Origin of the sequence: Oceaniglobus trochenteri, from assembly GCF_020529025.1 — a bacterium.
Lineage (GTDB): Bacteria > Pseudomonadota > Alphaproteobacteria > Rhodobacterales > Rhodobacteraceae > Oceaniglobus > Oceaniglobus trochenteri.
This window is the reverse complement of record NZ_JACNMM010000019.1, coordinates 1-55,631: the sequence shown is the minus strand read 5'-3', so window position 1 is coordinate 55,631 and position 55,631 is coordinate 1. Positions and strand designations below refer to the sequence as shown.

The following is a 55,631-nucleotide window of genomic DNA, read 5'->3' as shown; positions in this document are numbered from 1 at the left end:
AGGCCGGTGTGACCAAGGGGGCGTTCTTCCACCATTTCCGCAACAAGGAGGACTGGGGCGTCGCCGCGGCGCAACATTGGTCCGGGATGACCGGCGCGCTGTTCGAGGGAGCCCCCTATCACCGCCATGACGACCCCTTCGACCGGCTGATCGGATATGTCGAGTTTCGCAAGGCGATCATCGAGGGCGATGTGGAGGAGTTCACCTGTCTTGTCGGCACCATGACGCAGGAGATCTACGGCTCGCACCCCGAGCTTCGCGAGGCCTGCGCCGCCAGCATCTTCGGCCATGCCGCAACGCTGGTCCCGGATATCGAGGCGGCGATGGCGGCGCGTGGACTTGAACCGGGTTGGACAGCGGCCAGTCTTGCCGCCCACACCCAGGCGGTGCTGCAGGGCGCGTTCATTCTCGCCAAGGCGACGGGCGACCGCGACACCGCGCGCGACAGTGTCGACCACCTCAGGCGCTATATCGAACTGCTCTTCGCGGCCGACAGCAAGGCGGAGCCGACAGGATGACCTCGCGATCCCTTCCCACCATCACCGTCTTTCAACGCTCGCCCGATGGCGGGAGGGGCCTGGCGCGCGACATGCGGGTGCGTTGGGCGCTTGAGGAAGTCGGTCAGCCCTACGACCTGCGCCCCGTCTCGTTTGCCGCGATGAAGGCCCCCGCGCACAGGGCGCGGCACCCCTTCGGACAGATCCCGACCTATGAGGAAGGCGACGTCACGCTTTTTGAAACCGGGGCGATCGTGCTTCATATCGCAAGCCGCCACGACGGCCTGTTTCCCGCAAACGCCGATGGGCGCGCCCGTGCGGTCAACTGGATGTTTGCCGCCCTCAGCAGCATCGAACCGGTGATCGTCGAGCGGGAAATGGCCCGCCATCTTGAACGGGACGAACCCTGGTTCGAACGGCGCCAGCACCTTGTCGAGGATCGCATCCGCGCGCGGCTGGGCGACCTTTCGCGCCGGCTGGGCGATGCCGACTGGCTGGATGGCGGGTTCAGCGCCGGCGATCTGATGACGGCCGACGTTCTGCGCCGGCTGGTCGGATCGGGGCTTCTGGAAGAGCATCCCAACCTCGCCGCTTTCGTCGCGCGGGCCGAAGCGCGCCCTGCCTTCCGGCGGGCATTCGACGCGCAACGCGCCTTCTTCGGGGCCGCCGATGTCGGAACCTGACTGCACCACGTCAACAGCAAGGAAGATCACGGAAATGGAACCGACACTCTATCTTTTCTTCAAGGGCAACTGTCTTGAGGCGATGAGCCACTACGCCGAGGTTCTGGGCGGCAGGATCAACGGCGTGTTCCGCAACGGCGATGCCCCCGACCCGGAAAGCCGCATGCCCGGAGGCGACGACCTGGTCCTGAACCTGGCGATGTCGCTGGGCAATGCCACGGTCATGGCCTCGGACAATACCGAAGGGATGTATGACAGGCCGCAGGGGTTTCGCATTTCCATCGCCCCGACATCGCGCGCCGAGTTCGACCGCATTCACGACGCGCTGGCACAGGATGCCGAGAGCGTCGAGATGGCGCCCGGCGAAACATTCTGGGCCGAACGCTTTGCCATGTTCACGGACAGGTACGGCACGCCATGGATGCTGAGCTACGAGGGCAACAGGGCCGCCGGATGAAGGCCCGCTTCCGGAAAGGAGACAAACCATGTTTCGCGCTATCCTTCTGACCGCAACGCTTGCGGCAATGGGTCCGGCCCTGGCGGACGACGGGCCGACCGGTGATCGTGTCGCGGTCAACGGCATGCAGATGTATTACGAGGTCTCGGGCGCCGGCGATCCGCTGATCGTCCTGCATGGGGCCTATATGAACATCCCCTCGATGGGCGAGATCATCCCGATGCTGGCGCAAACCCACCGCGTCTATGCGCTGGAGTTCCAGGGCCACGGCCGCACGACCGATATCGACCGGCCGATCACCTATCCCGGTCTGGCAGACGACGTGGCGGCCTTCATGGACGCCGTCGGGATCGAAAAGGCAGATGTGTTCGGCTATTCGATGGGGGCGGCCGCCGCGCTTCGGCTGGCCATCGATTATCCCGGGAAGGTCGATCAGCTCGTCGCGGCCTCGGTTGCCTATGATTCCGAGGGCTGGCAGCCTGCCTTCCGGGCGTTCATCCCGCAGATGACGGTCGAGATGTTCCTGGATATGCCCTTTGCCGCAGAATACCGCGAGCTTGCCGCCGACCCCGAGGGTTTCCCGGCCCTTGTCGAAAAGCTGATCGCGCTGGAACACGAACCGATGGCCTGGGGCGAGGCGGTGGAGGCCCTGGAAACCCCGGTGCTTCTCATCACCGGCGACGCCGATGTCGCGACGCTTGAACACACGGTCTCGATGTTCCGCCTTCTGGGGGGCGGCGGCATGGGCGACATGGGCCAGCCCCTGCCAGCCTCCCGCCTGGCCGTGATGCCCGCGACATCCCACACCGCCGTCATCAGCCAGCCCGCCCTTCTGCATGGCTTCATCGAACCCTTCCTTCAGGGCGAAACGCCAAGCGGCTTCTTCGAATAGCGCCGGACCCTTCCACAAAGAGAGGAGAACCATGATGACCGATCTCGTCACCTGCCTGTGGTACGACCACGGCGAAGCCCGCAAGGCCGCCGAATTCTATGCCGCCACCTTTCCCGACAGCCATGTCGACCGCGTCAACACCGCCGCTTCCGATTTCCCGGGCGGCAAGGCAGGCGATGAACTCACCGTCGAGTTCACCGTGCTTGGCCGCCGGTTCGTCGGGCTGAACGGCGGCCCGACCTTCACGCCGAACGAGGCGGTCAGCTTCATGGTCGTCACGGATGACCAGGACGAAACCGACCGCTACTGGACGGCCATCGTCGGCAATGGCGGAGAGGAAAGCGCCTGTGGCTGGTGCAAGGACCGCTGGGGCCACTCCTGGCAGATCACGCCAAGGCTGTTGCTTGACCTCACAACCGGTTCCGACCGCGACAGGGCCACGCGCGCCTTCGAGGCGATGATGACCATGCGGAAGATCGACATCGCCGCACTGGAAGCGGCGACAAAAGGAGACTGACCCCATGCAACGGCACTACAGGGGCGGATGTCAGTGCGGGGCCGTGTCCTTCGATGTCGACCTGGACCTGGATCAGTCGGTCACCTGCAACTGCGCGCGCTGCCAGCCGCTTGGCGCCGTGCTGGCCTTTGCGCCACGCGGCAGGTTCGTCCTGCATTCGGGCGCCGAGAACCTGACCGAATACCGGTTCAACCAGCGCGAGATCGCGCATCTTTTCTGCAAGACCTGCGGCATCCAGAGCTTTTCCTACGGCCAGATGCCGGACGGAAGCGAAATGGCCGCGATCAATGTCAACACGCTGAAAGGTGTCGATCCCCGTGCCCTGTCCCCGACCCATGTCGACGGGGCGTCGATGTAGACGCCCCACCCCCCCTCGGGCGCGGGTGCGTGCCCGGGGGCCTTTCAGCGGTGATGGTCCCGCCCTTGCGACGGGTTTCTGCCCCTGCCCCGCCCGTCAGCCCACCAGGTTGTTCAGGTTCACGATCGGCAGCAGGATCGCCAGCACCAGCAGCATCACGATGCCCCCCATCACCAGAAGGACCAGGGGTTCCACCAGCGCGACGATGGCGGCGACCAGGCTGTCGATCTCGCGCCGCTGGTCGGTGGCGGCGCGCGCCAGGCTGGGGCCCAGCCGCCCGCTGGCCTCGCCGCTGGCCACCATGGCGATCATCATCGGCGGAAACACGGCAGCATCCTGAAGCGCGCGCGACAGGGCCTGGCCTTCGCGCACCCGTGTCGTGGCACCGGCGATGCGGGCGCGGATATGCAGGTTGCCCACCGTATCGCCCGCCGCCGCCAGGGCATCGGTCAGGGGCACGCCGCTGATGGTGAGGGTGGCCAGGGTGCCGGCGAACTGCGCCGCGTTCATCTTCAGGATCAGGCCGCGCAGCCCCGGCACCCGGGTCAGCCGCCGGTGCCAGGCCAGCCGCGCACCGGGCCGCGCCAGTGCCAGGCGCAGGGCGACGCCAAGTGCCACCACCCCGCCAAGGGCCACCAGCCCCCAGGACTGCACCGCACCGCTGACCGCGATCAGCGCCCGGGTCAGCCCCGGAAGATCGGCACCCCGCCCGGTGAAGACCCGCACGATATCGGGGACGACGAAGGTCAGAAGCGCCACGATCACCCCCAGCGACACCAGCGCCAGAAGCGCCGGGTAAAGCAGGGCAAGCTGCACCGTGTTGCGGTTCTTGGCGCGGTTTTCCACGTGATCGGCCAGGTGTTCCATCACCTCGCCCAGCCGCCCCGAGGTTTCGCCCGCCTGCACCGTGGCGCGGTAGTAATCGCCGAAGGTGCCGGGATAATCCTCCAGCGTCTGGCCCAGGGACCGGCCCTCGACCACCCCGGCGCGCAGGTTCAGCAAAAGCGCCTCGACCTTGGGTGTCGCCCCCTGTCGCGCCACGGTCTGAAGCGCGTCCTCGATCCGCACGCCGCCCCCCAGAAGCGTGGCCAGCTGCCGGGTGAGAAGCGCCAGCGCCCGCCCCGAGATCCCGCCGCGCAGCGGTTTGGCGGCGACGCCGGGGGTGGCTTTGGCCCGGGTCGGTTCGACCGAGATCGGCAGAAGCCCCTGGGCGCGCAGCGACTGGCGGGCGGCGGCGGCGCTGGGGGCGTCGATCACCCCCTTGCGGCTGCGCCCCTGCGCATCGGCGGCCCGCCAGGCAAAACCGGCCATGGATCAGGCCCCGCCCGTGGGGGGCGGTGGGGGCGCCTCTGCACCGTCATGGGCCAGGGTCGCGTCCTCGCGCACCACCCGGGCCACCTCTTCCACCGTGGTGATCCCGGCGACGATCTTGGCCACGCCATCGGCCAGGATGCCGGGGCTGGTGGTGCGGGCGATGCGGGTCAGCTCGGCCTCGCTGGCGCCGTCATGCACGGCGCGTTCCAGCGCCGAGGTGCCCTCGATCACCTCGTAGATCGCCTGCCGCCCCTGATAGCCGCTGCCATGGCAGGCGTCGCAGCCGACGGCGCGGAAGATCCCGGCGCCCTCGGCCAGCACCCCGTTCAGCAGCACCGACTGCGCCGCGCTGGCGCGGGCGGGCGCGCGGCAATCGGGGCAAAGCCGACGCACCAGCCGCTGCGCCACCAGCCCGCGCAGCATGGGCGCCAGCAGGAAGGGTTCGACCCCCATGTCGATCAGCCGTGAAATGGCGCCCACGGCGCTGTTGGTGTGCAGGGTCGACAGCACCAGATGCCCGGTCATTGCCGATTCCACCGCGATCTGGGCGGTTTCACGGTCGCGGATCTCGCCCACCATGATCACGTCGGGGTCTTGCCGCAGGATGGCGCGCAGGCCGCGCGCAAAGGTCAGTTCGGTCTTGGCCGAGACCTGCATCTGGCCGATGCCGTCCATGGAATATTCGATCGGGTCTTCCACCGTCATGATGTTGGTGGAGCGATCGTTCAGCCGGTCGAGCGCGGCATAAAGCGATGTCGTCTTGCCCGACCCGGTGGGCCCGGTGACCAGCATCAACCCGTCGGGCCGCGCCAGGATGCGTTCAAAGGCCGCGCGGTCGGTCTGCGACATGCCCAGGTGTTCGATCCCCAGCCGCGTCTGGCCCCGGTCCAGAAGGCGCAGCACCACCCGTTCGCCATACTGGCTGGGAATGGTGGACACCCGCACGTCAAGGTCATAGCCGCCGATGCGCAGTGACACGCGCCCGTCCTGGGGCAGGCGCTTTTCGGCGATGTCCAGCTTGCCCATCACCTTGATCCGGCTGATCAGAAGCGATGCCAGCGCGCGTTTCGGCTCGATCACCTCGCGCAATACCCCGTCACAGCGGAACCGCACCACAAGGCGGTTCTCCTCGGTCTCGATATGCACGTCGCTGGCCTTCTCGCGCACCGCCTCAAGCAGCAGGGCGTTGATCAGGCGCACCACGGGGGCATCGTCGCGCTGATCCAGAAGATCGTCGACCGAGGCGGCGTCATTGGCCAGGGCGGTCAGGTCGCTGCCGGCCTCGGCGGCCTCCTGCGCAGCGGCGCTGGCGCTGTCGCGGTAGATGCGGTTCAACTCGGATTCAAAGGCTGCGGGATCGACCGGTTCGAAGCGGGCCAGGGCACCGGCCAGGCGCTGTGCCTCGATCAGGGCGGCAAGCGGCGCATCGGCGCGGTGCCGGCAGAGCGGCGCGCCATCCTCTCCGTCCACCAGCAGCACGCCCTGTTCGCGGGCAAAGCCATAGGTCAGGCGGGCCGTCGCGGGGGCCGCGCGATGTTCCTGCCCGGCCGCGTCATCGGGGTGGGTCATCACAGTTCCTCCAGCGCGATGCGCGCCGACACCACGCCCGGGGCGGCGCGCCGGTCGATCTCGATGCCGCTCACGCCCAGGTTCTCGGCCTCTTCCAGGGTGGTCAGCCAGCCGATCAGCGCCTCGAAGGGCACCTCGCCCAGGGTCACGTTCAGCAGGTCGCCCTCGGGTTCGATCCGGCTGAGCCGCAGCCCCGCCGCCTGGGCGGTGCGGGTGATGCGGGTGGCGGGCGGATCGCGCGGCACGGGGGCGGTGGTGGTGGCAGCGGCGGGCAGGTCGGCGGCGCGGGCCGCGGCCTGCACCTGCATGTAGGCGGCGATTTCGGCGCGGGTTTCGGCCAGGTCGGCGCGCAGGGGTCTCCATGCGAACTGATAGGCCAGCGCGGCGATCAGAACCGCGCCACCGCCGATCACCATGACCCGTTCGCGCGGGGTGAGAGAGGCCAGAACCCTCATCCCCGCCCCCCGCCGCTGATGCGGAACTCGGCCTGGGCGGCGCCCTCGGTTGCGGTGGCGGCGCCGCTCTGCACGTCGAACCCGGCCCCGCTCAGCGCCTGTTCCAGGGCCTGGAGCGCGGCCAGGTCCGCCGCCTCGATCAGCAGCGAAAGCTGCGCGGTGGTGCCATCGAACCCCATCCGCCTGAGCGCGGTCTGCCCGCCCTGTTCCAGCATCACCTCGCTGACCTGCGCCAGCAGGGGCAGGAAGGCGCTGCGCCGCTGTACCGGGGCGGCAGGGGCCAGCCGCGCCAGCAGCGGCGCGGGGTCGGGGGTGACGGTGATGCCCGGCAGCAGCGGGGCGATGGCGGCCTGGGCGGCGGCGCGTTCGCTGGCGGCGATGCGCCCCAGGGCGATGCGGTCGGCCGTCATCAGCCCCAGGTGCGCCAGCGCGGCCAGGCCCGCCGCCCAGCCCAGGGTGACGGCGGCCCGCGTCCAGCCGCCCCCGCCCCGCGCAAAGGCCCCCTGCGCCAGGTCGAAGCCCAGGTCGGCGGGGGCCACGCCGGGCGGATCGCCCGACAGGTCGGTGCAGGGCAGATCGCCAGGCAGGGGCGCCGCCAGCCGGGTCAGGGCCGGGCGCCCGGCCCGCGCCCAGATCAGGGGCAGCATGGCGGCCGACACCGCAAAGCCGGTGCCATCCGACACCCGCACCACGCAGCGTTCGCCCATGCCCCAGACGGCCCAGGCCGCGGCACCGGTTCCGGCGTCCAGGGGCGGGGCCGGCACGCCCAGGGTTTCGGCCAGAACAGGCCCCTGCCCGGCCTCGGGCGCCATGGCCCCGGCCATGACATCGCGCGCCAGCACCGCCGCCAGCACCCGCCGGGGCGCATCCGGCACCACCGCCGAGGGGCCCAGGGCCACGTGCACACGTTCAAGCGGGGCGGCGATCCGGTCTTCCAGGGCAAAGGGCAGCGCGGCCAGCCGCTGGCGGGTGCCGCGCACCGGCAGATCGGCGGTGAGCAGCGCGACATGCTCGGCGCGAATCACCTGGGGCGGGGGGATGCGGCGGGCCGAACAGGCCTGTTCCAGGCGCCGGATCAGGGCGGTTTCGGCACTGTTTTCGGCAGGCTCGGGCAAGGCGTCCGGCACCGCCGGGGCGGGGTGCGGATCGCGCCGCTTGGGCACGTTCAAACCTTGCAATGTGGTGCGTTTCACCGGAAATTCGCCTGTCCTGTCTCCCGTGCAGCCTATATGCTGAAGAAGATACGGGATAGACAGGTAAAAGGTTTCATGACCGACAGACCGACTGAGCACTCCGTCCTTGCAGGCCCGCGCCGCGCGGCGCGCCCGGCCCGCGCCCGGCGCCACCCCGAAGCGGGCGTGACCCTGATCGAGATGATGGTGGTTCTGGTGATCATCGCGGTGGTGGCGGCGCTGATCGTGCCCAACGTCATCGGCCGCCCGGACGAGGCGCGCGTCACCGTGGCGCGCACCGATATCCGCACCATCGCCAGCGCGCTTGAACTCTACCGGCTGGACAACCGCGCCTATCCCACCACCACCCAGGGGCTCGAGGCGCTGGCCCGCAAGCCGGTCAGCCCGCCGGTGCCGGAAAACTGGGTTGCCGGGGGGTATCTGCAACAGGTGCCGGTCGATCCCTGGGGCAACCCCTATGGCTATCGCGCACCGGGGACGGATGCGCCTTTCGACCTGCTGTCGCTGGGCGCCGACGGACAGCCCGGCGGCGAGGGTGCCGCGGCCGACATCCTGCACGGGGCGCAGGTTGCCGCGCAATAGCCCCCCCTGCCCGGCGCGGGGCCGGTCCGCGCCATGCCCGCGCCGCGACCGCGAGGCGGGTGTCACGCTGGTCGAGATCCTGGTGGTGCTGGCGATCATCGGCGTGATGGCCGGCGCGCTGAGCCTGTCGGTCGGCCGCCTCGCCGGGGGTGGAGATCCGCGCGAACAGGCCGAACGCCTGGTCGCCCGGCTGGAGCGCGCGGGCGAACTGGCCCAGCTTACCGGCACCCCGGCGGCGCTGATCTGGGATGACGGGGGATACCGGTTCCTGTCCTACGCCGAGGCCGGATGGCAGCCCCACGCCACCCCCCAACTGGGGCAGCGCAGCACCCTGCCCAGGGGCATGCACCTAGCCGAGGCCGACCCCGAGCGGCGCGAGGGGCGCCAGCACATCCTGCGCCCCGACGCCACCCTCGCCCCGGGCGAAGACCCCCTGGCCCTGGTGCTCTGGACGGGTGACGAGGCCACCCAGTGGGTGATCGAACAGAACGGCGCCCGGGCCACCAGCCGGGCGATGCAACAGGTGGCCCGGTGAACCCGCGCCCGCACCCCGCCCCCCGGGCCGGCGAGGCCGGATTCACCCTGATCGAGGCGCTGGTGGCCATGGCGATCCTGGCGGCCTCGGCCGTGGCGCTGCTGGGGGCGGTGGAAACCCATGTCGGGCGCATCGGCGACCTGGAACGCCGCACCGCCGCCCGCTGGGCCGGGGAATGGTACATGGCCGCCCTGCGCGCCGGGCTGCCCACCCCCGAAACGCGGATCGACATGCTGGGCCAGGCCTGGACCATCGACGCGATCCGCCGCCCCACGAACGACCCCGACCTGACCGAGATCGCCCTGGCCATCGCCCCCGCCGAAACCCCCACCGCCCCCCTGGTGCGCATGGGCGGTTTCCTTGACACCGGGGCGCGGCAATGAACCGTTGGGCGAAACTGCTGCGTCTTGCGGGTGTCCTGCTGGCCGCGGGGTCGGTGGCGCTGGCCGCCGCGCCGGTGGCCTGGCACTGGAGCGGCGGAAACGACATCCTGCCCCCGCCCGCAGCCCCCGCCCGCGCGCCGGCCCCCCCTGCCCCCGCGCCGGTCGATACCCTCGCGATCCTGGCGCTGGCCCCCTTCGGCAGCCCCCCGCCCCCCGAGGCCCCCGCCGCCCCGGTGCAGCAGACCACCCTGCAACTGGAACTGCGCGGCGTGGTGCAGGCCCGTGACCCGGCGAAATCGCTGGCGGTCATCGCCAGCCCCGATGTCACCCGGGGCTATCTGCCCGGCGATGACGTGGACGGGCAGGCGCTGCTGGTCAGCGTCGCGGCCAACCACGTGATCCTCGACATCGACGGGCGGCAGGAGATCCTGGCCTTCCCCGACGCCGAGATCGACCTGGCCACCCCCGAAGAGACCGCCCCCGCGCCCGACGATCCGCTGGACCGTCTGGCCGGGCGCATCGTCACCAGCCCGCGCGCCCGCGAGGAACCGCCCGAAACCACCGAGGAATACATCGATTTCTGGCGAAAGAGGATTCAGCGCAACCCTGCCGGGGTTCTGAAATCCATAGGGCTGATTCCCACCGACGACGGGTATATCATTGCCAACGAGCATGACAGCGGCGTAAGGCTGGCTGGGTTGCGCCCCGGCGACCTGGTGGCGCGGGTGAATGGTGAACAGGTGGGCGACGTGAACAGCGACAAGGCCCTATACGACCGGATTGCCGCATCGGGGCTTGCCCGTCTCGAAGTGGTGCGCGACGGCAAGACCCTTACCCTGTCCTTTCCCCTGCGATGAGGCGCCCCTTGCCCCGACTTCTGTTTCGCCTTGCCCTGTGCCTTCTTCTGGCCCTGCCCGCCCCCGCCATGGCCCAGGACGCGGAAGACGACGGCAGCTTCGTCATCAACCTGCGCGACACCGACATCACCGTCTTTGCCGAACAGGTGTCGCGGATCACCGGGCGCACCCTGATCCTCGATCCGGGGCTGAGCGGCAATGTCACCGTGGTTTCGAGCCAGGAACTGGATTGGCGGGGGGTCTGGTCGCTGTTCCAGTCCACGCTTCGGGTGCGCGGCTATACCGCCGTGATGGCCGGCGACATCTGGCAGGTGGTGCCCCAGGCCGAGGCTCTGGCCTCGGGCACCACCCAGCCCGGCGAGGGGCCCGGCAGCCAGGACATCGTCACCCGCACGCTGGAGCTTCAGCGCCTCTCGCCCGGCGAGGCGGTGCGCGTGCTGCGCCCGCTGGTGGCCACGACCGGCTATATCGAGGCGCTGACCAACCCCAACGCCATCGTCGTCACCGACACCCGCGAAAACACCATGCGCATCCTCGATATCGCCCGCACCTTCGACAGCCGCGAGGAAGACCGCGCCCAGGTGATCTCGTTCCGCTTTGCCGATGCCGCCACCGTGGGCCAGGCCATCGTGCAGGTGCTGGGCGAGGGCGCGCGCGCGCGCCTCTCGGTCGATCCGGGGTCGAACCTGCTGCTGGTGCGCGGCGGCACCGAGGATATCGCCGAGATCCGCCGCCTGGCCGGCGCCATGGACATCGCCCCCCGCCCCACTGCCGACCTGGTCATCGCCACCCGTGTGCTGCGCCTGAAATACGCCGATGCCGAGGTGGTGGCCGAACTGGCCCGCAACACCCTTCTGGGGCGCACCGAATTGACCAACCCGGTGGCCGAGGCGGTGGGCGCCGAAACCACCGAGGACGGCACCTTCCGCCCGATCCGCGCCAACGACAGCCCGATCCCCGAGGTGTCGATCCAGGCCAGCACCGAACAGAACGCCGTGGTGGTGCGCGGCACGGCCCGCCAGATCGACGAGGTGGCGGGCCTTGTGCAATCGCTGGACCAGCGCCGCGCCCAGGTTCTGATCGAGGCGGCCATCGTCGAGGTGTCGGGCGATGTGGCCGACCGGCTGGGGGTGCAGTTCGGATTTGGCGATGCGGCCCCGCCGGGGGGCATCGCCGCCACGTCGTTTGGCAATGCGGGCGTGTCGCTGCAATCGGTGCTGCTGGCCCTGGGGCAGACCAGCGCGCGGGCGCTGACCGGCGGGCTGACCATCGGGGTGTCGGATCAGGGCAACTTCGGCCTGCTGATCCAGGCGCTTTCGCAGTCCAGCAACGCCAACCTGCTGTCCACGCCGTCGATCACCACCATGGACAACCAGGCGGCCAAGATCGTCGTGGGCCAGAACGTGCCCTTCCGCACCGGCAGTTTCGCCACCGACGGCAACACCGCCCAGCCCTTCACCACGATCCAGCGTCAGGATGTGGGCATCACCATGAACGTGCTGCCCCGCGTCACCTCGGGCGGGGTGGTGCGGCTTGAGATCCAGCAGGAGATTTCGGCGCTGATCGATGCCGCCGTGCCCGGTGCGGCCGACCTGATCACCAACCGCCGGGTGATCGAAACCACCGTGCTGGCCGACAATGGCGGCACCATCGTGCTGGGCGGGCTGATCACCGACAACGAAACCCTGAGCGAAAGCAAGGTGCCGCTTCTGGGTGACATTCCGGTGGTGGGCAACCTGTTCAAGTCGCGCCGCGCCGGGGGCGAGCGGCGCACGCTTTTCGTCTTCATGCGCCCCACCATCCTGCGCAGCCCCGAAGACGTGAAGGCGGCGGCGGCACAGAAATACCGCCGGTTGCAGGGCGCCCAGGGCGAGGCCGTGCCGGGCGGCAGCCTGCTGTTGAACCGCAACGTCAAGCGGCTCCCGCTTGAGATCAACGGCCTGTACTGACCGCCGGATCGGGGCGAAGGCCCCCTGCCCCGGGGCGGTTATGTCCTGGTAATGGCGACGAAAAGGGCGCGCCGGGGGATCACTTCGGGAATTCGTGGTTGTCCATCAGGATGCGCAGCATGTCGGCATAGGTGCGCCGGTCGTCCTTGCAGATGCGCTTGAAGCGTTCGATCACCTCGAGGGGCGCCTTGATGCTGATCTGGCCGTCGCGCTGGGGTTCGCGGCTGGGCCAGCGTTCGGCAGGCGCGCGCACCGGCTCGGGGTCGGGCGCGGTCGCGGGCGGGGTGGCATCCCTGCGCGCCGGGGTTTCGAACTGTTTCAGGCGGTCGATGTCAAGCGGTTTGGGCATGGCGGCTTTCCTCGAGGATATCGATGATTTCCGAAACATAGGACTGGGCGTTGACCAAGGCCTTGTCGATCCCGTTCACATCGGCCGGGTCAAGCTGGCGCAGCCCGCCACCGGCGTTGTGCAGCGACGAAAAGGCGGTGCGGCGGTGCAGCTCGGTCTGCATGACGCGCCCTGCCCGGCTCAGCTCGCGGTGGATGTGTTTCTCGAGCTTGCTTTTCACCGCCGCCGAGGTGCGCGCAAACAGGATCGCGGTGGGGATCGGGCGGCGGCGCGCCCTGCCCTCCATCTCGATTTCGGCCAGGGTCTCGATCGCGGCGTCGGCGTCCTGCTGTTCTTCGCCCGAGGGGATGATCACCAGGTCGGATTCCGCGATGGCAAAGGATGTCAGCCGGCTGGCCGAGCCTTCTAGGTCGATGATCACGAAGGTGGCCTGGCGCTGTGCGCGGGCGATCTCGTCCTGGATCGAACGTTCGCCGCCGCTGGTGATCACGCCCAGCCTTTCGGGCAGCGGCGACAGGGTGGACCAGCGCGAAAGCCGGTGGGCCGGGTCGGCGTCGATCATGATGACATCGGTGCCCTGGGCCAGTTCCGTGCCCAGGACGATGGCCGAGGTGGTCTTGCCCGCCCCGCCCTTGGATGTCGCGAATGAAATGACAGGCATGTCTACCTCTGGAATGGGAAGGATAGCGTAGCTTACGCAATAGTATCCATGGCATGGCATGTCAAAGGTATAACAGGCATGGCATTCCTACGGTAGGCATGGGTAGGTTACGGTATGTCCAGATATCTATGCATACCACAAGGTACCTTACGATACCACAAGGCGCCCGGCGGCCTTTCAGCCTTGAAAACCCGTTGCAGAAGCGCAGGTTAGGTCAGGACACCGGCGTATCGCCATCCACCGATGCCCCCGTCCTGGCCCTTGCATAGCGCGCCAGGAACAGGTCCACGGCGCTTTCAGCCGTGGCGCGGATCTGCTCGGGCGCGGGTGGGGCAGGGGTCTTGCCGAAAAGACGGCGGCGCCAGAGCCCGGCGGTTGCCAGTTCGGTCAGCTGATAGGCCGCCAGCCCCGGATCGGGAATCGACAGGGTGCCTGCCGCGATCTCGCGCTCGAGGGTTTCCAGAAGCACGGCCTGCCCCCGTTGCGCCCCGCCCTCGTAGAAGCTTGCCCCAAGGTCGGGCCGGCGTTCCGCCATGGCGATGACGGTGCGCTGCGCCTTGATCACCGCGTCCGAACAGACGATCTGCGCCAGGGTCGTGGCAAAGGCGGTCAGCCGGTCGGCCAGCGGCCCGGGGCCACGCAGGCTTTGCTGCAATCCCGCGAAAAGCCGCTCGCGCTCTCCCTCCACCAGGTGTGCGAAAAGATCCTCCTTGTCCGAGAAATAGACATAGAGCGTGCTCTTGGACACGCCCGCCGCGCGGCAGATCTCGTTCACGCTTGCGGCATCAAAGCCCGTCGTCATGAAAACCTCGGCCGCCCCCTTCAGGATCGCGGCGCGCTTGTCGGGGTCGGCCCCGGCGGCATGGCGGGGGGTACGGGTGCGGGGTTTCACGGGCTGTGTCATGGCCCGGATATAATCGAACCGTTCGGTTCGATAAAGTCTTGTAATTTTGCACCAAGGGGAATACCTGCCTGATCGAACCGAGCGGTTCGAACAGTTCCGCCCCCGGCCGCACCCGCCAGAACAAGGACGCCCGATGTCTCGTCACGACCGCGCAATCACCGGAAAGGCCGAAACCATGGTCGATGCCCCGACACCCGAACCGGTGGCCAAGCCGCCCAGATCGCGCCGCAAGCGGGCCGTCCTGGGGGCGCTGGCGCTGTGCGTCCTGGTGGCGGGGGGCGTCTTTGCGCGCGATTACTGGACGGTCGGGCGTTTCATGGTGGAAACCGACGATGCCTATGTGGCGGCCAATGTCGCCCTGGTCTCCAGCCGCGTGCAGGGCTACGTGGCCGAGGTTCCGGTCTCCGAGAATGCCGGGGTTTCGGCGGGGGATGTCCTGGTGCGCCTTGACGATGGCGATTACCGCATCGCGTTGCAGATGGCGCAGGGCAGGGTGGCCACCGCAGGCGAGACGCTGGCGCGCATCGACGCCCAGATCGTCGCGGCCCAGGCCGGCGTGGCCCAGGCCGAGGCCATGGAGCAGATGGCCCGCGCCCACCTGCACGCCGCCCAGACCAACGCCGACCGCGTGCGCCGGCTGGCCAGCAGTAATGTCGCGGCCCAGGCCCAGGTCGATACCGCCGTCGAGACCCTGCAATCGGCCGAGGCCAGCGTTGCCAGCGCCGCAGCCGCCACCGCCAACGCCGAGGCCCAGGTCGGCGTTCTGCGCGCCCAGCGGGCCGAGGCCGAAGGCACGCGGCACGAACTGGAGCTGGCCGCGGCCCAGGCGCAGCGCAACCTCGATCTGACGGTGCTGCGCGCCCCCGCCGACGGCACGGTGACCAACCTGACGCTCGAGGTGGGCGACCTGGTGAACCCCGGAACGCGGCTGGCGGCCCTCGTGCCCGCCGGGGGCTCCTACGTCGAGGCCAATTTCAAGGAAACCCAGATGGGCGATGTCGCCGTGGGCGCCGATGTCCACATGACCTTCGACGCCGCCCCCGACCACAGCTATCACGGCACGGTCCTGTCGGTATCGCCGGCTACGGGATCAGTGTTTTCCCTGCTGCCCGCCGACAATGCCACCGGCAACTTCACCAAGATCGTCCAGCGGGTGCCGGTGCGCATCTCGATCCCGCAAGAGGCGCTGGAGGCGGGTTTCCTGCGCGCCGGCCTGTCGGTGGTGGTCGAGGTCGACAGCCGGACCGGCGGCGGCACCCCCGCGCCCGCTCCCGCGCCGCAGGAACCGGCAGACTCTGTCGTGTCGCTGGGCCACTAGGGCCATGTCCGCCACCCTTGCAGCCCCCGGCAGGGGTGAACCGGCCCGATCCGCCCCCCCGGCAGCCCCCGCCGACGACCTGGCCCTGACACCGCGCCGCGTGGCCGGGTTCATGGTCATGGTCTTCGGCATGTTCATGGCGATCCTCGACATCCAGATCGTGTCGGCCTCCCTGCCCGACATCCAGGCGGGGCTGGGGGCCAGCACCGAGGAAATCAGCTGGGTGCAGACCTCCTACCTGATCGCCGAGGTCATCATGATCCCGCTCTCGGGGTTTCTGGCCCGGGTCATGTCGACGCGCATCCTGTTCACCGTCGCGGCGGCCGGGTTCACCGCCGCCAGCTTCATGTGCGCCATGTCGGGCAGCATCGGCGAGATGATCCTCTGGCGCGGGTTGCAGGGGTTCCTGGGGGGCGGGATGATCCCCTCGGTCTTTGCCGCGGCCTTCACCATCTTCCCCCCCGCCAAGCGCAGCACGGTATCCCCGATCATCGGGCTGATCGCCACGCTGGCCCCCACGGTCGGGCCCACCATCGGCGGTTATCTTTCGGCCACCCTGTCGTGGCACTGGCTGTTCCTGGTCAATGTCATCCCGGGCATCGGCGTGGCCTTCGGCGCCTGGATGCTGATCGACTTCGACCGCCCCGACTGGAAGCTGTTCGACAAGTTCGACTGGTGGGGCCTTGCCGCCCTGGCGGCCTTCCTGGGCGGGATGGAATACGTGCTTGAGGAAGGCCCGGCCAATGACTGGCTGGACGACCGGACCGTCGCCATCCTGGCGGGCTTCATGGTGGTGGGGGGCATCGTCACCTTCTGGCGCGCCTTCACCCGTGCCGAACCCATCGTCGATTTCTCGGCCCTGCGCGACACCAACTTCGCGGTCGGCTCCCTGTTCAGCTTCACCATGGGGATCGGGCTTTACGGTCTGACATATCTCTATCCGATCTACCTCGGGTCGGTGCGCGGCTATGACAGCCTGATGATCGGGCAGACGGTCTTCGTGTCGGGGCTTGCGATGTTCTTCAGCGCGCCGCTGGCGGGCATCCTGTCGTCGCGTATCGATCTGCGGGTGATGCTGCTGATCGGTTTTCTGGGCTTTGCCGCCTCGACATGGTGGCTGACGGGCATGACCACCGAATGGGACTTCGACGAGCTGTTCTGGCCGCAGATCCTGCGCGGACTGTCGCTGATGCTGTGCATGGTGCCGATCAACAACCTGGCCCTGGGCACGCTGCCGCGCGACAAGATGAAGGGCGCCTCGGGGCTTTACAACCTGATGCGCAACCTTGGCGGGGCGGTGGGCCTTGCGGTGATCAACACCGTCCTGAGCGACCGGCGCGCCCTGCATTACGAACGCCTGAGCGAAAGCCTGAACTGGGCCAACGACACCGCAGTCGCCCAGCTGAACGCCATGGCCGCCAACCTGACGGCCCACGGGCTGGACGGTGAGACCGGCGCCCTGGTGCAGATGGCCGGGCGGTTGCAGGGGCAGGCGGCGGTGATGTCCTTCATCGATGTCTTCGTGCTGCTGACCGCGCTTTTCGCGGGCCTGGCGCTTTGCGCGCTGCTGATGAAGGCGCCCCCGCCGGGCAAGGCCGCCGGCGGGCACTGAGCGGGGCAGGGGGGGAATCGCTACGTCACCGCGAAGGGAACCGCGGCCCGGGCCATGACAACGGTTGACCGCTCCCGGCGGTCCAGTATGTAAAGACGGGTCAGGATCCGTCCGTTCGGCAACGAACACGCGCGGCACAGCAGAACTGGCAAGGGGCCGACAGGAGGGTCAGGCGGAATGATGCGACTGATTGGATCGCTGACGGCGGCCATTTGCCGGGTGAACTGGATCGTGGGCCAGGTCTTTGCCTGGCTATCCCTGGGGATCGTCGTGGTCTGCTTTACCGTCGTGGTACAGCGTTACGTCTTTTCCACCAGCTATGTCTGGATGCAGGATCTCTATATCTGGCTGAACGGCGCGATGTTCACCGCCGTGGCCGGCTTTGCCCTGCTGCGCGACGATCACGTGCGCGTCGACATCTTCTATCGCCCGGCGCGGATGCGCACCCGGGCGCTGATCGACCTGATGGGCGTCGTGCTGTTCCTGCTGCCCTTCACCGTCATCGTCTATATCTACTCGATGCCCTTCGTGAAGCGCGCCTGGTCCTACGGCGAAGGCTCGGCCAACGTGGGCGGGATGCCGGGGCTCTATATCCTCAAGACATTCATCATCGCCTTCGTCGCCCTGCTGGCGCTTCAGGGGCTGGCGATGATCGGGCGCTCGGTGCTGGTGCTGGGCGGGCGGGCCGACCTGGTGCCGCCGATCATGCGCTATGCCGTCAAGCCCTCTGACATTGCCGCCGAAGGAACACACTGATGGAACCGGTCCTGATCGGCGAGCTTTTGTCCGGCCTGATGTTCTTCGGGATCATCGGCTTCTTGCTGCTGGGCTTCCCGGTGGCCTTCTCGCTGGCGGGGGTGTCGCTGATGTTCGGCGCCGTGGGCTGGGCGCTGGGGGTCTTCGATCCGTCCAACTTCGGCAGCCTGCCCAACCGCTATATCGGCTTCATGACCAACGAGGTTCTGGTGGCGGTGCCGCTGTTCATCTTCATGGGGGTGATGCTGGAACGCAGCAACATCGCCGAACAGCTCTTGCTGACCATGGGCAAGCTGTTCGGCAACCTGCGCGGCGGGCTTGGCATCTCGGTGATCCTGGTGGGCACGATGCTGGCCGCATCCACCGGGGTGGTGGGGGCCACGGTGGTGACCATGGGGCTGATCTCGCTGCCCGCCATGCTGCGGGCGGGCTATGACCCCAAGCTGGCCACGGGGGTGATCTGTGCCTCGGGCACCCTGGGGCAGATCATTCCGCCCTCGACCGTGCTGATCTTCATGGGCGACATGCTGAGCGGCATCAACAGCCAGGTGCAGATGGCCAAGGGCAACTTCGCGCCGGTGCCGGTATCGGTGGGCGATCTGTTCGCGGGCGCGCTGCTGCCGGGGCTTCTGCTGGTGGGGCTTTACCTGGCCTATACCATCTTCAAGGCGGTAACCGATCCGGCCTCGTGTCCGGCCACCCCGGTGCCCGAGCACGAGAAGAAGGATCTCGCGCGCGAAATCATGGTGGCACTGGTGCCGCCGCTCCTGTTGATCCTGGCGGTTCTCGGCTCGATCCTGGGGGGCATCGCCACCCCGACCGAGGCGGCCTCGGTGGGGGCCGTGGGCGCGATGATCCTGGCGGCGCTGCGCTGGCGGCTGTCCATCGGCATCCTGCGCGAAACGGTGATCGCCTCGGCGACCATCACCTCGATGGTCTTCGTGATCCTGCTGGGGGCCTCGGTCTTTTCCGTGGTGTTCCGCCTGATGGGTGGCGACAACCTGGTGCACGAATTCCTCTCCAGCCTGCCCGGCGGCACCCTGACCGCGGTGGCCATGGTCATGGCGATCATGTTCCTGCTGGGCTTCATCCTCGATACGTTCGAGATCATCTTCATCGTGATCCCGATCACCGCGCCGGTGCTTCTGGCGCTGGATGTCGATCCGGTCTGGCTGGGCGTGATCGTGGGGGTGAACCTGCAGACCTCGTTCCTGACGCCGCCCTTCGGCTTTGCGCTGTTCTACCTGCGCGGCGTGGCCCCGGCCGATCTGCCCACCAGCGCCATCTACAAGGGCATCATTCCCTTCGTCGGGTTGCAGGTCATTGCCATCGCCATCCTGTTCGCCTTTCCCGGCATCGTCACCTGGCTGCCCCGCCTGATCGCAGGCTAGGGGCAGGCGGCGCAGGGCGTCAGTCGAGGACGGGGTTCTTCACGCGGTCGTTTTCCACCATGACCATCCCCCACATCCGCGACACGTCGTCGTCGATGGTCGATTCGATATCCAGCTGGCCTTTGAGACCCTGGTTGTCGTCGTGGATGTAGCCGTCAATCGCGACATCCAGTTCCTGTTCGTGATCGCCCCAGTCCAGCGTGCCATGGCCCGTCATGCCAACCCGGGCCACCCGGAACTTGCCCGCCTCGCCGCTTGGCCCGCCGGGCAGGTTGGGGCGCTGGGTGCCCGTCAACTGGACGCTGCCCCCCGCCTGCCGGCCCGTGGCATCGTGAAAATCCCACATCGACCCGGTCACGTCGCCCGAACCGAAATAGACGGTCATCGCCATGCTTGAAAGGATCTCGGGGGCGTCCGGGTCCGCCCCCAGCGCCGCAACCCCGTTGTAGGTTGCCGTACCGGTGCCCGGCAGATCCTCGGCGGTCGCCGGGTTCAGGCTGCCATAGCGGTTCCGCAGCCCCTGGAAATCGTTGTTCAGCTCGATGCGACGCTGCATGTCGATCGGCCGCGTGTTCTTGCCGACCTCGATTTCGGGGCCGGATCCGGCACCCTCGGTTGCCGGCAATCCGCCTGCACAACCGGCAACGGCAAGCGCCAGTGCCGATAGGGTGGCGATCCTCAATGCGTTGAAACCGGTCATTTCCTCTTGCTCCTGTCCTCTGCCGTCGTTGCGGCATGCCTGGGCGCGTCAATGACAGGCGATCTGGGCCGCATTTGGACCGATCCGCGGCGCCAAGGGGAAAATTAACCGTCTTTACGGTGCAACCATCACCGCCCCGGAACGGCAAAAGGGCCCGGCGTTTCCACCGGGCCCCCTGGATTCGCCTGACGGCGGATCAGTACTTCAGGTACTTTTCACGCGCGCGGACATAGGGGCTGTCGATACGCTCGGTGCGGGTCCGCACCAGGTTCAGCGCCTCGATGAAGCTTTCCGTGGTCTTCTTGACCAGCGGATCGTCGCTGTTGCGCAGTTCCTCGACCACCTCGATCGAGGCCTTGGCGCCGGCTTCCATGATGTCTTCGGGGAAGTCGCGCACCATCACGCCGTGATCCTCGACCAGCGTCTTCAGGGCGCGGGGATCGTTGGCGATGAAATCGGCCGAAACCTGGTCGTACTCGGCCTGGGACACATCGCGGATGATGGCCTGCAGGTCGTCGGGCAGTTCCTGGTACTTCTTCTTGTCCACGACAAGCTCGGTCGCGAGGCCCGATTCCACGAAGGAGGGAACGTAGTAGTTCTTCGCCACCTGGTGGAAGCCAAGCGCCAGGTCGTTGTAGGGGCCGACGAATTCGGCGGCATCCAGCGTGCCCGACTGCAGCGCCTGGAAGATTTCGCCAGCGGCCATGTTGGTGACCGTCGCGCCCAGCTTTTCCCAGACGCGCCCGCCCAGGCCCGGAGTGCGGAAGCGCACGCCCTTCACGTCCTCGACGCTTTTCAGTTCGTTGCGGAACCAGCCGCCGGTCTGGGTGCCGGTGTTGCCCGACAAGAAGCCCTGCACGCCGAACTGGTCATAGATCTCGTCCCAGATCTCCTGGCCGCCCATGAAGCGCACCCAGGCCGTCAGCTCGGGGGTGGTCATGCCGTAGGGCACGCCGGTGAAGAACGACAGGGCAGGGGACTTGTTCTGCCAGTAATAGGCGGCGCCGTGGCTCATCTCGGCGGTGCCGTCGATGACCGCATCCAGCGACTGAAGCGGCGGCACCAGTTCGCCGGCGGAATAGACCTGAACCGTCAGGCGGCCGCCGCTGGCGGCGGTGATCCGGTCGGCCAGACGCTGGGCGCCGACACCGAGGCCCGGAAAGTTCTTGGGCCATGTGGTGACCATGCGCCAGGTGATGTTGCCCTGGGCAATGGCGGGCGCGGCCAGCGCGGCACCACTGACGCCCAGTGCGCCCGTGCGGATGAATGAACGACGATCCATTGTAAAACCTCCCTGTTTTCGGAACGATCGAGTTGTCGTCAACCTCTAGAGCAGCCCGTGCAGCCTGCCAAGATATCCCACCCGGATGCCGGGATATTTGTCGCGGGGGCGCGGCGCGCTCACAGGGGCCGCTTGAACCAGCGGGCCAGCACCCCGATCAGCCCCTCGCGGAACAACAGCACGCCCAGCACGAAGATCACCCCCTGGATCACCGTCACCCAGGCGCCGAAGGTGGCCAGGTAGTTCTGCATCGTCACCACGATCGCCGCCCCCGCCAGGGGCCCGAAGATCGTGCCCATGCCCCCCAGCAGGGTCATCAGCACCACCTCGCCCGACATCGACCAATGCACGTCGGTCAGCGAGGCCAGCTGGAACACCTGGCTTTTCGTGGCCCCCGCCAGCCCGGCGAAGGTGGCCGACAGGACGAAGACCATCAGCTTGTAGCGGTTCACGTCATAGCCCAGCGAAATCGCCCGCGGCTCGTTCTCGCGGATCGCCTTCAGAACCTGGCCGAAGGGCGAATGCACGATGCGATAGATGAACAGGATGCCCCCGAAGGTCACCGCCAGCACGAAGAAATAAAGCGGGATGTTGGTCTCCATCGAGAAGACCCCGAACAGCGGATTGCGCGGCACCGACTGGATGCCGTCCTCGCCCCCGGTAAAGGGCAGTTGCAGCGCCAGGAAATACACCATCTGGGCAAAGGCCAGGGTGACCATGGCGAAATAGATCCCCTGCCGGCGCACCGCCAGGCTGCCGATCACCAGCCCCAGGAAGGCCGCCGCCGCCGTGCCGCACAGCACCGCCAGTTCCGGCGTCAGCCCCCAGACCTTGGCGGCATGGGCCGCGACATAGCTGGCCCCGCCGAAATAGGCCGCATGGCCAAAGGACAGAAGCCCCCCGAAGCCCAGAAGCAGGTTCAGCGCGGCGGCAAACAGCGCAAAGCACATCACCTTCATGGCGAAGATCGGGTAGACGAAGAAGGGCAGCGCCACGAGAAACACGAACAGGATGGCGAAGATCGCCATGTGCAGTTTCGGCATGCCGGTGGTTTCAGGCACCATCACGCGGCCCTCCCGAACAGCCCTTCGGGCTTGATGAGCAGAACAATGGCCATGATCACGAAGATCACCACGGCGGATCCTTCGGGATAGAACACCCGCGTCAGCCCTTCGACCAGGCCCAGCATGTAGCCCGTCAGGATCGCCCCCATGATCGACCCCATGCCGCCGATCACCACCACGGCAAAGACCACGATGATCAGGTCGGCCCCCATGTTGGGGTTCACCGAATAGATCGGGGCGGCCAGCACCCCGGCAAAGCCCGCCAGCGCCACGCCGAAACCATAGGTCAGCATGATCAGCAGCGGCACGTTGATGCCGAAGGCCCCCACCAGCACCGGGTTTTCCGTGGCCGCGCGCAGATAGGCGCCAAGGCGGGTCTTCTCGATCATGAACCAGGTTCCGAAGCAGATCGCGGCCGAGGCGACGACGACCCAGGCGCGGTAGTTGGGCAGGAACATGAACCCCAGGTTGTTGCCCCCCGACAGAAGGTCGGGAATCCGGTAGGGCAGGCCGGAAATGCCGTAATAGTTGCGGAACAGCCCCTGGATGATCAGCGCCAGGCCGAAGGTCAGCAGCAACCCGTAAAGATGGTCAAGATGATAGAGCCGCGACAGCATCGTGCGCTCGAGCAGGATGCCGAAGGCCCCCGTGATCAGCGGCGCCAGGATCAGCGCCCACCAATAGCCGATGCCGAGATAGTTCAGCAGCATCCAGGCCACGAAGGCGCCCATCATGTAAAGCGCGCCATGGGCGAAGTTGATGATGTTCAGCAGGCCGAAGATCACCGCCAGCCCCAGCGACAGCACCGCATAGAACGATCCGTTGATCAGCCCCAGCAGCAGCTGGCCCAGCAGAACCTGCGGCGGTATTCCCAGAAGCTCGAACATTCAAAAGCGCCCCGTCTCAGTGCCCGTCGTCGTTTTCATGCCGCCCCCCGGAAAGGCTCCGGAGGGCGGGGTGCCGCTTGCGGCTTACATCTTGGTGAAGTCGCATTCGTCCAGCATCGGCAGGAAGGCTTCCTCGCCGCTGATCTTGGAAATCTCGTTGTAGAGATCCCATTCGCCTTCCGACTGGTCGGGCGACTTGACCTCGAAGAGGTACATGTCGTGCAGCGCCCGGCCATCGCCGCGCACCTTGACCTTGCCGAACAGCGCGTCCTCGAACTCCATTTCCTTCATCTTGGCGGCAACCGCCTTGCCATCCTCGGCGCTGCCGACGGCCTCGACCGCGGCAAGATAGGCCATGGTGCCCGAATAGACCCCGGCCTGAACCATGGTCGGCTGGGCGCCGTGGGTGTCGAAGAAACGCTTGGACCATTCGCGGGTGCCATCGTTCTGATCCCAGTAGAAGGCCTCGGTCAGGGACAGACCCTGTGCCGTCTGCGCGCCAAGGGCATGCACGTCGGTGACGAAGAACAGCAGCGCCGCCAGCTTCTGGCCGGCCTGGGTGATGCCGAATTCGCTGGCCTGCTTGATGGCGTTGACGGTGTCGCCGCCGGCATTGGCCAGGCCGATCACATCGGCGCCCGACCCCTGGGCCTGCAGCAGGAACGACGAGAAATCCTGCGCCGGGAAGGGCACGTTGACCTGGCCCACCACCTCGCCGCCGTTTTCCTTGACCACGGCGGCGGTGTTTTCCTCAAGCGAATGGCCGAAGGCATAGTCGGCGGTCAGGAAGAACCACTTCTTGCCGCCTGCATTGGTCATCGCGGCGCCGGTGCCGGTGGCCAGGGCGGCGGTGTCATAGGTCCAGTGAATCGTGGTCGGGCGGCACTGTTCGCGGGTCAGCGCGGTGGACCCGGCGCCGGAATCGATCAGCACGCCGTTCTTTTCGGCCGTGATGTCGGCCACGGCCAGCGCGACCGAGGATGTCGGCACGTCGAGGATGGCATTCACGCCGTCCTGATCATACCACTGGCGGGCGATGTTCGACCCGATGTCGGGCTTGTTCTGGTGGTCGGCCGAGATGATCTCGACGTTCAGGCCCTTGTCGGCGGCCTTGAAATCCTCGACGGCCATGCGCGCGGCCACGACCGAACCTTCGCCCGACAGGTCGGCATAGACGCCCGAGCGGTCGTTCAGAACACCCAGTTTCACGTCGATGCCCTGGGCCAGGGCGGTGGTGGCGCCAAGCGCCCCCAGAACGGTGCCGAATGCGATTTTCCTGAGCATGTCTCTCTCCCTTTAAGTGACGCCCGGAGGCGTCGGTAAACCCGGTGTCAGACGCCCAGATAGGCGTGCAGCTTGTCGATGTTGGCGTCCAGGTCGCTGTTGGGGATCATGTCGATCACCCGGCCCTGGTCCACCACGTAATGGCGATCCGCCACCGAGGCGGCGAAGCGGAAGTTCTGCTCCACCAGCACGATGGTGAATCCCTCGTCCTTCAGCGCCCCGATGGTATGGCCGATCTGCTGCACGATGACGGGGGCCAGCCCCTCGGTCGGTTCGTCCAGCAGCAGGAACCGCGATCCGGTGCGCAGGATGCGGGCAATGGCCAGCATCTGCTGTTCGCCCCCCGACAGCTTGGTGCCCTGGCTGCGGCGCCGTTCGGCGAGGTTGGGAAACAGGTCATAGATCCGCTCGACGCTCAGCCCGCCCTCGCGGATCCTGGGCGGCAGCATCAGGTTTTCCTCGACCGAGAGCGACGAGAAGATGCCGCGTTCCTCGGGGCAGATGGCAATGCCCAGCCGGGCGATGTGGCGCGGCTGCATATCCACGGTTTCGGTGCCGTCGAAGACCACCGATCCGGCGCGCCGGGGCAGGATGCCCATGATCCCCAGCAGGGTCGATGTCTTGCCCGCGCCGTTGCGCCCCAGGAGGGTGACGACCTCGCCTTCGTTCACATCGAAGGTGACGCCGTGCAGGACGTGGCTTTCGCCGTACCAGCCGTTCAGATCCTCGACCTTCAGCATCGGGCGGGAGGATGCGGGATCACGCATGGCCCGCTCCGATATAGGCGTCGATCACGGCGGGGGATTTGGACACCGTCTCGTAATCCCCCTCGGCCAGGATCTCGCCCCGGGCCAGAACGGTGATGCGGTCCGACAGGTCGGCCACCACCGACAGGTTGTGTTCCACCATCAGGATCGTGCGCCCCTTGGCCACCCGGCGGATCAGCGCGGAAATGCGTTCGACATCCGCCTGGGCCATGCCCGCCATGGGTTCGTCCAGAAGCAGCATGTCGGGTTCCAGCGCCAGGGTCGCCGCGATTTCCAGCGCCCGCTTGCGCCCATAGGACAGTTCGGCGGCGCGGTGATCGATGAATTCGCTCAGCCCCACTTCCTCGATGTGGTGGCGCGCCGCCTCGTCATAGCGGCTGAGGGATTTTTCCGAGCGCCAGAAGTCATAGCTTTCGCCGCGCTTCCTTTGCAGGGCCACGCGGACGTTCTGCAACACGCTGAGTTCGGGGAACACCGCCGAGATCTGGAACGACCGCACCAGGCCCAGCCGGGCGATCTCGGCCGGGGCCATCCGGGTGACGTCGCGTCCGTCATAGACGATCCGCCCCGAGGTGGGCTGAAGGAACTTCGTCAGCAGGTTGAAACAGGTCGTCTTGCCAGCGCCGTTGGGTCCGATCAGCGCATGGATCGACCCTTTCTCGACCTGAAGATCGACATTGTTGACCGCAACGAACCCCTTGAATTCCTTGGTCAATCCATGCGCTTCAAGCACTGTTCCCATATAGCTCAAGCCGCTCCCGTAACGTGATGCACTTTCTTGGGCCCAAACCCCGGACAGGCCGGAACAGGCATACCCGGTACGCTAGTGAGCATTTGGCATCCTGTCCAGCGACCTACGCAGGGCCCTGTCGCGCAGGCCCGGGGGGCGCGCCGGAAAGCGGCGCTTCAGCCTGCCCGCAAGGGGCCGGGGTCAGCGGGCCATGAAAGCCCGGGCCTCGGCCATGTCGCGCAGGCCCGCGGTGCCGCCCTTGGCCAGGGCCACGATGGCGCCGCAGGCATTGCCAAGGGCCAGCCGGTCATCGAAGGGCTCATCCGCCAGGCGCGCGCGGATATAGCCGGCGTTGAAGGCATCGCCCGCGCCGGTGGTATCGACCGGCACGATGGGAAAGCCCGCGTGGCGACAAAGGGTGCCATCCACGCTCAGGACCGACCCCTCGGCGCCCAGCTTGACCGCGATTTCCCGCGCCCCCATCCCATGCATCCGCGCAAGGGCCGTCTCGATGCTGTCACAGCCCGTGGCCGCCAGAAGCTCGACCCGGTTGGGCAGGACGACATCGGTATGGGGCAGCACTCGTTCAAGCGCCCCCCGGTCCCAGGTTTCGGCCGGATCCCACCCCAGGTCGAGCGAGGTGGTACAGCCCCGCGCCCGGGCCTCGGAAAACAGGTCGGGCAGGTCGGGTTGCAGGCCGGTCTGGATGAAGAAGGAACCGCAATGGACATGGCGCGTCGCGCGCAGAAGCGCCGGGTCGATATCGCCCGCGCCGAATTCGGTCATGGTGCCATAGCGGGTCAGCAGCAGCCGGTCGCTGTCATAGGACAGCGACACGGTGATGCCCGTCGCCCGCCCCGCCCGCACCCGCACGCCGCCGTGATCCACCCCTTCACGCTCCAGCGCATCGCGGCAGAAGCGCCCGTGATCGTCATCGCCCACGAGGGCGCACATCGCCGTGGCCAGGCCAAGGCGCTGCATCAGGACACAGGCGATGGCGGTGGAACTGCCCAGGGTCAGCGTCTGGCTGTCGAAGGCCTGTTCCGTTCCCAGGACAGGCCCCCGCGCGGCGATCCCCGACAGGATCAGGTCGGGGTTCAGCTCTCCCACCGCCAGGATGTCGAAACGCGGTGCCACGGTCAGAAGGTCACGACCTTGGCCAGGTTGACCGGCGCATCCGGGTCCTTGCCCCGACGAATGGCGGTGGCAAAGGCGAAAAGCTGGGCCGGCAGGATCGACAGCACGGCGCCGGCACCCTCGGTCAGGGCCTGGGGGATGGCGGCGGTGGCATCGGCAACCCCTTCATAGCCCGCGGCATCCGGGCCGATCACCAGCACCGTGGCGCCAAGCGCCTTGATGTCGCGCGCAAGGGCGCGGCCATGATCGCGGTCGGCCAGGCTGAACAGCACAACGGCGGTGTCGGCATCGGCGCAGGCCTTGGGCCCGTGGCGGTAATCCAGGCTGTGATAGGCCTCGCTCGTGGCGATCGACATTTCCTGGATCTTCAGCGCACCCTCGGCACAGAGGGGATAATCGGCCCCCGACCCCAGGAACACGAAACGGTTGAAGCCGCGCCGGTTGGCCAGGTCGCGCAGGACGTCCGAGCGCTCGGCCAGCAGGGTGCGGCCCGCCTCGGGAAGGGTGCGAAGCTGCGCGCGGTCCTCCGCGCTGCCCGACAGCCACTGAAGCGCCAGGATCATGCTGGTGAAGGACTGAAGCATGATCAGGCCGTTCTCGAAGCCCTCGTGCACCAGAAGCGGGTGTTGTGCCTGCCCCAGAAGCGACGACCCCTCGGCGCAGCTGACCCCGATGGTGGTGAAGCCGGCCTTCTGCAGAATCTCGTCGGCCAGCAGAAGCTCGGTCGATTCCCCCGAGCGGGAAAACCCGATGGCCAGGCGGCGGGCGTCGCTCTTGCGGGTCTCCCAGGGGTCGAGCATGATCTCGCAGGAGGGCACGCCGCGCGCGTCGAACCCTCGCCGGCGCAGCCAGTCGGCGACGACAAGCGCAAGATAATAGGACGTCCCCGACCCCAGCAGCACGATGGAGTCGAAATCCCCGAGATCGACCGGCAGCGCAAGGTCGCCGCCTTCGAGCCTCCGGATCAGCTTTGCCCAGGCTTCGGGCTGCGCGTTCAGTTCGCGCCAGGTCACGTCACCACTCATCTTCAAACTCCAACTTTCATATCCGGTCTGTTCATCAGGTTCGGCGGGGTCTGCCCCTCAAGCACGGCCAGCGCATTGCGCACGGCCGTGACCGCGGCATCGGATTTGGCGCGGTTGGTCAGCCCGGCCATGTGCGGGGTGACGATGACGTTTTCCAGCTCGAACAGGGGGCTGCGTGTCAGCGGCTCGACCTCGAAGACATCCAGGGCGGCCCCAGCGATCCGGTCCTGCTGCAGCGCACGGGTGAGGGCGGCCTCGTCCACCAGTTCGCCCCGGGCGATGTTGACGAGATAGGCATGGGGCTGCATCAGCGCGATTTCGCGTTCACCGATCATGCCCCGGGTCGAGGGGTTGAGCGAGGCATAGATGCTGACCACGTCCGCGCGGGCCATGACGGTATCGAGATCGCAATAGGTGATGCCCAGTTCCTCGCCGAAGGCGGGGTCGGGGGTGCGGGTGTGGCACAGGATCTCCATGCCGAAGGCCCTGGCGCGGCGTGCGGCCGCCCGCCCGATCTGCCCCAGCCCGACCATTCCGAAGGTCGCCCCCCAGACATCCATACTTCCCGAGGTCTGCGAGGCCCAGAGCCCCTTGCGGATCGCGATGTCGCCGCGCCGGATCTGGCGGGTGATCGCCAGCATCAGCCCGATCGAGAATTCGGCGCATTGCTCGGCGTTGACCCCCTTCACGTTGGTGACGGCGATGCCCCGGGCGGCGGCGGCCTCCAGGTCGATGTTGTCGGTCCCCGAGGTATGCAGCGCGATGACCCGCGCCGCGGGCGCCAGGGCCAGGGCATCGGCATCGGTGCCCATCACGCGGCCCATGACGACGGCATCGGCCTGGCGCAGCGCCGCGCGATCGGCGCCGCCCAGTTCCGGAAAGGGAACGAGGCCCTCGACGAAGGTCAGCTCATGCCCCGATTCCCTCAGCGCGGCGACGGCTGCGGGAAGCTCATGGAGCGAATCCGATATGACGATGATTTTTGACATGGTTCGGGCCTTGAAAATGGGGGACGGATCAGTGCGCGCGCCGGCCTTCGGCATCGAAGAAATGCGCCTGTGCCGGGTCCGGGACCAGGAACACCGCATCCCCGGCACGGGCGGCCAGCCGGTCCTTGACGACCACGGTGACCGAGCGGCCATCGCGTTCGGCGAAAAGCATCGTCTCGCTGCCCGTCGCCTCAAGCGAGGTGACCCTGGCGCGGAACGATCCGGGCACCTCCTGCGTCGCCACCGAAACGGCATCGGGGCGCAGGCCCAGGGTCATCCGGCTGTCGGCGCGCACCTCGCCGGGCAGGGGCATGGCGTAATCGTCGAAGACGCGAAGGCTGCCGTCGGACACGGCGCCTTCGAAAAGGTTCATCGAGGGCGAGCCCATGAAGGTTGCCACGAAGGTGCTGTTGGGCCGGTCGTAGAGTTCCAGCGGCGGGCCCACCTGTTCCACCACCCCGCCGCGCAAAAGGACGATCTTGTCGGCCATGGTCATCGCCTCGATCTGGTCGTGGGTGACATAGATCGAGGTCACCCCCAGGCGGTTCTGAAGCTCGCGGATCTCCGAACGCATCTGCACGCGCAGCGCGGCATCGAGGTTGGACAGCGGTTCGTCGAAAAGGAACACCTTGGGGTTGCGCACGATGGCGCGCCCCGTGGCGACGCGCTGACGCTGACCGCCCGAAAGCTCTTTCGGATAGCGGTGCAGGTAATCGGTCAGCCCCAGCGAGGCGGCCGCGGCAGCGACCTGGGTCTTGCGATCGGCCTTCGAAACCCCCGCCAGCTTCAGCGAGAAGCCCATGTTGTCCTCGACCGTCATATGCGGATAGAGCGCGTAGTTCTGGAACACCATCGCGATGTCGCGGTCCTTGGGGGGAACGTGGTTGATGCGCTTGTTGTCGATGGCAACATCGCCCGATGTGACATCCTCAAGCCCGGCGATCATCCGCAGCAGCGTGGACTTGCCACAGCCCGAGGGGCCCACCAGGATGACGAATTCGCCATCCTCGATATCGACCGAGACGCCCTTGATGACATCGACCGCACCAAATTTCTTGCGGACGTCGTGCAATGTTACCGTTGCCATTCAGAAATCCTCTTTGTCTCGATGCGGCTCTGACGCCAGGAAATAGGGTTCAAGCGCCATCTCGACGCTGGCGCGGGCGATGTCCTTCAGGGTCGGGGCGACGGCCCCGCCGCGCAGGGCCCCGGCCAGGTGCGGCAGGTACTGGTGCGCCAGCGGATAGGGGATGTCATCACCGTCGATATTGGCCTCCAGCCGCTTCAGCGCGGCATCGACGCCCGGCACCGTCCAGTAGTAGCGCAGCCTGTCGGACAGGCTGAAATGGCGCAGCCAGGCCTGGCGCGCCGGATCGCCCAGGTAGTGGCCGTTCCAGTGTTCGGGATGGTCCAGCATCGCGGTTTCCAGCGCGTCGCGCAGCCCCGACCGCCTGTCGGGCGCCACCAGTTCGCGCTCCAGCAGCTCCAGCGCATAAAGCGCCTCGCGCAGGGCGAAGGTGGCGGCCGGCCCGACCTTGAGAATGGCGAAATGCCCGGCGACCAGGTCGCGATAGGCCTTGTCGAACTGGTAGTCGGTGGAATGGGCCTCGAAGACGAGGCCGTCCAGCGCCCCGATGGCCCGCGACAGGGGGGCCGCCGCCGCCACGTCGAAATCGGCCACCGTCTCGTTGCCGAAATCCAGCCCCGGCTGCACCACCACCGCCGCCACCCGCGCGAAGGCCGCGCCCAGCCCCGCCGCGGCGAAGGCGGCGCGATGGGCCTCGACCGTGTGCTGCACGCTGGCGGGCAGGGTGGGGACGATCTCGTGACCCTCGCCCATGCCGCCGGGCGGGGGCACCTCGGTGCCGATCACGTAGAAGGGCGGCGTTTCGCCCGCCGCCGCCTCGGCCGCGCGGGCCAGCCGGGCGGCGCGCCCGGCGATCACCGCCTCGTCCAGCGGCTCCGGGTCGTCGGCACAGGACATCGAGCAATCCAGGTGGATCTTCTGGAACCCGGCGCGGACATAGTCGGCCACCATGACCTCGGCCCGCGCCATCGCCTCGGCGGCGCCCAGCCTGCGCCAGGGTTGCGGGCCAAGATGATCGCCGCCAAGGAGAAGCGCCTCCCGCGACAGCCCCAGACCGGCGGCGATGTCGCGCACCAGCCGCGCGAAATCGGCGGGCGTCATCCCGGTATAGCCGCCCTCCTGGTTGACCTGGTTGCAGGTGGCCTCGATCAGCGCGACCTGGCCATGGCGCGCCGCCCCGCGCAGCGCGGCCGCGATGACATGGGGATGGGCACTGCACACGCTGGTCAGGCCAAGCTGCCGGCCCCGGCGGTTTTCGGCAAGGGCATGCAGCGCCATCTGCGGGGCGGAGTTCGGGCGGGATATGGGGTCAGCGGTGCTCATGCGGGCCATGTTATCGGCGTTCGATCAAAAGTAAACAGATAAATGTCCGTTTATGCTTGAGTTGCGCGCGCAAAGCGGGAAGGATGCCCAGAGAGGCCACCCCCGGCCAGCAGGCACCCCCAACCCGGGCGCCCGGCACAGGGCAATGCCCCGCCCCGCGCCTGACCGGCGCAAACCGCCTGGATCAGCAAGGACCAAGGTATTGAAATGATTGTACTTATCAATCTTGGCGTCAAATACCGTCAAAAAACTCTTCGGTTTTGCGCGATTCCTGCTAGTCTGCCGCCAGGTTGACGGCGCGGGCCGGACGACGAATCACAGGGAGGAAATACCGAATGGCACTTCGCAACAAAAAGGTCTCGACGGTGGCGCTCGGCGTCCTGGGCGCCGGACTTCTGGCCACCCCGGCACTGGCGCAGGACAGCAAGACCATCACCATCGCCACCCATTACAACCAGGACCAGATGGCGCCGCTGCTGGAATGCTTCGACGCCTATGAAGCGCAGAATCCCGGCATCAAGATCGAATTCCAGCAGGCCTCCTACGGGGATTTCCTGCCGACGATCCTGACGGCACGGATCGGCGGCACCTCGCCCGACATCTACAACATCTATTCGATCTGGGCGCCGCAGCTCGTGGCTTCGGGCGCCCTGGCCACGCCCCCCGCCGAGGTGCAGGAGTTCATCAGCGCCAACTACAGCGAAGGCGCCGTCGATGCGGCCAGGCTTGACGGCACGATCTGGGGCATCCCGACCGAACTGTCGGTCTACCAGCTGCTTTACAACAAGAAGCTGCTGGCCGACGCCGGATATGACGCCCCGCCGAAAACCTGGGCCGAACTGGCCGAGATCGCGGCCGCCGTGACCGAGAAGAACGCCCAGGGCAACATCACGACCGGCGGCTATGTCTACGGCCCCTCGGTGGCCAACGCGGTGCACCCCTTCTACAGCCAGATGTACGCCGAGGGCACCGCGCCCTTCAACGAAGACCTGACGGCCACCAACTTCACCAGCCCGGCGGCGATCAAGATCCTGGAACGCCAGGGCAGGCTTTTCGCCGACGGCAGCACCGCCCTGTCCTCCACGGTCGAGGATTTCCCCGCCGGGCGCGCGGGCATGGCGATCATGGCCAACTGGAACAAGCAGGGCCTGAAGGAAGCCTTCGGCGACAACTTCGAGGACACGGTCGGCGTCGCGCCCATCCCCCATGACGAGGGCGATGGCGGCACCATGCTCTATTCCTTCTACTGGGCGGTGGATTCCACCTCGGATGTCACCGACGAAAGCTGGGCGCTTCTGAACTGGCTGAACACGGCCCAGGACGGCGCCGATCTGTCCTGCACCGGCCACATGCTGGACGAACTGGGCGCGCTGAGCGGCAACACCGCCGATCTGTCGGCCATGGACACCTCGGACGCCTTCACCACGCCCTTCGTCGAGGCCATCGTCTCGGGCACCGCCAAGAGCCAGCCCAACATCTGGCAGGCCAGCGAGAACGACCGCATCCTTCGCGGCTATATCGAGCAGGTCTGGGCCGGCCAGATGAGTGCCGAGGATGCCCTGGCGGCGGCGGATGCCGAGATCACCGCGATCCTCGCCGAGCAGTAACCCCGCAGGACGGCATGGCGCTGTCGCACCAGGAGACATCAGGATGACAGATCGAACCGACCCCAGCGCCATGCCCGCCACCCCGGCCCCCCGGGTCTTCGACGAAGACCCCGTCCGCCCGACCCTCGGGCAGCGGATCTCATCGAAGAAGGTCGCGCCATGGCTTTTCATGGCGCCGGTCATCGCCTTCGGGCTGATCTTCTTCATCCTGCCGATCTTCTATGCCGCCTTCATCAGCCTGACCCGCTGGAACAGCCTGACCCCCCCGAAGTTCGTGGGCCTGGCCAACTACAAGTACCTGCTGACCATCGACCCGCGCTTCTGGGATACCTTCTGGAACACCGCCTATTTCGCGGCAGGATCGCTTGCCATCGGGATACCGATCGCCATGATCCTGGCCTATGCCTTCACCCGGGCCTGGGGCCAGGCCTTCTGGCGGTCGATCTACTGGCTGCCGATGATCACCAACGTGGTGGCGGTGGCCTATATCTGGAAATTCCTGCTGGACGACAGCTTCGGCCTGATCAACCAGGCGCTTGGCTTTCTGGGGCTGCCCGGGCCCGGATGGCTGACCAATCCCGACATCGCGATGCTTTCGACGATCCTGGTCTTCGTCTGGATGCAGCTTGGCCACAACATGCTGCTGTTCTCGGCCGGGCTGGCCAGCATCGACGACAGCTATTACGAGGCCGCGCGCCTTGACGGGGCGAACGAGACGCAGGTCTTCCTGCGCATCACCGTGCCGCTTCTGAAGCCCACGATCCTGTTCGTGCTGATCACGAATTTCATCACCGGGCTCAGCTATTTCACCCTGATGCTGGTGCTGACCCAGGGCGGCCCGCTGGGCAAGACGACCGTGACCGCACTTTACATGTACGACATGGCCTTCGCCGACCTGCGCATGGGCCGTGCCTCGGCGGCGGCCTACATCCTGTTCTTCTTCATCCTGATCGTGACGATCATCCAGCTCCGCATCTTCCGGCGGGGCGGTGTCGACGCGCACTGAGAGGGAATCCACCATGGCCATCGTGACATCGCGAAGCAAGACGGCGCTGCTCTGGACCGTCGTGAAATACGGCCTGCTGGTGATCGGTGCGATCATCATGGTCGCCCCCTTCATCGACATGTTCCTGGGGGCCCTGCGCACCCCGGCCGAACGCCTGGCACGCCCGCCGATCTACTGGCCGCGCGATCCGCAGTGGATCAACTTCAAGCGCGTCTTCACCGAGATGCCGACGCTGGTCTGGCTGCGCAACTCGGTGATCGTCACCCTGGCGGTGACCGCCCTGCAGATCCTCACCAGCTCGATGGCGGGATATGCCCTGGCCAAGTACCGCTTTGCCGGGGCGAACATGATGTTCCGCACGGTGCTGGGGGCGCAGATGTTCCCCTTCTTCCTGTTCATCATCCCGATCTTCTTCATCCTGCGCTATTTCCCCCTGATCGGCGGCAACGATCTGCTGGGGCAGGGCGGCATGGGCTTTCTGAACAGCTATTCGGCGATCATCCTGCCCTTCGCGGTCAGTTGGTACGGCATCTTCCTGATGCGCCAGTTTTTCATGGGCGTGCCCGACGAACTGCTGGATGCCGCGCGGCTGGACGGGGCGGGGGAGTTCCGCATCTTCTTCGTCATCGTCCTGCCGCTGGTGCTTCCCGGCCTGGCGACGCTGGCGATCTTCGTCTTCGTCTACCAGTGGAACGAGGTGATCTGGACGATGACCATCACCCGCACCGCGCCCGACCTGCAGACCCTGCCCGTGGGCATCTTCCTGCTGCGCGGGGCCTTCACCGAGGAAGCCACCCAATCGCTGCAACAGGCCGCGGTCGCCGTATCGGTGCTGCCGGTGATGCTGACCTTCCTGTTGCTGCAACGCTACTACGTGCGGGGCCTGACCGCAGGATCAGTCAAGGGATAGAAATGACCGACATAGACGACGCCTTTCTCGACGCTTTCGAACATGACATGGCCGAACTGTCGCGCCGCCCCTATCCCGAGATCGGCGTGGCGACATACCTCGTGGCCGAGGATCTGACCGGCGAACGCCCGGCCCTGCCCCCCGACCCCGAGGGCGAGGCCCTGGCGCGCGATTTCGCCGCCATCATCGAGGCGCTGGAACGGCGCAACGGCACCCAGACCAGCGCCGACATCGCCCGCGCGATCGAGGTTCTGGCCGACCGCACCTTCCTTGACGTGCACTTTTCGTCCTTCTCGGCCCGGCCCACCACATGATCATCCTGCCCCGCAGCCCGAAACAGACCGCGGCCGAACTGGCCCAGGGTTTTCGCGCAGGCGGTGCGCTGCGCCTGCTGAACTTCCACGCCACCCCCAGCACCCGGGCCAAGGAATACCGCCGCCAGATCGCTGCCTGCGCCGAACGCTATCGCGGCATGGGCGAGGGCGGGATCGACGCCGTGATGCGCGGCGGCACCGACGATCCGCGCCCGGTGCTGATCCCGATCCTTTTCGAGGGGTTCCGTGACAATTACGATGTGCTTCTGCCGATCCTGGAAGAATTCGGGTTTCGCGGCTGGTTCTTCGTGCCCTCGCATTTCCTGAACGTGCCCGTCACCCGCCAGCGGATCTTCGCGGCGCGCCACAACCTGCACTACGGGCCCGACGAATACCCCGGCGAAAGGATCGTCCTGTCCTGGGCCGAGCTGCGCGATGCCCGGGCGCGGGGCCATTTCGTGGCCTGCCATTCGCGCAACCACACCGCCCTTTTCGCCGATACCCCCGACGATATCCTGCACGAGGAAATCGTGACCTCGAAGGAAGAGCTTGAACAGGGGCTGGGCGCCAGCGTCGATACCTTCTGCTATCTTCACGGGGCCGAATTCGGGCTGAACCCGCGCGCCGACAGGATGCTGATCGCGGCGGGCTATCGTTACCTGCTGTCGAATTTCCGGATACAGAAGCTGCAATGACCATTCCCCCCCTCACGCCCCTGCTGCGTGTCGTCAATTATCACAACACGCCCGCCAGCCGGGCCGATGCCTATGACGCGGAGTTCGCCGCCCTCAGCGCCCGCTACGCCCCGGTGAACGAAGCCGTCCTGGCCGAATACCTGCGCACCGGTACCTGGCCGCTGGACCGCCCCGGCGTGATCCCGTCCTTCTACAACGGCTATCGCAACAACCACGATGTCGCCCGCCCGCTTCTGGAAAAGCACGGGCTGACGGGTTGGTTCTTCGCGGTCACGGCCTATTCCTCCTGTCCGCCCGAACAGCAGGTGGATTTCGGGGCCAGCCGCACCCTGGCCATCGTGCCCGGCGAATACGAAGACGGGCGCCACGCCCTGTCCTGGGACGAGCTGCGCGCGCTGGACCAGAACCACGTGGTGGCCAGCCACACCCGCAACCACACCCGCGTCGCGCTGGACGATCCGGCCCGCATCGAGGACGAGATCGTCGGCGCGCAAGAGGATTTCACCCGCGAGCTGGGCCATCCCGTGCGCAGCTTCGCCTGGCTGTTCGGCGGGCGCTATGGCGAGAACCCCGTCGCCGACGCGGCGGTGGACAGGGCGGGCTATCACTTCCTGTTTTCCAACTTCGCGGTTCAGCGCCTGCCCAAAGCCGCCGGGTGAGCGCGCCCCTGGTTCCCGAACTCACGGTCAGCGACTGGCGCGTCAGCCGCGATTTCTATTGCGGCCTGCTGCAGTTCACCATCGCCTGGGAACGCCCGGACGAGGGGTTCGTCCTTCTGCGGCGCGAGGGGGCCGAGCTGATGCTGGACCAGGCCGGCCTGGGGCGCACCTTTCACACCGGTGCGCTGGAACGCCCCTTCGGGCGCGGCGTAAACCTGCAGATCCGCGTCAGCGCCCTGGCCCCCATGCTGGCCGCGCTTGAGCGTCACCACCAGCCGCTGTTCCTGCCGCTGGAAGAACGCTGGTATCGCACCGGGGACCGCGAAGAGGGCAACCGCCAGATCGTCGTCGCCGATCCCGACGGCTATCTTCTGCGGTTCCACGAAGACATGGGATCGCGCCCCATTGGGGGCAGGGGGCGTCACGCGGCGGGGGTGCCGCGTGACGCCCAGCGTCCTCAGGCGGTGACGATCAGCACCTTTGTGGCACCCCGTGCCACCAGGTCGGCCCGGCTGTCGGAATGCAGCATCAGCGTCGCCGTCGCCTCCAGCGTCCTGTCGCCCTGCGCAAGGGCGCCCGAGATCACATGCACCAGCGTTTCACGGGCCCCGCCCGCCGCGATCGTTTCGCCGTCGCCAAGATCGCGGATCGCAAAGCTCAGCGCCTCGGCCAGGTCGTCGCTCTGGGCTGCGCTGACGGCCTGCACCGCCACCCGGCCACAGGCCGCCGCGCGGGCATAGGCCACATGGGTTTCGCCCTGCGGTGTCAGCCTGTAGGCGTGATCGGGCGCCATGAAGACGGCGCGCGCCCCCGCCCCGGGGCCGACGCTGGCCTGAAGGCTGTCCTTGCCGGTGATCGAGATGTCGATGGTCCCGTCCAGCGGAATGACAAAAACCTCGTCCGTCTCGCTGTCGCCGTCGATGGTGACGCCGGGGGCAAAGCGGTAGATGCGCAGCGACTTCAGCCGCGCAAAACCGGTGACGCTTTCGTCGATGTCGGTCGGGCGCGGGCAGGGGCCGACGCCGGGCAGGTCGATCATGCGGCCTTGATCCGCGGGAATGATGCTCATGCTGTCCTCAGGCGACATTGGGAAGATGTTCGCGGTGCGCCGCGATCAGGTCGTCGGTCAGGGCGCGGGCCTGGTCCGAGGTTCCGACCGATCCGTCGGCCAGCATCGCCTCGATCATCAACGCGCGCGAACCCGAGGTGGCGGCGTCCACGGTGATCTCGATCGCCTCGATCTTGGCGCAGAGCTTGGCCACCAGGGCCGGGGGCAGCGGATCGGCCTGCAACGCGGCGAAACCGCCCCCCACGGCCGAGGCGTTGACCTCGAGCACGGCATCCTTCGGCAGATAGGGCACGGCGCCCCCGTTGGGCAGGTTGACCGAGAAGACATCGCGCTTGTCGTAAAGCAGCGAATGCATGATCTCGAGCAGCTGCTCGCTCTCGCCGGGGACGTTCTCGTAATAGGACTTGGGCAGGGGATCGGGCGAATTGGCGATCTTCAGCATCTCGTCATACCAGGTGTCGCCCAGGCCGATGCGTTCGTCGATGGGGAAGGCCTCGACGCCCAGCTTGTGACCGCAATAGGCCCCGCCGGGGAACCGCTCGGGGAAGAATTCGACGGCGTGCCGGTCCATGGCGCAGGGAAAGATCGAATACTTGCGGAACATGCCCCAGCTGAAGGGGTCATCCGACCAGCGCGGCGCCCGCCCGGTGACGATGTTGTCCCAGACCCTCTTGTCGGCCAGCTCCTGTTCCAGCGTGGCTTCCTGTTCGTCCAGCTTGGCATGGAACATCGGGATCGCATCCGCACCCTTGTAGCGCAGGCGCGTCAGGTAGGTCAGGTGGTTCAGGCCCAGGCCGAAAGAGGTCAGATCGCCCTCGTCCACGCCCAGGAACCGCGCCAGCACGCCTTCCACATGGTGCACGCCATGGCACAGCCCCACCACCGGCACCCCGGTTTCGCGCCGGATGGCCCGGCAGATCGCGGTCATCGGGTTGGAGTAGTTGAAGAAATGCGCATCGGGGCACAGGTCGGCCACGTCGTTGGCAATGGCGATCATCTGCGGGATCATCCGCATCGCGCGGCTGATGCCGCCGGGCATCGCGGTGTCGCCCACCGGCTGGTAGATGCCGTGCTTGCGCGGAATCTCGATATCCGTCTGCCAGCCCTTGCGCCCGCCCACGGCGATGGTGGTGACGACGAAATCGGCGCCCTTCAGAACCTCGCGCCGGTCGGTGGTGGCGGTGACAGGGATGTCGGCGTTCTTGGCCACCAGCATCTTGCCCACCAGCTTGTTCACCGCATCCAGGGTCACCGGGTCGATATCCACCAGGGCAAGTTCCCAGAGGTGCTCTTCGCCTGCAAGGATGATGTCCGCCACCAGCCTCTGGGTGAAAACCGTGCTGCCGGCGCCAATGAGGACAAGCTTGTGTCGGGCCATGGGAGGTTCCTTTTAAGGGTCAGATTCGAGACGGGTCTACTCCAAAAACGCTCAATAGTCTACGTCAGGATGATCAAAAATGACGCATGTTCTTCCCTGCCATTGTTGATACTGTGCCCGGCGAATGATCATGCGGGTCTGCAATGCCAGGGAGTGGTTGAAGATGTTGAAGGCCGAACGACACGAGCGGATCCTTGCCGAACTGGCCCATCATGGCAGCGTGAGCGCCCAGGATCTCTCGGCGCTGCTCAACGCCTCGCTGGCCACGATCCGGCGCGACATCACCGAACTGGATTCGGTCAAGTCGCTGATCCGCACCCATGGCGGCGCGACCCTGCCCAAGCATCGCGAAGAATTGCCCTACGACGCCAAGATGATGAAATTCCTCCAGGAAAAGCGCCGCATCGGGGCCGCCGCCGCCGAGCGGCTGGAGGACAATTCCCTGATCGGCTGCGGCGGCGGCACGACGGTGCTGCAGACGCTGCCGATCCTGCGGCGCAAGACGCTCAAGCTGGTGACGACGGCGGTCAACATCGCGCTGGAGCTGCGCGACACCACCACGGTCGAGGTGACGCTGACCGGCGGGGTGCTGCGCCGCCGGACCGCCGAGACGGTCGGCCACATCGCCGAACGCACCCTGCGCGACATGAACATCGACGTGATGCTGATGGGGGTCGACGGGCTGGACCCGAGATCCGGCGCCACGACCTTCGATTCCTCCGAAGCCTACGTGAACCGCGTCATGGCCGAGCAATCGCGCGAGGTCTGGATCCTGGCCGATCACTCCAAGCTGGGCGAAAGCCTGCCGGCGGTGATCTGCGACATGGCCTCGGTGACGCGGGTCTTCACCGACAGCGGCGCCCCCGACGACATCCTGCGTGACATCGCGGCCTGCGGCGTCGATGTCGTGACGGTCTGACCTAGCGCCCGCCACTTACCGGCAGGATCGCCCCCGTCACATAACTGGCCGCGCCCGACAACAGCCAGCAGACCGCCTCGGCCACCTCCTGCGCGGTTCCGGGGCGGCCCATGGGCACCCCCTCGGCCAGGCGCCTGGCGCGGTCCGGATCGCCCGAGGCGCCCTGCATGTCGGTTTCGATCAGCCCCGGGCGCACGGCATTCACGCGGATGCCCTGCCTTGCCACCTCGCGCGAAAGCCCGATGGTCATCGATTCCACGGCGCCCTTGGTGGCGGCGTAATCGACGAATTCATGCGCCCCGCCCAACGGGGCGGCCATGGACGACAGGTTGACGATGGCACCGCCCCGGCCTGCCGCGCCCATCCGGCGCACCGCCTCGCGCGCGGCCAGGAAGCTGCCGGTGGCGTTGATGTCGAAGATCCGCTGCCAGCGCCCGGTCTCGATCTCGGCGAAGGACGTGGCGCGGTCCAGGATGCCGGCATTGTTGACCAGACCCGTCACCGGCCCCAGGGCCCGTTCCGCCGCATCGAACAGCGCGATCACCTCGCCCTCCTGCGCGACGTTGCCCCTTGCGGCCACCGCGCGCCCGCCGCCGGCGGTGATGTCCCGCACCACGGCCTCGGCCGCCGCGCTGTCGGCGCTGTAATTGACCAGGACCGCCCAGCCATCCCGCGCCGCCCGCAGCGCCGTGGCCGCCCCGATGCCGCGCGATCCGCCGGTCACGATCAGAACGCCGCCCGTTTCCTTGCCCTGCATTCCTGCTCCCCCGGCCAATCCATTTGCATTGGCCGCAGGGTATCAATCACATTCGCGCAATTCAATGACGTATTTTGTTGCGTCGCGCGGGCGGGCAGTGCTCACTCCAGCAGGTATTCAAGCTCGCTCGCGGCGCTGGCGGGCAGGCCGGGCACCAGCCGCGCGCCCGCCGGTTCGATGCGCAGGCCAAGGCGCACCACATCCCCCTCGGGCACGGCGCGCAGACCGCCCAGGGGCGTGTCCCCGGTGCTGACCGCGGCGCGCGCCGCCACACCCTCGGAGGACAGCGCCACCCGCAGTGGCGGCACCGCGACATCCTGCGCCACCCGGTTCGAACAGCGCCCCGCGGGCAGGTTCACCTCGCCCCGCGCGCCCAGCCCGTCCGCGTGCCGCCACAGCGCCACGCCCTCAAGCGCGGCGATCATCGAACAGCGCAGCCCGTCGGCCTCGACCAGGGTCAGGGCCTCGGGGCCGATCCGCCCCGACAGATCCTCGGCCCCGAAACCGCGCAGCCCGCCATAGACCCGCCCTGTCGCCAGACTCTGCGGCCCGCGCAGATCCACCGCCAGCGCCAGCCGCCCCGCCACAAGCGCGCCGGGCAGCACCCGCCACTCAAGGCTCAGCCCGCCCGCCAGAACGGCCCGTCCCCGCCAGAGCCGCCCCTCAAGCCCAACCACCTGTGGCGGCAGCGTGACAACCCGTGTTACGCTGTCCGCAGGCGCGGTGGCCACCAGCGCCGCAAGGAACAGGATCAGCGAAACACATGTCACGCCTGCCCACCACAGCCCCCGTTTCACCCCCGACCGCCACCCCCCGGCAGAACGCCGGGCGGCGCGGGTTCCTGGCACAGATGATGTCGGCATCGGGTGTCGTCCTTCTGGCGGGGTGCAATGGCGGGGGCCTTGCCGGATTGCGCGGCGGTGACGGCGGGCTGGACGCCACGCGCACCGATGGCCGCGCGACGCTGCTTCTGCCCACCTCGGGGCGCTCGGCGCAGCTTGGACAGATCATGGCCGATGCCGCAAGGCTTGCCGCGCCGGAACTGGGGCGCGACCCCGAAATCGCCCTCAGCGACAGCGGATCGGACGTCGAACCGGCGGTCCTGGCCGCCCGCGCGGCCGTGGCGGCAGGGGCGAAGATGCTGATCGGGCCGCTGTTCGGCGCCCAGGCCGTGGCCGTGGCGGCGGCGGTGGGCCGCCAGGTGCCGGTGGTGACCTATTCCAACGATACCTCGCTGAAGGGGCCGGGGCTGTTTGTCTACGGGGTGACGCCCTTCCAATCGGCCCGCTCGGTGCTGGCCTTTGCCGCGACCCGGGGCAAGCGGCGCGTCGTCGTCGTCGCCCCGCCCGGCGCGCTGGGGGATCAGTCGGTGGCGGCGGCGCGCAGCCTGGCCGGGCAGGTGGGCATCGTGCCGGGCGAGGCGGTGCGCACCGGCGATCCTGCGGGGCTGGCCGCGCGGGTGGCGGCGGCGGCCGGGGGCAGCGCGCCCGATGCCGTCTACCTGCCCGCGGCGGGGCCGGAACTGGCCGGGCTGGCGGGCGCCTTCCAGGGCAGCGGGGTGCAGGTGCTGGGCTCGGCCCAATGGGCGGCGATCAAGGCCGAAGAGGTGCCCGCCCTGCGCGGCGCCTGGTATGCCGCCCCCGATCCGCTGCGCTTCAACCCCTTTTCCGAAGCCTACCGCGAGGCCTTCGGCAGCGTGCCGGGCATTCTGGCCGGTCTGGCCTTCGATTCCGTCGAGATGGCCCGCTTCCTGGGCCGGGTCGGCCAGCAGGACAAGCGCGGCCTGACCCGCGACGAGGGCTTCAACGGCGTGCTTGGCCCCTATCGTTTCGGCAGCGACGGGGTGGTCGACCGGGCGCTGTCGGTGCTGCAGGTCGAACGCGGCGCGCTGTCGCTGATCGGGGGCGGCACCGTATGAGAGCGCCATGACCGGCGCCCGTCGCCCCGCTGGCCGGGCGCCCGAGGCGGGCGTGACCCTGGTGGAAATGCTGGTGGCGCTGGCGCTTTTCGCGATGATCGGGCTGGTGGGCTTCGGCATGCTGAGCACGATCCTGCGCGCCCAGGAACGCACCGAGGGCCGGATGGAGCGGCTGGGGCAGATCGACGGCGCGCTGCGGCTGCTGTCGGGCGACATGGAAACCGGCGCGCCCGGGACGCTGACCTTCCAGGACGACAGGCTGGCGATCGTGGTGGCGGGGCGCCGGCACGCCTGGCGGATCGACGACACCACCCTGACCCGCGCCCTGGCCCGTCCCGGCGAAAGCGACGCGCAGGACCAGGCGCTGTTGCCGGATGTTTCGGGCTGGGGCTGGCGGTTCCTGCCCGAGGGCGGGCAATGGGGCCCCGCCTGGCCCCCCGCCGATGCGCCGGACGGCCCGGCCCCCGCGCTGCGGGCCGCCGAGGTGGAACTGCGCCTGCGGCTGGGGGAAGGCGACGCGGCGCCGGTCACGCTGCGCCGGCTTTTCGTGCCCCTTGCCGTGGTCACGCCCGGGGGCGATGCGTCGTGAAACCCGCCCATCCCGCCCCATCGCGCGACCCCGAGAGCGGCATCGTCCTGGTCAATGTCCTGGTGATCCTGACCCTTGCCGCTTCGGTGGTCTTCCTGATGCTTTCGGCCCAGGACACCGCCCTTGAGGGGGTGCGCCTGCGCGCCGCCGCCAGCCAGGCCGACCTTCTGGCCCAGGGCGGTGAAGCCTCGGTCGTGACGGCGCTGCGGCGCGACATGCAGGACGCCCCCGAGTCCGACCATTTCGCCGAAAGCTGGGCGGCGGTGATCCAGGACGAGGTAAGCCTGCAGGGCGGGCGGTTTTCCGTCGCCGTCGAGGATCTGCAGGGCCGCTTCGATCTGAACCGGCTGGGGGGCGGGGGACTGGTGGACGGGCCGGTCTTCGCGGCCCTTCTGGCGGCGCTGGAACTCCCGGGCGAGATTGCCCCGCGCATCGCCGCCCTGGTGGCCCGCGAGGGGCCGCTCGGGGATGTCGGGGCCGTGCTCGAGGCGGGGGTGGCCCCGGGCGATCTGGACCGTCTGCGCCCCCATGTGACGGTGCTGCCCGAACCGCAGACGGTGAACCTCAACACCGTGGGGCCGGTCCTGCTGGGGGCGATGCTGGGCCGCCCCGAGATCGCGGCGCGGCTGCTGCAACTGCGGGCGCGGCAGGGCTTCCTGACGGCGCAGGACCTGCAATCCACCGGGGCGCTGATGCCGGTGAACGGCGGCTGGACCTCGCAGAACTTCACCGCCGAGGTGCGGGCCGAGATCGACGGCGTCACCCGCATCCTGCACAGCCGCATCCTGCGCCGCCCGCGCGGCCCGGGGGCCGGGGTGCATGTGGTGGCGCGCCGCATGGGCCCGCCCTCCGCCGCCCTGCCCGCCCCGGCGCCCGCGCTGATCGACCGGCTGCTGCGCCCCTGAGCCGGGGGGGTGCGATGCGGCGCACAGGCCCCTTTTCGAACAGTCTCGAAAGAGGGTTTCCGGGATCGCTCCGAAGGTCAGGTGTGCGGACGAAGCTGACTTTCGGGAAAGTTAACTATTCTCGGCGTGCCTTCCAGAATTGGACGACTTCGTAGCCAAGACAGTAGGCAATGAAAGTACCAAATACGATAAATCCAGTGAAGCTGAAGAAGCGCTCTGGAGCGCCAACAATCCAAGAAATTACTAGACCAGCGAGAATGCTCAAACGGATGATAGCTATTTTCATAACGCCTTCTAACACGTGGACAAACTTTAGGCGATGGAGCCATCCAATCTACGCAACACCTTCAACTGAAGAGCAAGAAATTTGTGCTCGAACCGGACGTTCCGCGCAGTCTCGGCAGAGCGCCGGGCATGAGAACGCCGCCCGGATCGCTCCGGGCGGCGCTGGTTTTTCAGAGCCTGAAACGCCCCAGAGCGTTTCAGGCTTTTGCGGAACCGAAATGCACTGCCTCTCCCTTACGGTCGAACGCGCATTTCGGTGTCCCGTTTCTATCCGAGCCTGAGACGCCCTAGACGTCGATCGGATCGGCGGTCGGGTCGACTGTCAGATCGTCGGCCCGGGGATCGACCAGGATGTCGGCATTTGGATCGGCGAAGAAGGCCGCCGCGAAGCGGGCTCCGAACTGGTTGACCACACCGGCGATGCCGGTGCCGCCATTGCCGCCGTCACAGGCGGCAAGGCCGGTCATTGCGCCCAGAAGGGCCAGGGTTGCGAAACGCAGTTTCATCTGTTCCCCCCTCAGCTTCCGGCGCCGGGCAGCGGCGTGTTCAGATAGGGGAAGGCCGCCGGCAGTTCGCTGGCCAGGATCGGCGCGCCGTCCGTGAAGGCGGCGTTGCCCACCGGTGCGTCGGCCGGATCGCAAAGCCCCAGGTTCACGAAATCGCTTTCGGTATCCTCGACCGCGTTGGGGAACTGAAGTTCGGCCCCCAGAGGCACGGGATGGCACAGCGCCCCCATGACCACGCGCAGGGCGATATCGACGGTGTCATCCCCCGGACGGCGCCCGTTCGGGAAACCGGCCAGATCCTCGGCCACGACGCCGAAGGGGTTCTGCTGATCACGCGGCGTGGCGGGAACGGCAGTGTTCAGGCGCATCATTTCCGAAGCCTGGAAATCCTCGCCCGAGGGTTTGTTGAACCCGGGGAAACCGGTCAGGAAGGCCGTGACCAGATCGTTGCGCGGAAAGTTGTTGGGCGCCAGTTCCTGGGGCAGCCCGGCAACGCCGCCGAACAGGGTTTCCACCAGTTCGGGCAGGGTGGGGTGGGTGACATAATCGATCAGCGCACCGTCGATGGTGGGTTCGGCGGCGTTGAACAGATCCTTGTCCTTCAGGCCGATCACCACCTCGTTGACCAGCGGCGCCGAGAGGCGCGACTGCTGAACGTAGGCGCCGCCGACAACCGAGGTGCCTTCATAGGTGGGCGAGGGGTCTTCGATCTCGGCCTGGGGCAGGCTGGCCGTGGTCCAGGCGCCGATCACCGGATCGCTGCCCGCAACGCAGGAGATGGGCACCTCGATGGCGATCGAGGTGACATTGGCCTTGCCCACCAGATCGTCGTTGGCCCGGTCCTGGGTGATGCCGCCGGCAAAGGGGGTGGCGGCGTTGTACTGGGGCCACATGGCGCTGGGGGCGCCCTGGATCGGCACCAGGTTCACCAGGTCGAAGACCTCGCCCAGGTTCACGGCAAAGGCCTCGGCGCGCTGACCCACGAAGACACGGCCCGGCTCGGCGCAATCGGGAATGTCGATGGTGTGGATGAAGCCGTCGGCATAGGCCGCGTAATCGGGCAGGGTCTTGGTGCCGATGTTGTCGATGGGCTTGGCAAAGGTCTTTTCGGTCGATCCGGTCTTGGTGATGTCGCGGATCGTGCCGCTGCGCCGGTCGCCGGTGATGTACTTGACGGTATAGCTTTCCAGCTCGTTCTGCTTGCTGGTGTCGCCGGCGGTGATCATGCCGAACTGGCGCAGCGGAATCGCCACGTCCTTCTTGGCCCCCTCGGCCCCGATGCTCAGCGCGGCACCGTCACCCTCGGCGATCAACTCGTTCTTGAACTGGAACTGGAAGGTGATGTCTTCCTGGGCGTTGCCGTCGGTGTCGATGTGGATTTCATAGACCGCGTCGCTGTCCATGGTGAAATAGTTCGGCCCGCCATAGGGCGACTGGAGCGGCTGGTAGTTGGCGATGAAATTGACATAGCCATCCCGGCCCGGCTCGTAGCTGCGGAACATGTAGAAGTCGGTTGCGTCGATCTTGGGCGATTCCGTGATTCCGGGGGCTTCACGGTGGGACGAGGCCCAGCCGGCCAGCGCGGTCGCGGCAAGCGCCGTTGCGACCGTCCCGCTGAAAACAAAGCTCTTCTTACGATACATCGAGATATTCCTTCACTAAGGGAACCCTGCGCGATGGCCTCCCCTCTCGGGGCGGGTTAAATTACCACAAGGGCAGATACGCATGGTTTTGGAAAATAGTTTCGGGAAATGAGGATTTTTTATCATTTTTATTCCGCCGGCCCGCCGTGCCCCTCGTGACGGGGGGGGCGACCATGGCCGATCTGCTGGCCACGCTGCCGCTGATCCTGGTGCTGGGGCGGCTGTCCTGGATCGACGCGCGCGAACATCGCATACCCGACCGCCTGTCGTTGCCGCTTCTGGCTGCGGGCCTGGCCCTGGCGGCCTGGCGGATGGGCGGGGTTCCCCCCGGGGCATTGGCCGGGGCGGTGACCGGATGGGCGGTGTTCGCCGGTCTGGGCGCCCTGTTCCACCGCCGTTACGGCGCCGAGGGGCTGGGCCGGGGCGATGCAAAGCTTCTGGGTGCGGCGGGGGCCTGGCTGGGACTCGGGGCGCTGCCGCTTCTGGTTCTTTTCGCGGCGCTTGCGGCCCTTTGCCGGGTTTTTCTGCGCCCGGCCCCCAAGGATGCGCCCATCGCCTTCGGCCCCTGGCTTTCCCTTGCCTTTCTTGTTCTCTGGGCAGGCTTCCTTTCCGGTCGGGTCGGTGGAGCAATCTGGTAATGCCCCGATTACCGGAAACTCTTCACGGTCTTTCCGGCGCTTTCCAGTGGCTGGAACCAGCCTGTCCCCCGATGCCGGGTGTTAAATATGTGTTAGACTCTGTGTTACGCGGAAAAAACGCCACGCAACCCCATGACAACATATAGTTTTTCAGACCCCCCCGTGTGTAGAGTCACGAAAGAATGTGGGTAAAGTCACGAAAGAGCGTGTGTAAAGTCACGAAAGTCGGCCTAGCGTGGGTGAAATCACGAAATGCTTGACGAGCGTGGGTAAAATCACGAAAGTCGGCCCATGGTGTGTGATATCACGAAAGACAGCAGGTCCCCCCTCCTTCCCGATCGTCAGGATCAGAAGGACTTTTTCGTCTGCGACATCTTCGATGCCGCGCCGAAGGGCGACATGGCCTCGATGGCGCATCCGATCTTCTCGCTTTCGACGAAGCCGGATCACCAATCGCGCCGCTACGAGGACGAAAGCGGCAAGAACTATGTCGAGGTGCGCCCCTCTTCCGACGGGCTTGCCACGATCCATGACCGCGATGTCCTGATCTATTGCATCAGCCAGGTCATCGCCGCGCTGAACGAGGGGCGCCAGGTGCAGCGGGTGGTGCGGCTGAAGGCCTATGACCTGCTCAAGGCCACGAACCGGGTGACCGACGGGCGCGGCTACAAGGCGCTGCGTGCGGCACTCGTCCGCCTTCAGGGCACCCAGATCGAAACGAACATCAGCACCGGGGGCACCGAACAGCTGGATATCTTCAGCATCATCGACCGGGCGCGGATCGTGCGCGAAACCCGCGACGGGCGGATGCAGGAGATCGAGGTGGAACTCTCGGACTGGGTTTTCAACGCGATCCGGGCGCAGGAGGTGCTGACCCTGCACCGCAACTATTTCCGGCTTCGCAAGCCGCTGGAACGCCGCCTCTACGAACTGGCCCGCAAGCATTGCGGCCGCCAGACGCAATGGCGCGTCGGCCTTCCGGCGCTGCAACGCAAATGCGGTTCCACCTCGACCACCCGCGAGTTCCGCCGCCTTGTCGGCGCCATCGTCGAGCAGGACGAGGCCCACCACCACATGCCCGACTACGCGATCCGGCTGGAGGGCGAGATGGTCGTCTTCGAGAACCGGGGCACGATGGACGTGCTGGGCGGCGATGTCGTCACCAGCACGATCCGGCTTGGCCACGACACCCACGACCGCGCCCGCGCCGCCGCCCCGGGCTGGGATGTCCACTACCTGGAACAGGCCTGGCGCAGCTGGATGGCCGATGGCGGGCTCGACGCCCCGCGCGACCCCGACAAGGCCTTCATCGGGTTCTGCACCAAGTGGTTCGAAAAACGCGGCCGCCCCTAGACCGCCACGATGCAGGCCACCCCGTCGCGTTGCGCGAAGCACTATCCGTTGCGGGTGCCGTACATGTCGAAGACCGGTTCCAGCGGCACGGAGACCGGCGAGTTGTCGGGGTTGGTCTCCATGATGTCGGCCATGTGGGCCCACCAGTCCTGCACGATCTTGCGGGCGGGCAGGTCGGCCAGGGCCGCGGGATCGGTGGTGGTGACGACCGCGAAAAGGTATCGCGTCTCGGGGTCGAGGAAGATCCGGTAGTCGGTGATGCCGATATCGCGCAGCTGCGCGAACATCTCGGGCCAGAGGGTATCGTGGCGACGGGTGTACTCCGCCTGCTGGCCGGGATGCAGCCGCATGCGCGTGGCAAGGACGGTCGTGCTCATGCCGGGTCTCCCGTGGGGGATTTGGGGTCGATCAGGCCGCGCTGTTTCAGATCGGCCCAGAGGGCGGCCGGGATCTTCCGTTTCATCAGGTCGACGTTCTGGCGGACATGGGCAGGTTCCGTCGCCCCGGGAATCACGGCGCTGACCGCCGGATGCAGGAGGGGAAAGCGCAGCGCGGCGGCGGCGATGGGCACGTCGTGGCTGCGGCAGAGATCGTCGATGGCGATGGCGCGCGCGCGGATGCCGGCCTGCGCGTCGTCATAGCCATAGGTGGCCCCGGCGGCGCGTGGATCCGCCAGCAGCCCCGAGGCGAAGGGCGCGCCGATCACCACGGCGATCCCGCGCTCCTGGCAGACCTGCATGGGGCCGGCAAGGGCAGCCTGGTCAAGCAGGGTATAGGGCATCGCGACAAGGAAGAAATCGACATCCACCCGCCCGGCGAAATGGGTGAAATCCTCATGCGTGTTCATCCCCATGCCGATCTTGTGGATCTGCCCCGCGGCCCGCAGCTCCTGCAGGTAGGGCAGGCCGCTCTCTGCCAGGTCGCCCTCGTGCACCGCGCGCCGGTCGCCGTGGTGCTTGCCGTCCAGGTCGTGGATCACGGCCATGTCGATCCTGTCGATCCCCAGGCGCATCCGGCTTTGCGACAGGGACCGGGCAAACCCCCCGGCCGAATAGTCATAGCGCATGTCATGGGGCAGGGCGCCTTTCCAGGGGGCCACATGCCCGGGGTCGGGGGCGCTGGCGTCATAGACCCGGCCCACCTTGGTGGAGAGGATGTATTCCTCGCGCGGCCGCCGGCGCAGGGCCGCCCCGAGGCGCAGCTCGCTCAGCCCGTGACCATACCAGGGCGCGGTGTCGTAATAGCGCAGCCCGGCCTCCCATGCCGCGGCAAGGGTCGCGGCGGCGGTATCCTCGTCGATGATGGTGAACAGATTTCCCAGATGTGCGCATCCGAGACCGATTTCAGGCAGCGCGCCAGTCCCCAGATCCATGTCGCTCCTCCGCTTTTTCCTGGCTGCATATCCAGCCCGGTCGAGAATAGCACGCCTCATCTTAATGTAAATTAGTAAGACTAATTGACAGAAGGGATTCGATTTTCTAGGCTGACCCAAGGGAATTGCATAGGGGAGACTGCAATGAAGAACATGTTTACCGGCCTGGCCGTGGCAGGCCTGCTGGCCGCCTCTGCCGCTCAGGCGCAGGATGCCGTGGAAATCGTCTATATTCCGAAGAACACCGGCAACGCCTATTTCGACGGCATCGTGCAGGGCTTTGCCGAAACCTGCGACAAGATCGGCTGCGATTTCACGACCGTCGCGCCGGCGGATGCGGGGGCGACCTCGCAGATCCCCTTCCTCAACGCCCAGATCCAGCGCGGCGTCGACGTGATCGCCATCACGCCCAACAGCCCCGATGCCCTGAACCGCATCTTCGCGCGGGCCCGGGACCGGGGCATCGAGGTGCTGGTGGTCAATTCCGACATCACCGGCTTCGAGGATCAGCGCGATGCCGCCATCATGCCGGTGGATTTCAGCAATGTCGGCCGTGACCAGATCGCGCTGATGGGCAGGCTGATCGACTACAAGGGCCAGTTCGCGATCCTCAGCGCCACCACGGACGCGCCCGACCAGAACAGGTTCATCGCCGGCATGCAGGAGACGCTGGAAAGCGACGACCGCTACAGCGAGATGGAACTGGTGACGATCGTCTACGGCGATGACGATCCGCAGAAATCGACCACCGAAACCGAAGTGCTGCTGTCCAACTATCCCGACCTGAAGGGCATCATCGCGCCCACCACCGTCGGGGTGGCCGCCGCCGCGCAGGTGGTGGAGGGCCAGGGCAAGGCCGACGAGGTGGCCGTGACCGGGCTGGGCACCCCCAACCAGATGCGCCGCTTCATCGAGAACGGCACCGTCGAGGCCTTCCAGCTCTGGGCGCCCGACGAACAGGGCCGCGCCGCCGCCTATCTGGGGGTCGCGCTGTCGAACGGCACGCTGAAGGGCGAGGTCGGCGAAACCTTCGAGGCGGGCGACCTGGGCACGCTGGAGATCCGCGAGAACCGGATCGTGCTGCCGCGCGAGGGTCTGACGACCTTCGATGCCGACAACATCGCCAACTACGACTTCTGAGACCGGCAGGGCGGGCCGCGTCACGGGATGCGGTCTGCCCTGCCTGACCATCCGGGGGCTTTCCGATGACGTCCGTTCCATCCGGCATCTATCCGATGCTCTATGCCTGCTTTGCCGAAGACGGGACGCTGAGGGATGATGCCTTCGGGGTCCAGGTCGAGGCGGCCCTGGCCCATGGCGCCGCGGGTGTCGCCGTTCTGGGTCTTGGCACCGAGGTGGCCAAGCTGAGCGCAGGAGAGCGCGAACAGGCGCTGGATGCCACGGCAGGGGCGCTGGACGGGCGGGCCAGCCTGGCCGTGACCGTCTTCGGTGCAACGCCCCGTGAACAGATCACCTTTGCCCGGCGCGCCGTCGCGGCCGGGGCGACATGGCTCATCCTCCAGCCGCCGCCCGGGAAGATCGACGAACCGGCGCTGCTTGATTTCTTCGCCACGGTCATCGATGCCGTGGATTGCCCGGTGGGCATCCAGAATGCGCCCGAATTCCTGGGCTACGGATTGTCCCCCGAGGGCATCGTCACCCTTGCCCGGCGCTGCGCGAACTTCCGGGTGGCCAAGCTGGAATGCCCGGCGGTGGATCTGCACGACATCGTCGAGGCGACCGAGGGCAGGGTGGCCGTCTTCAACGGCCGCTGCGGCTTCGAGATGCCCGAGAACCTGAATGCCGGTGCCTCGGGCATCCTGCCCGGAATCGAAACCATCGACCTGACCCAGGGCATCTGGCAGGCCCATGGGGCGGGCGACGGGGAAAGGGTCCGCGCGCTCTATGCGCTGCATGCCCCGGTCGCGGTGTCGATCATGCAGGGCATCCCGCATTTCGTGACCTACGGAAAGGCATTGGCCATCGCACGGCTGGGCCTGGCCCGGGATTGCCCGCGCGCCCCCTTCAAGCCGATCACCGAATACGGGCGCAGGCTCGTGCAGGCCCAGGCAGACAGGCTTGGACCGTTGACAGCAAAGGACGACTGACATGCCGATCATCAAGGATATCCGCACCACGATCTGGGAATGGACCGGCCCGGTGGCGCCGATGCCGCCCAATTTCTGCACCAGCGCGGCGGATATCGTGTCCAACACCACCGGCGACATTTCCGGCTTCCGCTTCCTGGGCTGGCTGGTGGTCGAGATCGAGACCGAGGACGGCATTATCGGACTGGGCAATGCCGCGCTGGCGCCCCATGCGGTCAAGACCCTGATCGACACCCAGCTTGCCCCCATGCTGATCGGGCAAAGCGTGCTGGACACCGAGTTCCTGTGGCAGACCATGTATCGCCGCACGATTGCCTTCGGGCGCAAGGGCATCGGCATGACGGCGATCAGCGCGCTGGACATCGCGCTCTGGGATGCCAAGGGCCATGTCCTGGGCCAGCCGGTGTTCCGCCTTCTGGGCGGCCGCACCAAGGACAAGCTCAAGGTCTATGCCAGCCGCCTCTACAGCCAGTCGCTCGAGGATCTTGCCGCCGAGGCGCAGGGCTATCTCGACCAGGGCTTCACCATGATGAAGCTGCGCATGGGCTGGGGGCCGAAGGATGGCGCCAGGGGAATGCGCCAGAACATCGACCTGGTGCGCACCCTGCGCGAGACCGTGGGCGAGGACGTGGACATCATGGCCGACTGCTACATGGGCTGGTCGCTGGAATATGCGCGCGAGATGGTCCGCCGCCTTGCCCCCTACAACCTGCGATGGCTCGAAGAGCCGCTGATCGCCGACGACATCACCGGCTATGCCGAGTTGCGCGCCATGGGCCTGGTGCCCATCGCCGGCGGCGAGCATGAGTTCAACCTCATGGGATATCGCCACCTGATCGAGGCGCGGGCCGTCGATTTCGCCCAGTTCGACACCAACCGCGTCGGCGGCATCACGGCCGCCGCCAAGATCGCCCACCTGTGCGAAGCCTTCGACGTGGCGGTGATGCCCCACGCGGGGCAGGTGCACAACTATCACGTCTCGCTGTCCTCGGTGACCGCGCCCTTCGCCGAGTACTTTCCCCAGGTGCCCGTCGAGGTGGGCAATGAATTGTTCTGGTACATCTTCGACGGTGAACCGGTGGCCAAGGACGGGCATATCGACCTGCCCGACGACAAGCCCGGCCTGGGGCTGACGCTGAAGGAACCCGACGCCGAGACTTTCAGGCTGATCCGCTGACCGCGCCGCAAGAAGGAGGAGAGACCCGATGCCGAATTTTCCCGTCGTCGACGCCCATCTGCACATCTGGAACCCCGAGCGCATCCGCATCGGCTGGCAGGAGGGCAATGCCTTCATGCAGCGCCCCCGCCTGCCGCAGGACTATCTGCACGACCTGGGCGATCTCGAGGTCGAGGCGGCCGTCTTCGTCGAATGCTTCGTCGACCAGGGGGAATACCTGAAGGAAGTGCGCTTCGTCGAAGAGAACATGGGCGCCGGGTCCCCCATCCGGGCCATCGTCGCGCAGGCCCCGGTGGAACTGGGCGCGGACATGGGCCCCTTCATCGAACATCTGAAATCGAAACATCCCGACGTGGTGGGCATCCGCCGGATGATCGAGTTCAACCCGGACGAGGATTTCTGCCTGCGGCCCGGTTTCGTCGAAGGCGTGAACCTGCTGGGCGAGGCGGGTCTCAGCTTTGACATCAACATCCACCACAGCCAGGCGGGCAAGGCCGCCGAAATGGTCGCGCAGGTGCCGGACACGGTGATGATCCTCGACCATTGCGGCAAGCCCGGTATCGCCGAGGGCGAGATCGGGGCCTGGCGCAGCCACCTGAAGACGATGGCGGCGAACCCGAACCTGCATTGCAAGCTCAGCGACCTGCCGGTCGAGGCCGATCACGACAACTGGACCGAGGACGACCTGAAGCCCTATATCGACGCGGTGGTCGAGATCTTCGGCTTTGACCGGCTGATCTATGCGGGCGACTGGCCCGTCTGCACCCAGGCCACCACCCTGCCGCGCTGGGTCGAGGTGCTGGACAGGCATTTTTCCGGCGTAAGCGAGACCGACCTGCGCAGGTTCTACCGCGGCAACGCGAACCGGGTCTACAAGCTGGGGCTGCCGGAATGAGCGATGCGCCCCTGATGGCCACCCGCGGCCTGTCCAAGGCCTTCGGGCAGGCCATCGTGCTGCGCGACATCACGGTCGAACTGCGCGGTGGCGAGGTGCTGTCCCTCGTGGGCGAGAACGGGGCGGGAAAATCCACCCTGATGAAGGCGCTGGCGGGGGTGCACCCGCCGACCCGGGGCGAGGTTCTGGTGGACGGCCGGCCGGTGCGTTTCGCCAGCCCCGAAGAGGCACAGCGCGCCGGTGTCGCGCTGATCCACCAGGAGCCGATATCCTTCCAGGACCTGACGGTCGCGCAGAACATCGAGATCGGCGTCGGGGCGCTCAGGCCCCTCTCGTTCCGGTCTCCGAAGGGCGTGCACGACCGGGCCGCCCAGATCCTCGCGCGGTTCGATGTCGAACTGGACCCCGACGCGCCGATGTCCAGCCTTTCGATCGCCGATCAGCAGCTGGTCGAGATCGTCTGTTCGCTTGCCCGCGATGCCCGCGTCATCATCATGGACGAACCGACCGCGCCGCTGACCCCCTCCGAGACCGACCGCCTTTTCGGGATCATCCGGCAACTGGCGTCCGAGGGAAAATCCATCGTCTTCATCAGCCACCGCCTGGGCGAGATCATGGAGATCAGCGACCGGGTCATGGTGCTGCGCGATGGCGCCCATGTGGAGACCCTGGCCATCGGCGAGGTGAAGGGCGTGGACCACCTGGTGCGCCTGATGATCGGGCGCGACATCGCCCCCCGGGCCACCCGGCAGGTCACCCGCGACAGCGTGGCGCTGGAGCTGTCGGGGCTGAGCCGCGCGGGCCATTTCCACGACGTGTCGCTGCGCATCCACAAGGGCGAGGTGCTGGGCATCGGCGGGCTGGTGGGGGCGGGGCGCACGGCCGTGGCCGAAACCATCTTCGGCGTGGCCCGGGCCGATGCGGGGCAGATCACGATCGGCGGACGTCCGGCGACCATCCGCTCTCCGCAGGAGGCCATCGCGCAGGGCCTGGGCTATGTCCCCGAGGACCGGGCCAAGGACGGGCTGTTCCTGTCCATGTCGGTGGCCTCGAACATCAGCGCGGCCCACCCGCCCAGCTTTTCCAGGGGCGCGGCCCTGTCCCGCCGGGCCGAGGCCCGGGTGGCCCGGACCGCCATCGCGGACCATTCGATCCGCACCCCCGACAAGGATGCCGCGATCACGAACCTGTCGGGGGGCAATCAGCAGAAGGCGATCATCGCCCGCTGGCTGCTGACCGATCCCGACCTTCTGCTGCTGGACGAACCCACGCGCGGCGTGGACATCGGCGCCAAGGAGGAGATCTTCCAGAAGATCACCGCCCTGGCCGACGATGGCCGGGCGGTGATGCTGATCTCGTCGGACATGTCCGAACTGCTGGCCCTGAGCGACCGCATCCTCGTGTTCTGCGAGGGGCGGATC

At 67.2% G+C, this 55,631-nt stretch carries 60 protein-coding genes (1 of these 60 running past the window's edge); 32 read left to right on the top strand and 28 right to left on the bottom strand.

The window, feature by feature from the left end:
* The 6 genes in view from H7828_RS21445 to H7828_RS21420 are tightly spaced (at most 34 nt apart) and all read left to right on the top strand, a layout consistent with a single transcriptional unit that may run on beyond the window.
* Positions 1–518, top strand: the 3' portion of a protein-coding gene (locus H7828_RS21445; protein WP_226783117.1) for a TetR/AcrR family transcriptional regulator. It extends 112 nt beyond the left edge of the window; the window shows 518 of its 630 coding nt (coding positions 113–630); its start codon lies off the left edge, out of view; the stop codon is at positions 516–518.
* The gene (locus tag H7828_RS21440; protein WP_226783116.1) at positions 515–1,180 is read left to right on the top strand and encodes a glutathione S-transferase family protein; all 666 of its coding nucleotides are present in this window, start codon (positions 515–517) and stop codon (positions 1,178–1,180) included. Before H7828_RS21445 ends, H7828_RS21440 begins: the two co-directional genes overlap by 4 nt.
* A 34-nt stretch (positions 1,181–1,214) precedes the next feature.
* Entirely contained in the window at positions 1,215–1,637 is a 423-nt protein-coding gene (locus tag H7828_RS21435; RefSeq protein ID WP_226783115.1) for a VOC family protein, read from the top strand.
* A gap of 28 nt (positions 1,638–1,665) precedes the next feature.
* Positions 1,666–2,529, top strand: a complete 864-nt coding sequence (locus tag H7828_RS21430; protein WP_226783114.1) for an alpha/beta fold hydrolase — start codon at positions 1,666–1,668, stop codon at positions 2,527–2,529.
* A 31-nt stretch (positions 2,530–2,560) separates the two neighbouring features.
* On the top strand, positions 2,561–3,046 hold the full coding sequence (locus tag H7828_RS21425) for a VOC family protein (RefSeq protein WP_425354966.1): 486 nt from the start codon (positions 2,561–2,563) through the stop codon (positions 3,044–3,046).
* Between the two features lie 4 nt (positions 3,047–3,050).
* Positions 3,051–3,404, top strand: coding sequence for a GFA family protein (locus tag H7828_RS21420; protein WP_226783112.1), 354 nt, complete (start codon positions 3,051–3,053; stop codon positions 3,402–3,404).
* Between the two features lie 96 nt (positions 3,405–3,500).
* Here the strand turns inward: H7828_RS21420 and gspF are convergent, their stop codons facing one another.
* From gspF to gspL, 4 genes are read right to left on the bottom strand one after another with little or no spacing between them, the layout of a single operon-like run.
* Positions 3,501–4,715 (bottom strand): type II secretion system inner membrane protein GspF, encoded by a 1,215-nt coding sequence (gene gspF, locus H7828_RS21415; RefSeq protein WP_226783111.1) that lies wholly within the window; start codon positions 4,713–4,715, stop codon positions 3,501–3,503.
* A 3-nt stretch (positions 4,716–4,718) separates the two neighbouring features.
* Positions 4,719–6,287: a type II secretion system ATPase GspE gene (gspE, locus tag H7828_RS21410; RefSeq protein WP_226783110.1), complete on the bottom strand. Its 1,569-nt coding sequence runs from the start codon at positions 6,285–6,287 to the stop codon at positions 4,719–4,721.
* A complete protein-coding gene (gspM, locus tag H7828_RS21405; RefSeq protein ID WP_226783109.1) occupies positions 6,287–6,742 on the bottom strand; it encodes a type II secretion system protein GspM in 456 nt (151 codons plus the stop codon). Before gspM ends, gspE begins: the two co-directional genes overlap by 1 nt.
* Complete coding sequence (gspL, locus tag H7828_RS21400; protein WP_226783108.1) at positions 6,739–7,935, bottom strand: type II secretion system protein GspL; 1,197 nt, start codon at positions 7,933–7,935, stop codon at positions 6,739–6,741. Before gspL ends, gspM begins: the two co-directional genes overlap by 4 nt.
* Positions 7,936–8,010: 75 nt before the next feature.
* Between gspL and gspG the strand changes: the two genes are divergently transcribed.
* The 5 genes from gspG to gspD are packed head-to-tail and all read left to right on the top strand — an operon-like array spanning position 8,011 to position 12,241.
* Positions 8,011–8,517, top strand: a complete 507-nt coding sequence (gene gspG, locus H7828_RS21395; RefSeq protein ID WP_226783107.1) for a type II secretion system major pseudopilin GspG — start codon at positions 8,011–8,013, stop codon at positions 8,515–8,517.
* Positions 8,504–9,052: a prepilin-type N-terminal cleavage/methylation domain-containing protein gene (locus tag H7828_RS21390; RefSeq protein WP_226783106.1), complete on the top strand. Its 549-nt coding sequence runs from the start codon at positions 8,504–8,506 to the stop codon at positions 9,050–9,052. The genes gspG and H7828_RS21390 overlap by 14 nt, the downstream gene beginning before the upstream one ends.
* A complete protein-coding gene (locus H7828_RS21385) occupies positions 9,049–9,435 on the top strand; it encodes a prepilin-type N-terminal cleavage/methylation domain-containing protein (protein WP_226783105.1) in 387 nt (128 codons plus the stop codon). Before H7828_RS21390 ends, H7828_RS21385 begins: the two co-directional genes overlap by 4 nt.
* Entirely contained in the window at positions 9,432–10,292 is an 861-nt protein-coding gene (locus H7828_RS21380; protein WP_226783104.1) for a type II secretion system protein N, read from the top strand. Before H7828_RS21385 ends, H7828_RS21380 begins: the two co-directional genes overlap by 4 nt.
* Before the next feature lie 8 nt (positions 10,293–10,300).
* A complete protein-coding gene (gene gspD / locus H7828_RS21375; RefSeq protein WP_226783103.1) occupies positions 10,301–12,241 on the top strand; it encodes a type II secretion system secretin GspD in 1,941 nt (646 codons plus the stop codon).
* A gap of 79 nt (positions 12,242–12,320) precedes the next feature.
* Here gspD and H7828_RS21370 read toward each other — a convergent pair whose 3' ends face one another.
* The 3 genes from H7828_RS21370 to H7828_RS21360 all read right to left on the bottom strand — a co-directional run bounded on the left by H7828_RS21370 (position 12,321) and on the right by H7828_RS21360 (position 14,143).
* Complete coding sequence (locus tag H7828_RS21370; protein ID WP_226783102.1) at positions 12,321–12,590, bottom strand: hypothetical protein; 270 nt, start codon at positions 12,588–12,590, stop codon at positions 12,321–12,323.
* A complete protein-coding gene (locus H7828_RS21365; RefSeq protein WP_226783101.1) occupies positions 12,574–13,251 on the bottom strand; it encodes a ParA family protein in 678 nt (225 codons plus the stop codon). Before H7828_RS21365 ends, H7828_RS21370 begins: the two co-directional genes overlap by 17 nt.
* Before the next feature lie 214 nt (positions 13,252–13,465).
* Positions 13,466–14,143: a TetR/AcrR family transcriptional regulator gene (locus H7828_RS21360; protein ID WP_226783100.1), complete on the bottom strand. Its 678-nt coding sequence runs from the start codon at positions 14,141–14,143 to the stop codon at positions 13,466–13,468.
* A 145-nt stretch (positions 14,144–14,288) separates the two neighbouring features.
* On the opposite strand from H7828_RS21360, the gene H7828_RS21355 reads away from it, so the two are divergent.
* The 4 genes from H7828_RS21355 (at position 14,289) to H7828_RS21340 (ending at position 19,232) form a co-directional block, all read left to right on the top strand.
* Positions 14,289–15,473 (top strand): HlyD family secretion protein, encoded by a 1,185-nt coding sequence (locus tag H7828_RS21355; RefSeq protein ID WP_226783099.1) that lies wholly within the window; start codon positions 14,289–14,291, stop codon positions 15,471–15,473.
* 4 nt (positions 15,474–15,477) lie between these two features.
* Positions 15,478–17,085: a DHA2 family efflux MFS transporter permease subunit gene (locus H7828_RS21350; protein WP_226783098.1), complete on the top strand. Its 1,608-nt coding sequence runs from the start codon at positions 15,478–15,480 to the stop codon at positions 17,083–17,085.
* Positions 17,086–17,265: 180 nt separating this feature from the next.
* Positions 17,266–17,841, top strand: a complete 576-nt coding sequence (locus tag H7828_RS21345) for a TRAP transporter small permease subunit (RefSeq protein ID WP_226783128.1) — start codon at positions 17,266–17,268, stop codon at positions 17,839–17,841.
* Positions 17,841–19,232 (top strand): TRAP transporter large permease, encoded by a 1,392-nt coding sequence (locus H7828_RS21340; RefSeq protein WP_226783097.1) that lies wholly within the window; start codon positions 17,841–17,843, stop codon positions 19,230–19,232. The genes H7828_RS21345 and H7828_RS21340 overlap by 1 nt, the downstream gene beginning before the upstream one ends.
* A 19-nt stretch (positions 19,233–19,251) precedes the next feature.
* Here H7828_RS21340 and H7828_RS21335 read toward each other — a convergent pair whose 3' ends face one another.
* The 12 genes from H7828_RS21335 to H7828_RS21280 all read right to left on the bottom strand — a co-directional run bounded on the left by H7828_RS21335 (position 19,252) and on the right by H7828_RS21280 (position 31,507).
* Entirely contained in the window at positions 19,252–19,932 is a 681-nt protein-coding gene (locus H7828_RS21335; protein ID WP_226783096.1) for a HupA family protein, read from the bottom strand.
* 196 nt (positions 19,933–20,128) lie between these two features.
* Positions 20,129–21,214, bottom strand: a complete 1,086-nt coding sequence (locus tag H7828_RS21330; RefSeq protein ID WP_226783095.1) for a TRAP transporter substrate-binding protein — start codon at positions 21,212–21,214, stop codon at positions 20,129–20,131.
* A gap of 119 nt (positions 21,215–21,333) precedes the next feature.
* On the bottom strand, positions 21,334–22,278 hold the full coding sequence (locus H7828_RS21325) for a branched-chain amino acid ABC transporter permease (RefSeq protein WP_226783127.1): 945 nt from the start codon (positions 22,276–22,278) through the stop codon (positions 21,334–21,336).
* Positions 22,278–23,165 (bottom strand): branched-chain amino acid ABC transporter permease, encoded by an 888-nt coding sequence (locus tag H7828_RS21320; RefSeq protein WP_226783094.1) that lies wholly within the window; start codon positions 23,163–23,165, stop codon positions 22,278–22,280. The genes H7828_RS21325 and H7828_RS21320 overlap by 1 nt, the downstream gene beginning before the upstream one ends.
* 84 nt (positions 23,166–23,249) lie before the next feature.
* Positions 23,250–24,449: an ABC transporter substrate-binding protein gene (locus H7828_RS21315; RefSeq protein WP_226783093.1), complete on the bottom strand. Its 1,200-nt coding sequence runs from the start codon at positions 24,447–24,449 to the stop codon at positions 23,250–23,252.
* Positions 24,450–24,496: 47 nt separating this feature from the next.
* Positions 24,497–25,216 carry an ABC transporter ATP-binding protein gene (locus H7828_RS21310; RefSeq protein WP_226783092.1) on the bottom strand — a complete coding sequence of 240 codons (720 nt, stop codon included), beginning with the start codon at positions 25,214–25,216 and terminating at the stop codon, positions 24,497–24,499.
* Positions 25,209–25,958: an ABC transporter ATP-binding protein gene (locus H7828_RS21305; RefSeq protein WP_226783126.1), complete on the bottom strand. Its 750-nt coding sequence runs from the start codon at positions 25,956–25,958 to the stop codon at positions 25,209–25,211. The genes H7828_RS21310 and H7828_RS21305 overlap by 8 nt, the downstream gene beginning before the upstream one ends.
* A gap of 189 nt (positions 25,959–26,147) precedes the next feature.
* Positions 26,148–27,083, bottom strand: coding sequence for a carbohydrate kinase family protein (locus H7828_RS21300; protein WP_226783091.1), 936 nt, complete (start codon positions 27,081–27,083; stop codon positions 26,148–26,150).
* Positions 27,084–27,085: 2 nt separating this feature from the next.
* Complete coding sequence (locus H7828_RS21295; RefSeq protein ID WP_226783090.1) at positions 27,086–28,108, bottom strand: SIS domain-containing protein; 1,023 nt, start codon at positions 28,106–28,108, stop codon at positions 27,086–27,088.
* A 2-nt stretch (positions 28,109–28,110) separates the two neighbouring features.
* On the bottom strand, positions 28,111–29,097 hold the full coding sequence (locus H7828_RS21290; RefSeq protein ID WP_226783089.1) for a 2-hydroxyacid dehydrogenase: 987 nt from the start codon (positions 29,095–29,097) through the stop codon (positions 28,111–28,113).
* A 28-nt stretch (positions 29,098–29,125) separates the two neighbouring features.
* A complete protein-coding gene (locus H7828_RS21285) occupies positions 29,126–30,184 on the bottom strand; it encodes an ABC transporter ATP-binding protein (protein ID WP_226783088.1) in 1,059 nt (352 codons plus the stop codon).
* A complete protein-coding gene (locus H7828_RS21280; RefSeq protein WP_226783087.1) occupies positions 30,185–31,507 on the bottom strand; it encodes a class II D-tagatose-bisphosphate aldolase non-catalytic subunit in 1,323 nt (440 codons plus the stop codon).
* 335 nt (positions 31,508–31,842) lie between these two features.
* Between H7828_RS21280 and H7828_RS21275 the strand changes: the two genes are divergently transcribed.
* Genes H7828_RS21275 through H7828_RS21250 form a run of 6 tightly spaced genes read left to right on the top strand, consistent with a single transcriptional unit; the run spans position 31,843 to position 36,698 of the window.
* Positions 31,843–33,114: an ABC transporter substrate-binding protein gene (locus H7828_RS21275; RefSeq protein WP_226783086.1), complete on the top strand. Its 1,272-nt coding sequence runs from the start codon at positions 31,843–31,845 to the stop codon at positions 33,112–33,114.
* Positions 33,115–33,157: 43 nt separating this feature from the next.
* A complete protein-coding gene (locus tag H7828_RS21270) occupies positions 33,158–34,120 on the top strand; it encodes a carbohydrate ABC transporter permease (protein WP_226783085.1) in 963 nt (320 codons plus the stop codon).
* Positions 34,121–34,133: 13 nt separating this feature from the next.
* Entirely contained in the window at positions 34,134–35,030 is an 897-nt protein-coding gene (locus tag H7828_RS21265) for a carbohydrate ABC transporter permease (RefSeq protein ID WP_226783084.1), read from the top strand.
* Positions 35,031–35,032: 2 nt separating this feature from the next.
* Positions 35,033–35,344, top strand: coding sequence for a hypothetical protein (locus H7828_RS21260; RefSeq protein WP_226783083.1), 312 nt, complete (start codon positions 35,033–35,035; stop codon positions 35,342–35,344).
* Positions 35,341–36,039, top strand: a complete 699-nt coding sequence (locus H7828_RS21255; RefSeq protein ID WP_226783082.1) for a polysaccharide deacetylase family protein — start codon at positions 35,341–35,343, stop codon at positions 36,037–36,039. Before H7828_RS21260 ends, H7828_RS21255 begins: the two co-directional genes overlap by 4 nt.
* The gene (locus H7828_RS21250; protein WP_226783081.1) at positions 36,036–36,698 is read left to right on the top strand and encodes a polysaccharide deacetylase family protein; all 663 of its coding nucleotides are present in this window, start codon (positions 36,036–36,038) and stop codon (positions 36,696–36,698) included. Before H7828_RS21255 ends, H7828_RS21250 begins: the two co-directional genes overlap by 4 nt.
* Here the strand turns inward: H7828_RS21250 and H7828_RS21245 are convergent.
* The 3 genes from H7828_RS21245 to H7828_RS21235 form a co-directional block, all read right to left on the bottom strand.
* Positions 36,671–37,081, bottom strand: coding sequence for a hypothetical protein (locus H7828_RS21245; protein ID WP_226783080.1), 411 nt, complete (start codon positions 37,079–37,081; stop codon positions 36,671–36,673). The genes H7828_RS21250 and H7828_RS21245 overlap by 28 nt on opposite strands.
* A gap of 74 nt (positions 37,082–37,155) precedes the next feature.
* Complete coding sequence (locus H7828_RS21240; RefSeq protein ID WP_226783079.1) at positions 37,156–37,767, bottom strand: hypothetical protein; 612 nt, start codon at positions 37,765–37,767, stop codon at positions 37,156–37,158.
* Between the two features lie 7 nt (positions 37,768–37,774).
* On the bottom strand, positions 37,775–39,145 hold the full coding sequence (locus tag H7828_RS21235) for a family 4 glycosyl hydrolase (protein ID WP_226783078.1): 1,371 nt from the start codon (positions 39,143–39,145) through the stop codon (positions 37,775–37,777).
* 163 nt (positions 39,146–39,308) lie between these two features.
* On the opposite strand from H7828_RS21235, the gene H7828_RS21230 reads away from it, so the two are divergent.
* The gene (locus H7828_RS21230; RefSeq protein WP_226783077.1) at positions 39,309–40,064 is read left to right on the top strand and encodes a DeoR/GlpR family DNA-binding transcription regulator; all 756 of its coding nucleotides are present in this window, start codon (positions 39,309–39,311) and stop codon (positions 40,062–40,064) included.
* A gap of 1 nt (position 40,065) precedes the next feature.
* On the opposite strand, the gene H7828_RS21225 is transcribed toward H7828_RS21230, so the two are convergent.
* Both H7828_RS21225 and gspN read right to left on the bottom strand, forming a co-directional pair.
* Entirely contained in the window at positions 40,066–40,821 is a 756-nt protein-coding gene (locus H7828_RS21225) for an SDR family oxidoreductase (RefSeq protein ID WP_226783076.1), read from the bottom strand.
* Between the two features lie 101 nt (positions 40,822–40,922).
* Positions 40,923–41,591 (bottom strand): type II secretion system protein N, encoded by a 669-nt coding sequence (gene gspN / locus H7828_RS21220; protein ID WP_226783075.1) that lies wholly within the window; start codon positions 41,589–41,591, stop codon positions 40,923–40,925.
* Here gspN and H7828_RS21215 point away from each other — a divergent pair.
* The 3 genes from H7828_RS21215 to H7828_RS21205 are packed head-to-tail and all read left to right on the top strand — an operon-like array spanning position 41,585 to position 44,233.
* Positions 41,585–42,739, top strand: a complete 1,155-nt coding sequence (locus tag H7828_RS21215) for a penicillin-binding protein activator (RefSeq protein ID WP_226783074.1) — start codon at positions 41,585–41,587, stop codon at positions 42,737–42,739. The genes gspN and H7828_RS21215 overlap by 7 nt on opposite strands.
* Before the next feature lie 7 nt (positions 42,740–42,746).
* Positions 42,747–43,328, top strand: a complete 582-nt coding sequence (locus tag H7828_RS21210; protein WP_226783073.1) for a prepilin-type N-terminal cleavage/methylation domain-containing protein — start codon at positions 42,747–42,749, stop codon at positions 43,326–43,328.
* Entirely contained in the window at positions 43,325–44,233 is a 909-nt protein-coding gene (locus tag H7828_RS21205) for a type II secretion system minor pseudopilin (RefSeq protein WP_226783072.1), read from the top strand. Before H7828_RS21210 ends, H7828_RS21205 begins: the two co-directional genes overlap by 4 nt.
* Before the next feature lie 572 nt (positions 44,234–44,805).
* Here the strand turns inward: H7828_RS21205 and H7828_RS21200 are convergent.
* Together H7828_RS21200 and H7828_RS21195 are read right to left on the bottom strand one after the other, a co-directional pair.
* A complete protein-coding gene (locus tag H7828_RS21200; protein WP_226783071.1) occupies positions 44,806–45,024 on the bottom strand; it encodes a hypothetical protein in 219 nt (72 codons plus the stop codon).
* A gap of 11 nt (positions 45,025–45,035) precedes the next feature.
* Positions 45,036–46,667 carry a DUF4331 domain-containing protein gene (locus tag H7828_RS21195; protein ID WP_226783070.1) on the bottom strand — a complete coding sequence of 544 codons (1,632 nt, stop codon included), beginning with the start codon at positions 46,665–46,667 and terminating at the stop codon, positions 45,036–45,038.
* Positions 46,668–46,840: 173 nt separating this feature from the next.
* On the opposite strand from H7828_RS21195, the gene H7828_RS21190 reads away from it, so the two are divergent.
* On the top strand, positions 46,841–47,305 hold the full coding sequence (locus H7828_RS21190) for a prepilin peptidase (protein WP_226783069.1): 465 nt from the start codon (positions 46,841–46,843) through the stop codon (positions 47,303–47,305).
* Between the two features lie 291 nt (positions 47,306–47,596).
* Positions 47,597–48,658, top strand: a complete 1,062-nt coding sequence (locus tag H7828_RS21185) for a replication initiator protein A (RefSeq protein WP_226783068.1) — start codon at positions 47,597–47,599, stop codon at positions 48,656–48,658.
* A 41-nt stretch (positions 48,659–48,699) separates the two neighbouring features.
* On the opposite strand, the gene rhaM is transcribed toward H7828_RS21185, so the two are convergent.
* Together rhaM and H7828_RS21175 are read right to left on the bottom strand one after the other, a co-directional pair.
* Positions 48,700–49,035: an L-rhamnose mutarotase gene (rhaM, locus tag H7828_RS21180; RefSeq protein WP_226783067.1), complete on the bottom strand. Its 336-nt coding sequence runs from the start codon at positions 49,033–49,035 to the stop codon at positions 48,700–48,702.
* Complete coding sequence (locus tag H7828_RS21175; RefSeq protein ID WP_226783066.1) at positions 49,032–50,030, bottom strand: aldo/keto reductase; 999 nt, start codon at positions 50,028–50,030, stop codon at positions 49,032–49,034. The genes rhaM and H7828_RS21175 overlap by 4 nt, the downstream gene beginning before the upstream one ends.
* 144 nt (positions 50,031–50,174) lie before the next feature.
* Here H7828_RS21175 and H7828_RS21170 point away from each other — a divergent pair, with 144 nt between their 5' ends.
* The 5 genes from H7828_RS21170 to H7828_RS21150 all read left to right on the top strand — a co-directional run.
* Positions 50,175–51,170, top strand: a complete 996-nt coding sequence (locus tag H7828_RS21170; protein WP_226783065.1) for a substrate-binding domain-containing protein — start codon at positions 50,175–50,177, stop codon at positions 51,168–51,170.
* A 65-nt stretch (positions 51,171–51,235) separates the two neighbouring features.
* The gene (locus H7828_RS21165; protein ID WP_226783064.1) at positions 51,236–52,138 is read left to right on the top strand and encodes a dihydrodipicolinate synthase family protein; all 903 of its coding nucleotides are present in this window, start codon (positions 51,236–51,238) and stop codon (positions 52,136–52,138) included.
* A 1-nt stretch (position 52,139) separates the two neighbouring features.
* Positions 52,140–53,315 (top strand): L-rhamnonate dehydratase, encoded by a 1,176-nt coding sequence (locus H7828_RS21160; RefSeq protein WP_226783063.1) that lies wholly within the window; start codon positions 52,140–52,142, stop codon positions 53,313–53,315.
* 28 nt (positions 53,316–53,343) lie between these two features.
* Positions 53,344–54,210, top strand: a complete 867-nt coding sequence (locus H7828_RS21155) for an amidohydrolase family protein (protein WP_226783062.1) — start codon at positions 53,344–53,346, stop codon at positions 54,208–54,210.
* Positions 54,207–55,631 (top strand): sugar ABC transporter ATP-binding protein (locus H7828_RS21150; protein ID WP_226783061.1); only part of this gene is annotated, 1,425 nt, incomplete at its 3' end. The genes H7828_RS21155 and H7828_RS21150, both read left to right, overlap by 4 nt.

Coding starts and splice junctions, on each gene's coding strand:
- H7828_RS21190 (WP_226783069.1), top strand. CDS start 46,841: ATGGCCGATCTGCTGGCCACGCTGCCGCTGATCCTGGTGCTGGGGCGG.
- H7828_RS21155 (WP_226783062.1), top strand. CDS start 53,344: ATGCCGAATTTTCCCGTCGTCGACGCCCATCTGCACATCTGGAACCCC.
- H7828_RS21265 (WP_226783084.1), top strand. CDS start 34,134: ATGGCCATCGTGACATCGCGAAGCAAGACGGCGCTGCTCTGGACCGTC.
- H7828_RS21380 (WP_226783104.1), top strand. CDS start 9,432: ATGAACCGTTGGGCGAAACTGCTGCGTCTTGCGGGTGTCCTGCTGGCC.
- H7828_RS21355 (WP_226783099.1), top strand. CDS start 14,289: ATGTCTCGTCACGACCGCGCAATCACCGGAAAGGCCGAAACCATGGTC.
- H7828_RS21305 (WP_226783126.1), bottom strand. CDS start 25,958: ATGGGAACAGTGCTTGAAGCGCATGGATTGACCAAGGAATTCAAGGGG.
- H7828_RS21255 (WP_226783082.1), top strand. CDS start 35,341: ATGATCATCCTGCCCCGCAGCCCGAAACAGACCGCGGCCGAACTGGCC.
- H7828_RS21165 (WP_226783064.1), top strand. CDS start 51,236: ATGACGTCCGTTCCATCCGGCATCTATCCGATGCTCTATGCCTGCTTT.
- H7828_RS21235 (WP_226783078.1), bottom strand. CDS start 39,145: ATGGCCCGACACAAGCTTGTCCTCATTGGCGCCGGCAGCACGGTTTTC.
- gspG (WP_226783107.1), top strand. CDS start 8,011: ATGACCGACAGACCGACTGAGCACTCCGTCCTTGCAGGCCCGCGCCGC.
- H7828_RS21440 (WP_226783116.1), top strand. CDS start 515: ATGACCTCGCGATCCCTTCCCACCATCACCGTCTTTCAACGCTCGCCC.
- H7828_RS21280 (WP_226783087.1), bottom strand. CDS start 31,507: ATGAGCACCGCTGACCCCATATCCCGCCCGAACTCCGCCCCGCAGATG.
- H7828_RS21290 (WP_226783089.1), bottom strand. CDS start 29,097: ATGTCAAAAATCATCGTCATATCGGATTCGCTCCATGAGCTTCCCGCA.
- H7828_RS21250 (WP_226783081.1), top strand. CDS start 36,036: ATGACCATTCCCCCCCTCACGCCCCTGCTGCGTGTCGTCAATTATCAC.
- H7828_RS21320 (WP_226783094.1), bottom strand. CDS start 23,165: ATGTTCGAGCTTCTGGGAATACCGCCGCAGGTTCTGCTGGGCCAGCTG.
- H7828_RS21230 (WP_226783077.1), top strand. CDS start 39,309: ATGTTGAAGGCCGAACGACACGAGCGGATCCTTGCCGAACTGGCCCAT.
- H7828_RS21325 (WP_226783127.1), bottom strand. CDS start 22,278: ATGGTGCCTGAAACCACCGGCATGCCGAAACTGCACATGGCGATCTTC.
- gspM (WP_226783109.1), bottom strand. CDS start 6,742: ATGAGGGTTCTGGCCTCTCTCACCCCGCGCGAACGGGTCATGGTGATC.
- H7828_RS21170 (WP_226783065.1), top strand. CDS start 50,175: ATGAAGAACATGTTTACCGGCCTGGCCGTGGCAGGCCTGCTGGCCGCC.
- H7828_RS21310 (WP_226783092.1), bottom strand. CDS start 25,216: ATGCGTGATCCCGCATCCTCCCGCCCGATGCTGAAGGTCGAGGATCTG.
- H7828_RS21365 (WP_226783101.1), bottom strand. CDS start 13,251: ATGCCTGTCATTTCATTCGCGACATCCAAGGGCGGGGCGGGCAAGACC.
- H7828_RS21330 (WP_226783095.1), bottom strand. CDS start 21,214: ATGGATCGTCGTTCATTCATCCGCACGGGCGCACTGGGCGTCAGTGGT.
- H7828_RS21435 (WP_226783115.1), top strand. CDS start 1,215: ATGGAACCGACACTCTATCTTTTCTTCAAGGGCAACTGTCTTGAGGCG.
- H7828_RS21295 (WP_226783090.1), bottom strand. CDS start 28,108: ATGAGTGGTGACGTGACCTGGCGCGAACTGAACGCGCAGCCCGAAGCC.
- gspE (WP_226783110.1), bottom strand. CDS start 6,287: ATGACCCACCCCGATGACGCGGCCGGGCAGGAACATCGCGCGGCCCCC.
- H7828_RS21195 (WP_226783070.1), bottom strand. CDS start 46,667: ATGTATCGTAAGAAGAGCTTTGTTTTCAGCGGGACGGTCGCAACGGCG.
- H7828_RS21160 (WP_226783063.1), top strand. CDS start 52,140: ATGCCGATCATCAAGGATATCCGCACCACGATCTGGGAATGGACCGGC.
- H7828_RS21175 (WP_226783066.1), bottom strand. CDS start 50,030: ATGGATCTGGGGACTGGCGCGCTGCCTGAAATCGGTCTCGGATGCGCA.
- H7828_RS21185 (WP_226783068.1), top strand. CDS start 47,597: ATGGTGTGTGATATCACGAAAGACAGCAGGTCCCCCCTCCTTCCCGAT.
- H7828_RS21260 (WP_226783083.1), top strand. CDS start 35,033: ATGACCGACATAGACGACGCCTTTCTCGACGCTTTCGAACATGACATG.
- H7828_RS21425 (WP_425354966.1), top strand. CDS start 2,561: ATGATGACCGATCTCGTCACCTGCCTGTGGTACGACCACGGCGAAGCC.
- H7828_RS21335 (WP_226783096.1), bottom strand. CDS start 19,932: ATGACCGGTTTCAACGCATTGAGGATCGCCACCCTATCGGCACTGGCG.
- H7828_RS21420 (WP_226783112.1), top strand. CDS start 3,051: ATGCAACGGCACTACAGGGGCGGATGTCAGTGCGGGGCCGTGTCCTTC.
- H7828_RS21240 (WP_226783079.1), bottom strand. CDS start 37,767: ATGAGCATCATTCCCGCGGATCAAGGCCGCATGATCGACCTGCCCGGC.
- rhaM (WP_226783067.1), bottom strand. CDS start 49,035: ATGAGCACGACCGTCCTTGCCACGCGCATGCGGCTGCATCCCGGCCAG.
- H7828_RS21200 (WP_226783071.1), bottom strand. CDS start 45,024: ATGAAACTGCGTTTCGCAACCCTGGCCCTTCTGGGCGCAATGACCGGC.
- H7828_RS21345 (WP_226783128.1), top strand. CDS start 17,266: ATGCGACTGATTGGATCGCTGACGGCGGCCATTTGCCGGGTGAACTGG.
- H7828_RS21315 (WP_226783093.1), bottom strand. CDS start 24,449: ATGCTCAGGAAAATCGCATTCGGCACCGTTCTGGGGGCGCTTGGCGCC.
- H7828_RS21350 (WP_226783098.1), top strand. CDS start 15,478: ATGTCCGCCACCCTTGCAGCCCCCGGCAGGGGTGAACCGGCCCGATCC.
- H7828_RS21275 (WP_226783086.1), top strand. CDS start 31,843: ATGGCACTTCGCAACAAAAAGGTCTCGACGGTGGCGCTCGGCGTCCTG.
- H7828_RS21430 (WP_226783114.1), top strand. CDS start 1,666: ATGTTTCGCGCTATCCTTCTGACCGCAACGCTTGCGGCAATGGGTCCG.
- gspF (WP_226783111.1), bottom strand. CDS start 4,715: ATGGCCGGTTTTGCCTGGCGGGCCGCCGATGCGCAGGGGCGCAGCCGC.
- H7828_RS21370 (WP_226783102.1), bottom strand. CDS start 12,590: ATGCCCAAACCGCTTGACATCGACCGCCTGAAACAGTTCGAAACCCCG.
- H7828_RS21215 (WP_226783074.1), top strand. CDS start 41,585: ATGTCACGCCTGCCCACCACAGCCCCCGTTTCACCCCCGACCGCCACC.
- H7828_RS21225 (WP_226783076.1), bottom strand. CDS start 40,821: ATGCAGGGCAAGGAAACGGGCGGCGTTCTGATCGTGACCGGCGGATCG.
- H7828_RS21340 (WP_226783097.1), top strand. CDS start 17,841: ATGGAACCGGTCCTGATCGGCGAGCTTTTGTCCGGCCTGATGTTCTTC.
- H7828_RS21285 (WP_226783088.1), bottom strand. CDS start 30,184: ATGGCAACGGTAACATTGCACGACGTCCGCAAGAAATTTGGTGCGGTC.
- H7828_RS21270 (WP_226783085.1), top strand. CDS start 33,158: ATGACAGATCGAACCGACCCCAGCGCCATGCCCGCCACCCCGGCCCCC.
- H7828_RS21210 (WP_226783073.1), top strand. CDS start 42,747: ATGACCGGCGCCCGTCGCCCCGCTGGCCGGGCGCCCGAGGCGGGCGTG.